Source organism: Micromonospora hortensis (genome assembly GCF_022230935.1).
In the GTDB taxonomy this organism is placed as follows: domain Bacteria; phylum Actinomycetota; class Actinomycetes; order Mycobacteriales; family Micromonosporaceae; genus Micromonospora; species Micromonospora hortensis.
The window spans coordinates 230,068-282,738 of record NZ_JAKKFE010000020.1 but is presented as its reverse complement, the minus strand read 5'-3'; the positions used below and the strand labels follow the sequence as shown (position 1 = coordinate 282,738).

Annotated in this window: 45 protein-coding genes and 2 pseudogenes (1 of these 47 only partly in view); 20 read left to right on the top strand and 27 right to left on the bottom strand. The window is 68.0% G+C overall.

All coding sequences use genetic code 11. The features are described 5' to 3' along the window. Nucleotides 1-999 precede the first annotated feature (999 nt). Together NIE111_RS15705 and NIE111_RS15700 are read left to right on the top strand one after the other, a co-directional pair. Nucleotides 1,000-1,395: a hypothetical protein gene (locus NIE111_RS15705; RefSeq protein WP_238685096.1), complete on the top strand. Its 396-nt coding sequence runs from the start codon at nt 1,000-1,002 to the stop codon at nt 1,393-1,395. Between the two features lie 126 nt (nt 1,396-1,521). Further along, on the top strand, nt 1,522-1,695 hold the full coding sequence (locus NIE111_RS15700; protein ID WP_238685095.1) for a hypothetical protein: 174 nt from the start codon (nt 1,522-1,524) through the stop codon (nt 1,693-1,695). Here the strand turns inward: NIE111_RS15700 and NIE111_RS15695 are convergent. Next, nucleotides 1,659-2,063, bottom strand: coding sequence for a hypothetical protein (locus tag NIE111_RS15695; protein WP_196922387.1), 405 nt, complete (start codon nt 2,061-2,063; stop codon nt 1,659-1,661). The genes NIE111_RS15700 and NIE111_RS15695 overlap by 37 nt on opposite strands. Nucleotides 2,064-2,378: 315 nt before the next feature. Between NIE111_RS15695 and NIE111_RS15690 the strand changes: the two genes are divergently transcribed. Beyond that, the gene (locus NIE111_RS15690) at nt 2,379-3,545 is read left to right on the top strand and encodes a PucR family transcriptional regulator (RefSeq protein WP_238685094.1); all 1,167 of its coding nucleotides are present in this window, start codon (nt 2,379-2,381) and stop codon (nt 3,543-3,545) included. 87 nt (nt 3,546-3,632) lie between these two features. Then, on the top strand, nt 3,633-3,812 hold the full coding sequence (locus tag NIE111_RS15685; protein ID WP_238685093.1) for a hypothetical protein: 180 nt from the start codon (nt 3,633-3,635) through the stop codon (nt 3,810-3,812). Between the two features lie 491 nt (nt 3,813-4,303). On the opposite strand, the pseudogene NIE111_RS15680 reads toward NIE111_RS15685, so the two are convergent. Further along, nucleotides 4,304-4,611 (bottom strand): annotated as a pseudogene (locus tag NIE111_RS15680) (helix-turn-helix domain-containing protein); the annotation flags it as partial. A gap of 244 nt (nt 4,612-4,855) precedes the next feature. Between NIE111_RS15680 and NIE111_RS15675 the strand changes: the two are divergent. Together NIE111_RS15675 and NIE111_RS15670 are read left to right on the top strand one after the other, a co-directional pair. Continuing rightward, the gene (locus NIE111_RS15675; protein WP_238685092.1) at nt 4,856-5,836 is read left to right on the top strand and encodes an AraC-like ligand-binding domain-containing protein; all 981 of its coding nucleotides are present in this window, start codon (nt 4,856-4,858) and stop codon (nt 5,834-5,836) included. A gap of 270 nt (nt 5,837-6,106) precedes the next feature. Beyond that, the gene (locus NIE111_RS15670) at nt 6,107-6,433 is read left to right on the top strand and encodes a DUF6355 family natural product biosynthesis protein (RefSeq protein ID WP_238685091.1); all 327 of its coding nucleotides are present in this window, start codon (nt 6,107-6,109) and stop codon (nt 6,431-6,433) included. A 386-nt stretch (nt 6,434-6,819) separates the two neighbouring features. On the opposite strand, the pseudogene NIE111_RS32525 reads toward NIE111_RS15670, so the two are convergent. The 3 genes and pseudogenes from NIE111_RS32525 to fxsT form a co-directional block, all read right to left on the bottom strand. Further along, nucleotides 6,820-6,978: pseudogene (locus NIE111_RS32525) on the bottom strand (IS701 family transposase); the annotation flags it as partial. Nucleotides 6,979-7,128: 150 nt separating this feature from the next. After that, nucleotides 7,129-7,821 (bottom strand): hypothetical protein, encoded by a 693-nt coding sequence (locus tag NIE111_RS15655; protein WP_238685090.1) that lies wholly within the window; start codon nt 7,819-7,821, stop codon nt 7,129-7,131. 798 nt (nt 7,822-8,619) lie between these two features. Then, nucleotides 8,620-11,952 (bottom strand): FxSxx-COOH system tetratricopeptide repeat protein, encoded by a 3,333-nt coding sequence (fxsT, locus tag NIE111_RS15650; RefSeq protein ID WP_238685089.1) that lies wholly within the window; start codon nt 11,950-11,952, stop codon nt 8,620-8,622. A gap of 796 nt (nt 11,953-12,748) precedes the next feature. Between fxsT and NIE111_RS15645 the strand changes: the two genes are divergently transcribed. Continuing rightward, nucleotides 12,749-14,266 carry a hypothetical protein gene (locus NIE111_RS15645; RefSeq protein WP_238685088.1) on the top strand — a complete coding sequence of 506 codons (1,518 nt, stop codon included), beginning with the start codon at nt 12,749-12,751 and terminating at the stop codon, nt 14,264-14,266. A gap of 197 nt (nt 14,267-14,463) precedes the next feature. Here NIE111_RS15645 and NIE111_RS32435 read toward each other — a convergent pair whose 3' ends face one another. The 3 genes from NIE111_RS32435 to NIE111_RS15635 form a co-directional block, all read right to left on the bottom strand. Beyond that, nucleotides 14,464-14,637 (bottom strand): transposase, encoded by a 174-nt coding sequence (locus NIE111_RS32435; protein ID WP_353962153.1) that lies wholly within the window; start codon nt 14,635-14,637, stop codon nt 14,464-14,466. 51 nt (nt 14,638-14,688) lie between these two features. Further along, nucleotides 14,689-16,377: a hypothetical protein gene (locus tag NIE111_RS15640; protein ID WP_238685087.1), complete on the bottom strand. Its 1,689-nt coding sequence runs from the start codon at nt 16,375-16,377 to the stop codon at nt 14,689-14,691. A gap of 749 nt (nt 16,378-17,126) precedes the next feature. Then, nucleotides 17,127-17,753, bottom strand: coding sequence for a TetR/AcrR family transcriptional regulator (locus tag NIE111_RS15635; protein ID WP_238685086.1), 627 nt, complete (start codon nt 17,751-17,753; stop codon nt 17,127-17,129). A 39-nt stretch (nt 17,754-17,792) separates the two neighbouring features. Between NIE111_RS15635 and NIE111_RS15630 the strand changes: the two genes are divergently transcribed. Then, nucleotides 17,793-18,629: a hypothetical protein gene (locus NIE111_RS15630; protein ID WP_238685085.1), complete on the top strand. Its 837-nt coding sequence runs from the start codon at nt 17,793-17,795 to the stop codon at nt 18,627-18,629. Nucleotides 18,630-19,062: 433 nt separating this feature from the next. On the opposite strand, the gene NIE111_RS15625 is transcribed toward NIE111_RS15630, so the two are convergent. Continuing rightward, the gene (locus NIE111_RS15625) at nt 19,063-24,888 is read right to left on the bottom strand and encodes a caspase, EACC1-associated type (protein WP_238685084.1); all 5,826 of its coding nucleotides are present in this window, start codon (nt 24,886-24,888) and stop codon (nt 19,063-19,065) included. A gap of 90 nt (nt 24,889-24,978) precedes the next feature. Here NIE111_RS15625 and NIE111_RS15620 point away from each other — a divergent pair, with 90 nt between their 5' ends. Continuing rightward, nucleotides 24,979-25,431, top strand: a complete 453-nt coding sequence (locus NIE111_RS15620; RefSeq protein WP_238685083.1) for an effector-associated constant component EACC1 — start codon at nt 24,979-24,981, stop codon at nt 25,429-25,431. Between the two features lie 308 nt (nt 25,432-25,739). Then, entirely contained in the window at nt 25,740-26,279 is a 540-nt protein-coding gene (locus tag NIE111_RS15615) for a DinB family protein (RefSeq protein WP_238685082.1), read from the top strand. A 222-nt stretch (nt 26,280-26,501) separates the two neighbouring features. On the opposite strand, the gene zwf is transcribed toward NIE111_RS15615, so the two are convergent. The 13 genes from zwf to NIE111_RS15560 all read right to left on the bottom strand — a co-directional run bounded on the left by zwf (nt 26,502) and on the right by NIE111_RS15560 (nt 39,078). After that, complete coding sequence (zwf, locus tag NIE111_RS15610; protein ID WP_238685081.1) at nt 26,502-27,995, bottom strand: glucose-6-phosphate dehydrogenase; 1,494 nt, start codon at nt 27,993-27,995, stop codon at nt 26,502-26,504. Nucleotides 27,996-28,687: 692 nt separating this feature from the next. Then, nucleotides 28,688-28,822, bottom strand: coding sequence for a hypothetical protein (locus NIE111_RS32025; protein WP_258395732.1), 135 nt, complete (start codon nt 28,820-28,822; stop codon nt 28,688-28,690). Between the two features lie 340 nt (nt 28,823-29,162). Further along, nucleotides 29,163-29,372 carry a hypothetical protein gene (locus NIE111_RS15605; protein ID WP_238685080.1) on the bottom strand — a complete coding sequence of 70 codons (210 nt, stop codon included), beginning with the start codon at nt 29,370-29,372 and terminating at the stop codon, nt 29,163-29,165. A 15-nt stretch (nt 29,373-29,387) separates the two neighbouring features. Continuing rightward, nucleotides 29,388-29,621: a hypothetical protein gene (locus tag NIE111_RS15600; protein WP_238685079.1), complete on the bottom strand. Its 234-nt coding sequence runs from the start codon at nt 29,619-29,621 to the stop codon at nt 29,388-29,390. A gap of 995 nt (nt 29,622-30,616) precedes the next feature. Then, complete coding sequence (locus NIE111_RS15595; protein ID WP_238685078.1) at nt 30,617-31,864, bottom strand: iron-containing alcohol dehydrogenase; 1,248 nt, start codon at nt 31,862-31,864, stop codon at nt 30,617-30,619. Further along, nucleotides 31,857-32,006, bottom strand: coding sequence for a hypothetical protein (locus NIE111_RS15590; RefSeq protein WP_238685077.1), 150 nt, complete (start codon nt 32,004-32,006; stop codon nt 31,857-31,859). Before NIE111_RS15590 ends, NIE111_RS15595 begins: the two co-directional genes overlap by 8 nt. Beyond that, nucleotides 32,003-33,463, bottom strand: coding sequence for an NAD-dependent succinate-semialdehyde dehydrogenase (locus NIE111_RS15585; protein ID WP_238685076.1), 1,461 nt, complete (start codon nt 33,461-33,463; stop codon nt 32,003-32,005). The genes NIE111_RS15590 and NIE111_RS15585 overlap by 4 nt, the downstream gene beginning before the upstream one ends. Nucleotides 33,464-33,539: 76 nt before the next feature. Next, nucleotides 33,540-33,674 (bottom strand): hypothetical protein, encoded by a 135-nt coding sequence (locus NIE111_RS32020; protein ID WP_274531144.1) that lies wholly within the window; start codon nt 33,672-33,674, stop codon nt 33,540-33,542. Between the two features lie 38 nt (nt 33,675-33,712). Then, nucleotides 33,713-34,789 (bottom strand): ABC transporter ATP-binding protein, encoded by a 1,077-nt coding sequence (locus NIE111_RS15580; protein ID WP_238685075.1) that lies wholly within the window; start codon nt 34,787-34,789, stop codon nt 33,713-33,715. Next, nucleotides 34,789-35,856, bottom strand: coding sequence for an ABC transporter ATP-binding protein (locus NIE111_RS15575; protein ID WP_238685074.1), 1,068 nt, complete (start codon nt 35,854-35,856; stop codon nt 34,789-34,791). The genes NIE111_RS15580 and NIE111_RS15575 overlap by 1 nt, the downstream gene beginning before the upstream one ends. After that, complete coding sequence (locus NIE111_RS15570) at nt 35,856-36,767, bottom strand: carbohydrate ABC transporter permease (protein ID WP_238685073.1); 912 nt, start codon at nt 36,765-36,767, stop codon at nt 35,856-35,858. The genes NIE111_RS15575 and NIE111_RS15570 overlap by 1 nt, the downstream gene beginning before the upstream one ends. Next, the gene (locus NIE111_RS15565) at nt 36,767-37,612 is read right to left on the bottom strand and encodes a carbohydrate ABC transporter permease (protein ID WP_238685072.1); all 846 of its coding nucleotides are present in this window, start codon (nt 37,610-37,612) and stop codon (nt 36,767-36,769) included. The genes NIE111_RS15570 and NIE111_RS15565 overlap by 1 nt, the downstream gene beginning before the upstream one ends. Before the next feature lie 101 nt (nt 37,613-37,713). Further along, nucleotides 37,714-39,078, bottom strand: a complete 1,365-nt coding sequence (locus NIE111_RS15560) for an extracellular solute-binding protein (protein WP_238685071.1) — start codon at nt 39,076-39,078, stop codon at nt 37,714-37,716. Nucleotides 39,079-39,538: 460 nt separating this feature from the next. Between NIE111_RS15560 and NIE111_RS15555 the strand changes: the two genes are divergently transcribed. The 3 genes from NIE111_RS15555 (at nt 39,539) to NIE111_RS15545 (ending at nt 41,782) form a co-directional block, all read left to right on the top strand. After that, nucleotides 39,539-40,282: a GntR family transcriptional regulator gene (locus NIE111_RS15555; RefSeq protein WP_238685070.1), complete on the top strand. Its 744-nt coding sequence runs from the start codon at nt 39,539-39,541 to the stop codon at nt 40,280-40,282. Between the two features lie 89 nt (nt 40,283-40,371). Next, nucleotides 40,372-40,941 (top strand): DJ-1/PfpI family protein, encoded by a 570-nt coding sequence (locus tag NIE111_RS15550; RefSeq protein ID WP_210781253.1) that lies wholly within the window; start codon nt 40,372-40,374, stop codon nt 40,939-40,941. 19 nt (nt 40,942-40,960) lie between these two features. After that, nucleotides 40,961-41,782 (top strand): alpha/beta fold hydrolase, encoded by an 822-nt coding sequence (locus tag NIE111_RS15545; protein WP_238685069.1) that lies wholly within the window; start codon nt 40,961-40,963, stop codon nt 41,780-41,782. A gap of 143 nt (nt 41,783-41,925) precedes the next feature. On the opposite strand, the gene NIE111_RS15540 is transcribed toward NIE111_RS15545, so the two are convergent. Then, nucleotides 41,926-43,497: an LPXTG cell wall anchor domain-containing protein gene (locus tag NIE111_RS15540; RefSeq protein WP_238685068.1), complete on the bottom strand. Its 1,572-nt coding sequence runs from the start codon at nt 43,495-43,497 to the stop codon at nt 41,926-41,928. A 195-nt stretch (nt 43,498-43,692) separates the two neighbouring features. Here NIE111_RS15540 and NIE111_RS15535 point away from each other — a divergent pair, with 195 nt between their 5' ends. Further along, nucleotides 43,693-44,034, top strand: coding sequence for a VOC family protein (locus NIE111_RS15535; RefSeq protein ID WP_238685067.1), 342 nt, complete (start codon nt 43,693-43,695; stop codon nt 44,032-44,034). Nucleotides 44,035-44,131: 97 nt separating this feature from the next. Here the strand turns inward: NIE111_RS15535 and NIE111_RS15530 are convergent, their stop codons facing one another. After that, complete coding sequence (locus NIE111_RS15530; RefSeq protein WP_238685066.1) at nt 44,132-44,695, bottom strand: DinB family protein; 564 nt, start codon at nt 44,693-44,695, stop codon at nt 44,132-44,134. Nucleotides 44,696-45,012: 317 nt separating this feature from the next. Beyond that, a complete protein-coding gene (locus tag NIE111_RS15525) occupies nt 45,013-46,257 on the bottom strand; it encodes a PQQ-dependent sugar dehydrogenase (protein WP_238685065.1) in 1,245 nt (414 codons plus the stop codon). 180 nt (nt 46,258-46,437) lie between these two features. Here NIE111_RS15525 and NIE111_RS15520 point away from each other — a divergent pair, with 180 nt between their 5' ends. Continuing rightward, entirely contained in the window at nt 46,438-46,947 is a 510-nt protein-coding gene (locus NIE111_RS15520; RefSeq protein ID WP_238685064.1) for a hypothetical protein, read from the top strand. Between the two features lie 45 nt (nt 46,948-46,992). Here the strand turns inward: NIE111_RS15520 and NIE111_RS15515 are convergent, their stop codons facing one another. Further along, nucleotides 46,993-47,409, bottom strand: a complete 417-nt coding sequence (locus tag NIE111_RS15515) for a hypothetical protein (RefSeq protein ID WP_238685063.1) — start codon at nt 47,407-47,409, stop codon at nt 46,993-46,995. Nucleotides 47,410-47,639: 230 nt separating this feature from the next. Here NIE111_RS15515 and NIE111_RS15510 point away from each other — a divergent pair, with 230 nt between their 5' ends. The 4 genes from NIE111_RS15510 to NIE111_RS15495 all read left to right on the top strand — a co-directional run bounded on the left by NIE111_RS15510 (nt 47,640) and on the right by NIE111_RS15495 (nt 51,502). Next, nucleotides 47,640-48,875 (top strand): low temperature requirement protein A, encoded by a 1,236-nt coding sequence (locus NIE111_RS15510; protein WP_238685062.1) that lies wholly within the window; start codon nt 47,640-47,642, stop codon nt 48,873-48,875. A gap of 249 nt (nt 48,876-49,124) precedes the next feature. After that, nucleotides 49,125-49,424 carry a hypothetical protein gene (locus NIE111_RS15505; RefSeq protein ID WP_238685061.1) on the top strand — a complete coding sequence of 100 codons (300 nt, stop codon included), beginning with the start codon at nt 49,125-49,127 and terminating at the stop codon, nt 49,422-49,424. A gap of 79 nt (nt 49,425-49,503) precedes the next feature. Further along, on the top strand, nt 49,504-50,061 hold the full coding sequence (locus NIE111_RS15500) for a hypothetical protein (protein ID WP_238685060.1): 558 nt from the start codon (nt 49,504-49,506) through the stop codon (nt 50,059-50,061). A 1-nt stretch (nt 50,062) separates the two neighbouring features. Beyond that, nucleotides 50,063-51,502 carry a dihydrolipoyl dehydrogenase family protein gene (locus tag NIE111_RS15495; protein ID WP_238685059.1) on the top strand — a complete coding sequence of 480 codons (1,440 nt, stop codon included), beginning with the start codon at nt 50,063-50,065 and terminating at the stop codon, nt 51,500-51,502. 97 nt (nt 51,503-51,599) lie between these two features. On the opposite strand, the gene NIE111_RS15490 is transcribed toward NIE111_RS15495, so the two are convergent. After that, nucleotides 51,600-52,208, bottom strand: coding sequence for a TetR/AcrR family transcriptional regulator (locus NIE111_RS15490; RefSeq protein WP_238685058.1), 609 nt, complete (start codon nt 52,206-52,208; stop codon nt 51,600-51,602). Nucleotides 52,209-52,518: 310 nt separating this feature from the next. On the opposite strand from NIE111_RS15490, the gene NIE111_RS15485 reads away from it, so the two are divergent. After that, on the top strand, nt 52,519-52,671 hold the start of the coding sequence (locus NIE111_RS15485; RefSeq protein WP_238685057.1) for an alpha/beta hydrolase. 621 nt of this gene lie beyond the right edge of the window; only the first 153 of its 774 coding nucleotides appear in the window; it begins with the start codon at nt 52,519-52,521; the stop codon falls past the right edge of the window.

Below are 52,671 nucleotides of genomic sequence, written 5' to 3'. Positions count from 1 at the left end.
CATCGCGCCACCAACCCGGCAGGTAAGGGTGACTCGCAAGATTTTCCGGACGGCTCGCAAGATCACTCGCAGACCTTTCCCGGACACTCGCAGGATTCGGCGGACGCGACATCCACGCTGCTGACCTGCAACATCAGGTTGGAAATGGCTCAATGACAAGCTCGATTTGGTTACGGATGGTAACAAGGGGTTTTGACAAGCAATGACAAGCCTTGACGAGGCTCGACGTGAGGTTCTACTGGGTTCAAATCTCCTCGTTCCCCACGAGGGCTGGCCTGGCGAAAACCCCGCGGTCACGGTAGCCGATACGTGCAGGAGGAGTCTGGAGGCGTGGAACCGGCGGCTGTAGAAGTCGCAGGTTTCGTGCTGGTAGAGCTTTGTGCGGTAGACGTTCGACGACCAGTGAGTCGTTCGGCTGGGGTGACTGTCTCACTGTTCGGCGGAGCGTATGTGGCTGCGGCGGTCACGACAATTGTCGTACGCCCTCTCACTGGAGACGCCGTGCAGCAGACACCCGATTCGTTGGAGCCATCCGCTCAGCACCCGCCCGGAGTCGACGCGTCGCCGTCTGCTGGGCGGCCCTCGGTGCAGCCGGTGGTCCCGGGGGCCCAGCTTCGGGCGGGCGTGAGGGTGGGAATCGTCCTGTCAGTGGTAGTCGTTGGTGGACTCTTCATGTGCTGTGTCGGTGTGAGCGCTCTTGCCGCTGTCGGTTTGATCATCGGCGAGGCATCACCTTCTCAATCCGCTCCGACTGTCTCTGCCGCCGGACCGACGCCGTCACCAGCTATCCGAACACCTGAGCCGGCTCGCACCACCGCTCTACCTAGCCAACCGGCCACGCCGTCGGCACAGCCGACTCGCCTACCGACGCCTGGACAGCGCCAACCCGTCTACGACACCTTTGAGCGTCGGGACGTCAGCTCGGGATCCGGCGCTCGCCGTCTGGCCTTGCGGGTCGAGCTACGCGTCTTTCCCGTCGACAGTCGGCAGGTCATCGACGTGGCGACGCAGATCGTGGAGAGCCATCGCGGGCAGGGGTGGCAGGCGTTGTCAATCGTTGTCACGTACGACCGACGTGAGGTGGTGCCCAGCTACGCGGTGTTCGAATGGGCGCCCGAGGGGCGCTGGACGGACGCCGCCAACGGAGACGCCGCTTCGTGGCAGGGCTACCGGCTGCATCAGGCCGTCGTTCGCGACAAGCTGTCGCAGCCTGATGAGTGCCAAGTGCCGTCGGAGCAGGCCTATGTGCTCAACGCCGAGTTCAACCAGGCAACCGAGGACAACGTCGACGTCAGCGAAGAAGCAGTGCTCGCGGATATCGCCGAACGGCACAGCATCTCGGCTGCCCGCGCTGAAGAACTGGTCCTGGCTGTCGAGGACTGGACAATGTGCTGAGCCCCAACACGCAGGCCGAGTCCACCCGGCCCTTTAGGGCATCGGTCGATCCCGCGGGCGGGCCGAGCACGAAGATCCACCTCGCGGCCGACGGACGCGGCCGACCGTTGTCGGTCCTGCGGCGCGATGACCTGGTCGGTCAACTGGGACGTGACGAACGGCAACCGCTTCGCCAACACGGTCGGCCCGCACCTGGACGCGCTGCCCCGAGACCGGCACCGCCGGCACGGATCCCGCAACGGGATCCGTGCCGGGTGGGCCGATCAGATGAACGCGAGCGAGCTGAAGAACGCCGGGTAGCAGTCGACATAGATGTCGTAGACGCCGGGCGGCACGTGCACGGGGCCCAGGGTGGCCCCGTTGGAGCACCGGGCGCTGACCGCGGTCGTCGGCTGGCCGGTGAGGGTGCAGCCCTGGAACACGATCAGCCACGGGTCGACGTACTGCCCGGCGTACGGGCAGGAGCCCGACATCACCGAGAAACCGCCGCCCTTCGCCGGTGAGGCGGCGGCCGCCGTCGACGTCGTGACGCTCAACGTGCCGGCGGAGCTCGCCGATGCCCGCTCGGCTCCGATGGCGGCGACAGCCGCGTCGCCGCTCGGCGCGGGTGCCGCGACCGCCGCGGACGGTGCGGCCATGAACGCGGCGAGCATCGCCGTCGCGGCCAACAGCAGACTGGATGCGCGGAGAATGCCGGATCGTGCTCCGGCGGAGGGTCGACTACGCCATGTCATAACCAGAACCACCTCTCGATTGCTGTGCGATCTGCGGATGCCGGGGCGCGTACCTGGTCGCGCCCGAGCAGGCCGGGCCGTCGTCCGACGTCCATGGCGAAGCGTTCCAGGGTGCCGGTGGCCGGGTCTTCGTGACAGAGCGAGAACCGGGTCGCCGGCGTACCCCGGTTCTTGCGAATGTCCGCAAGGCTGTCCGGTCCGCGTCAACCGGGCGGCGTGGCCGGAACGCATCGATTACCGTTGACCGGCATGGGCGGTCTGTTCAGCCTCTGGCGGCAGCGAGTGGCCGACAACGCCCACCGGGCGGTGGACGCCTACCAGGAGGAGCTGCTGGAATACCGCAACCTCGCGGCCATGCCGCAGGTGCGGTCGGAGATGCTCGATTTCGCGGTCTTCCTCCGTCAGCGCACGGTCGACCTCGCGGCGGACAGCGCGCCGTTCCACGTGCAGGATCTGGACCTGATGGCCGCGATGGGCCGCCAGCGCGGCGAGAAGGGACTCACCCTGACCGCGCAGCGGCAGGTGCTGCTCGTGCACACCCGGCTGACGCTGCGCGAGGTGTACGAGGCGGCCGGCCCGAACGACATCGCCGCGACGATGCACACGCTCGCCTGGCTGGCTCCCGCGGGACTGGCCGCCCAGGGCGCGTACACCCGGGGCTGGATCGAGGGGCAGCGGCGCGCGCTGGCGACCGTCGCCCAGGTGCGGCTGCTGACGGTGATGCTGCTGGCCGGCGACGACAGCGCGACCGAGCTGGCGCGCGGCCTGCACATGCCGGTCCCCGACCACGTCGTCGCGACGGTGGTCCGGGTGGCCGGCGGGTCGCCCGGGCCGGACCAGGCGGCGCGGGACGAGTTCGCCGGCGCGCTGCTGAAGACGCACTGGATGCCGCTGAGCTGGCCGGAGCCGCACGAGGTGGTCGCGCTGATCCCCAGTTCGCCGGGCGGCCGGCAGCCGGCGGTCGAGCGCGGGCTCGCGCTGGCCCGCGACGTGGCCTCGATGACCGGCCGGCCGTGCGCGGCCGGCACCGCGCCTGGGCGGGTGCGCGCGTTCGGCGACGCCGTGGCGCTGGCCCGGCAGGTCAGCGAGGTCGCACCGGTGCGGGCCGTGCCGCGCCACGCGTACACGGTCACCGACGTCTTCGCCGAGCTGGGCGCCGCCCGACTGGCGGAGGTCGGGCAGTGGCTCCAGGTGGTCGGAGCGCAACTCGACGCCGGCCCCGACCTGGTCGCCACGCTGGACGCCTACTACCAGCACGACATGAACCGGCTCGACACCGCGGCCGCGCTGTGCATCCACCCGCGCACGCTCGACTACCGGCTGACCCGGGTGCGCGACCTGACCGGGCTGGAGGCGGGCTCGACCCGCGGCGTACGCGTGCTGAGCACCGCCGTCGCCCGGATCCTCGCCGGCTAGGTGAGCAGCCGGGTGAGCTCCATGTTCTTCATACTGATGTAGCTCAGCTTGTTACCGAGACGCATCGAAACCTGTAGCGAGCTGATCATGCCGGACGTCCTGTGGGGCTCGAGAATTGGGTTACGCCGGCTGAGCTGCAGTTCGCTCGACATCGACCTGGCCGACACGATGAAGGCCATGAGCGCATCGCTGATGTACCTGCTGCTTCGCCAGGTTCTACAGATGTTGTCCCAGCTTGCCTGCGATGGTGGGGCCAAGGACGTGTAAATCCTGGTACTCCGGCATCAGGTGGCGGTGCTGCGCCGACAGGTGCACCGCCCAGATCTTCAACCCGCCGACCGGGTGGTGTTGGCGGTGTTGTCGCGGCTGCTGCCCCGCCCGCGCTGGTCGGCGTTCTTCGTCACCCCAGCGACACTGCTTCGGTGGCATCGGGAGCTGGTCGCCCGACGATGGACCTACCCGCATGCCCGGCCGGGCCGGCCGCCCGTCGACAACCGGGTCCGTGGGCTGGTGCTGCGCTTGGCGGCGGAGAACCGACACCGTGCTGTTCAAGCGGGTCTACGTGCTGGTCTTCGTCGAGATCGCCACCCGCCAGGTCCACGTCGTCGGGGTGACCGCCCATCCGAACGGCGCCTGGGTAGCGCAGCAGGCGCGCAACCTGCTGATGGACCTCGACCAGCGGGTGGCCGAACTGCGGTTCCTGCTCCGCGACCGGGACACGAAATTTACGGCGGCCTTCGACGCGGTGGTCACCGCCGCGCGACTCGGTCGATCGGGATCAGGGTGCCGTCCAGGATCGCGTACGCGATCCTGGCGATGCGCCGCATGGCCGCGTTCAGGTCCTCGGCCTGCGTGGCGAGCAAGTCGATGGCTGCTCGGACGTACCGCCAGACCGTGGTGACGCTGACCGCGAAGCCGCAGGCCAGTCGAGCGATGGTGTCACCGTTACGCAGATGGGCCAGGGTGAGCAGGGCCTGCCGGCATCAAGACGTCGCCACCGGCCGCGGCGGCGGGTGCGTTCGGCGCGGATGAGGTCGGCCAGGTGGTTCAGAGTGCGGCTGGACAGCGCGACCGCAGACGGTCAAGACAGCACAGCGAGGCTCCCGGTTGGGGCATCGGGTCTTGGTCGACGGCTGTCTTACCGGGAGCCTCGTCCAATGTCGACACACGCTGCCTGCCACCCATCGCGACCAGACCCATCACGATGAAGAGCCCTCAATGCCTGACCCGCGCCATAACATCGCAACGCCGCCATATCGACGCCAAGCTATCGTGGTCTGACCCCTGCAGCGACAGCGCGAAGGTGAGTCATGGACGTAGTCAGCACCACCGAGGTCCCGGTTGAAGACGGGTTCGCCTTCTGGCGCGAGGTAAACTCGAAGCTCTGGGTGCCCTACGATTTACGCTGTGAATCGCAGTGGGAGCCCGGATTTCGGGCTCAGGTCGGAATCAGCGAGTTCGGTCCCGTGCAGGCGACATTAATGACCACGATGCCGCACTCGGTCCACCGTACTCCCAAGCTCATTCGGCAGGCCGATCCCGAGGTGTTCAAGCTGGGTTGCCTTGTGCGCGGTGGCGGCATGATCACGCAAGACGGCCAGCGCACAGATTTCGGCGTGGGGGACCTGATACTGTATGACACCTCCCGGCCCTACGTAGCCGAATTCACCCCGGATGCGCCAGTTAGTCAGCTGCTGCTCCTGCGCTTCCCGCGCTCGTTACTGCCGTTGCCCCCTCGGGAGTTGCGACGCCTGAGCGCAGTTCGCATCCCTGGCACCCAAGGCATCGGCGCGTTATCTTCACAATTCCTGCTGCGCCTTGCCCGGCACATGGACGAACTCAGTCCGTCGGACGCCGCCCGGCTGTCCACCCTCACCATTGACGTGTTGACAGCGGCACTGGCCAACGCGCTGGACGTCCAAAGCGCGGTGCCCTCCCACACCCAACGGCGAGCGTTGATGGCTCAGATTTACGCCTTCGTCCTAGAGAATCTGGGCGATCCGCGCCTGACACCGGACGCGATCGCCGCAGCGCATCACATCTCGTTGCGATACCTGCACAAGCTGTTCCACGAGGACGGGCGCACGGTCGCCGGCTGGGTCCGCGAGCGTCGCCTGGAGCAGTGCCGATGCGACCTCGCCAACCCCCAACTAGGCGCGCGCCCGATCCACACGATCGCCGCCCAGTGGGGGTTCACCAGCCCGGCGCATTTCAGCCAGGCGTTCCGCAGCGCCTACGGCCTTTCGCCACGCCAGTTCCGCGAGCAGTGCGCGAGAGTACGCGCAGACTAAAGACTTGTGCGCTTACCAGTAACGACAGACCCGGCTGTGGCGTGCACTCTTATCTTAGGAAGTCCGCTCAGTCAGGGTTGAATCTGATTCCGCCTTACGGAAGAAGGTTCACTTGAGCGTGTTACATCGGTCCGTGTTTTCGCGATGGAAGGAGCGCGAGGAAGTACATCGATCACTTCATGCAGCCAGCAGCATCATCTAGGCCGCAGCGGCGGCTGACAGGAGACCATTGTGAAAATGTGGTACAGAACGGCGTTTCGGATCTCGGCAGTGACCGCGATCCTCGGCGCACTCACCCTGTCCGGGACCGTGGCACAGGCAAGTCCGGGCACCGGCTCCCGCCTGTCCCAACCCGAAACCACCGCGGTCTCGGAGCAGGCCAAGCCCGGCAGCGAGGACGTCGCCGCGCAGGTTTGCGGCTACTACGAAGACGCGGTGACGGCCTGGTACAACCACTGCGGGAACACCCATGTGCTCATCTACGTCGACGCGACGTGGCCCCGCGACGACTGGACCTGGTGCATCGGCCCGGGAACGTGGGACATCGGCGGCGCCAACGCCGTATCCAACGCCTGGTACTCGGGTCAAACTTGTTGAACCGCCAGCCAAGCGCTGCGCGATTCTCCACCTGCGTTCGGTGGTTGCGGATCAGGTCAGCGAGGCAAATGAGGGTGCGGTCGGACAGGGGAATCGCGGCAGGGTAGGACAACAGCGAGGCTTCCGGTTGGGGCATCGGATCTTGGTCGACTGCTGCCTTACCGGGAGCCTCGCCCTACGTCGATCCCTGCCCCCACCCCACCGCCGTGACCAGCCCCGTCACGACGAAAAGGGCTCATTGGACCAGCAGCCACCGAGTCGGCCGCCGAAGGTCGTAGACCTGACCACCGCCCGGGTCCAGCGACGCCCAATCCTCGGTGGCCTGATCAACCAGTATTCGCCGGCGGCGTAGCCGAAGCCCGATTTCCGAGCCCGACAGTCACCGACCGGTCGACGACGACCTTGCGCACATCGTCACGTACCGCGTCGGCGTCCCACTTCGCCCGGTAGAGCAGCCGCTGCATCGCGTCCGGACGACCATGCCCGGCCTGCTCGGCCAACTGCCAGCATGTCTTGACTTCGAGGTCGGAGAGGAGGCCGGCAATCTTCGCGCACCATGGTGCGCCTCGAAGACGGCGCCGTGTTGCTTACCTGAACAATTCGGCGTCGGGCAATCAGGATGGCTGGCGGTGCGGCGCAGGCTGGAGGGTGCGGACGCCCGTACCCTCGATTTGTCCGTATCAACAGCCAGGCGGTCAGCCGGCTGCCTTGAGCCAACGTCGCCAACTCGTGCGGGTGGTCCGTTGCTCGCGGTGTGTGGCCACCTGCAGAACAAACTGCGCTCGGATCCGGACCGAGGGGTCATCGGCCGAAGCCAGCATCTCCACCCCGTGGAAGAACAACGGGTCGTCGAGGTGGCGGACCAGGCAGGCGTACATCCAGTCCTTGCACCGATACGGTCGCCGCAACGCGGCAAGGATCAACTCAGCGATTTCCGGCTGGATGTCCTTTGGGCAACCGGCGCGATCGAAACGGCGAAGAACGGCCTCCTTGGTTCCCCAGCGGGACCGCATCCACGACTCCGGCGCTCCCCACTCGTCGGGATATTCCGCCTCCCACCGCAGGGACAGGGCGGCGATCGGTGCCCACAGCGCGCGGGTGGCATCGTCACCGTCCGCGGCGTCCCGGAAGGCGTGGAGGGGCCCGTAGATTGTCTGTTCCTGGTGCCACCGGAAATCGGCGCTCGCCTGGTCCAATGCCGCGCCCAGGCGGGTCTGGCTGGATCTCGACCGGTAATGAGCTGCCCACAGAGCATTCGAGCGGTGCAGCGCGCCGTTCGCCGCGGCGAGCAACGCCTGGTGGCGGGCAAGCGCAAGGTGGCGGATGACCGGATCGGTCGCCACCAGGTCGAACAGCCAGGAGTAGTCGCTGCGCGGCTCTGCAGACACCACAGCAGCCTGCCACTTCGCCCGGGCGTACGCCGACACCAGCCGGCCTGCGGCAGAAGACCTCCTGTTACACGCACGCGGCCCTGCCCTGACGAGTCACCGGTGTGTTGTGCGGAGCGTTCAGCGGAGGCTTCCTCCTGGTCATTCCGCCGACGAGCCACGTCGAGCAGACGGCCGTCGGTCCGGGCCTGACGCTCACCGACGGCACCCGGGTCGATGTCCGGGCATGGATCGGGTGACTGCTGAGCCTGCGGCGGTGCCTCACGAGCCGCTCGTCCGCGCCGAGGCCGCAGTCGTTCACCATGACGAGGTCTGACCGTATCCCCGCAGTCAGGTGGCCGGCCAAGGTCTCGGTACGACGCGGCCCGAATCCGGCCTCCGACAGCGGGGACATGGAAGCCGATGGTCAGCACAATTGCAGGTTTCAGTAGCAATTCTGATCATGTAGTTGGGGTTCATCTCGCCCCACCGACACGACTCCCATGCCTGCGGCCAGCGTGTAGCGAATGGGTATGGGGCGCACTGCTCCCTTGGTGACGGGCGTTCTGCTGATGGGGGAGCGGGACGCGGTGGACTGGCGACGCCCCTGTCGGCCCCCCGTTTACCCCCGAAAACCCCCGCGCATGGTTGACAACCAGTGACAAGTGACGATCATTGCTGATCACGTCTGCGCAGCTCAATGTCTACTTCAATGGCTGCTGAATCGTTCGCTCTCTGGACCAAGGAGCCGTGCAACTGCGGGGCCGCCCGCGGCCTGCTCGCCGGGCGGCCTTCGGCCGTCTCCGGGCGGCCGCAGCGCTACATGCTGTCGTCCCGAAGGCGGTAAGCGGCGGCGAGGTTGTTCCGTGACGTCAGCGTGTTCGGGTGCTCGTCACCCAGCACTCGTTCGTAGGCGGCCAGCGTCGCCTCGTACAACGGGATCGCCTCACCCAGCCGGCCCGCTGCCTGATAGGCGTAGGCCAGGTTGTTCCGCGACATCAGCGTGTCCGGGTGCTCGTCACCTAGCACTCGCTCACGTACGGAGAGCGTCGCCTCGTACAACGGGATCGCCTCACCCAGCCGGCCTGCTGCCTGATAGGCGTAGGCCAGGTTGTTCCGCGACGTCAGCGTGTCCGGGTGCTCGTCACCCAGCACTCGTTCGTACGCGGCCAGCGTCGCCTCGTACAACGGAATCGCCCCATCCAGCCGGCCTGCTGCCTGGTAGGCGGCAGCCAGGTTGTTCCGTGACGTGAGCGTGTTCGGATGCTCGTCACCCAGCACTCGTTCGCACGCGGCCAGCGTCGCCTCGTACAACGGAATCGCCTCACCCAGCCGGCCCGCTGCCTGATAGGCGTAGGCCAGGTTGTTCCGCGACATCAGCGTGTCCGGATGCTCGTCACCCAGCACTCGCTCACGCACGGAAAGCGTCGCCTCGTACAACGGGATCGCCTCACCCAACCGCCCCGCGGCCCTGTAGGCGGCAGCCAGGTTGTTCCGCGACAACAGCGTGTCCGGATGCTCGTCACCTAGCACTCGCTCACGTACGGAGAGCGTCGCCTCGTGCAACGGGATCGCCTCACCCAGCCGCCCCGCTGCCTGGTAGGCGGCAGCCAGGTTGTTCCGCGACAACAGCGTGTCCGGGTGCTCGTCACCTAGCACTCGCTCACGTACGGAGAGCGTCGCCTCGTGCAACGGGATTGCCTCACCCAGCCGGCCTGCCGCGTTGTAGATGGTGGCGAGGTTGTTCCGCGACGTCAGCGTGTTCGGGTGCTCGTCACCCAGCACTCGTTCGTAGGCGGCCAGCGTCGCCTCGTACAACGGGATCGCCTCACCCAGCCGGCCTGCTGCCTGATAGGCGTAGGCCAGGTTGTTCCGCGACGTGAGCGTGTCCGGGTGCTCGTCACCTAGCACTCGCTCACGTACGGAAAGTGTCGCTTCGTACAACGGGATTGCCTCACCCAGCCGCCCCGCTGCCTGGGAGGCGTAGGCCAGGTTGTTCCGCGACGTGAGCGTGTCCGGGTGCTCGTCACCTAGCACTCGCTCACGTACGGAGAGCGTCGCCTCGTACAACGGGATCGCCTCACCCAGCCGGCCCGCTGCCTGATAGGCGTAGGCCAGGTTGTTCCGCGACGTCAGCGTGTTCGGATGCTCGTCACCCAGCACTCGTTCGTACGCGGCCAGCGTCGCCTCGTACAACGGAATCGCCTCACCCAGCCGACCCGCCGCCTGATAGGCGGCAGCCAGGTTGTTCCGCGACATCAGCGTGTCCGGATGCTCGTCACCCAGCACTCGCTCACGCACGGAAAGCGTCGCCTCGTACAACGGGATCGCCTCACCCAACCGCCCCGCCGCCCTGTAGGCGGCAGCCAGGTTGTTCCGCGACATCAGCGTGTCCGGGTGCTCGGTACCCATTCTTGCGACGGCAGCGGCGACGACGTCTTCGCCTTGGTCGATAGCCGCCGGATACGAACCGTGAGCGGTGTAATGGTACGTCAAACCATTGTTGACACCGACCACGCGGGCAATCAGGTCTTCGCTCATCTCGGCGATCCCACCGAGCGCTACTCTCGCGTGCGGGGCGACCACCTGCCACCCGTTCCAGTCGGCAGGATCAGCCGGATTCAACCGTGCGCTCGCGGCCACGACCATTCCGGCCGCCGCCGCCATCAGCGACGATCGTTGCCCGTCGCGCGCGGCTCGCCATCGGCACACCTCGGCCACCAGCGGATGCACTATCAGCCCATCGCCAGAACCATCCACCCCGGCTGGTGCCCCGTCGACAAGGCCCACCGCCCGCAGGCCCGCCAACCCGGCCGCCATCTCCGCGCCGCCCTCATCCCCATCGGGTAGCAGCCCCGCTTCCGACAACACCGAGGGGTTCAGCATCGGCATCGGCACCACCGAGCCCGGTCCCAGGAACGACAACACGCGCAACAAGGTGCGCGCCCGTACGCGGCCTTGCCGCTCCAAGGCGTCCAACGAGATCTCCCACGTCGACATGATCAGCCGACGCGGATCCTGTTCCCCCCACCCAGGCGCGCCGTCATCCACCACGCTCAGCGAGCGATCCGTCAACAGATGCAGGTAGCCGTCCAGCCCTACCACTGCCATGCCCGAACCCAGATACGACCCCGCCAGGTGCACTGCCAACGGCAGCCGGCCTAACCGATCCGCCACCGCCGTCGCCGCCTCAATCAGCTCGGGCTCGTCCGCACGGCCCATCCGGTCCAGCAGCATCAACGCCGCCGCTTGCTGATCCAACTCACCCAGCGAGAACCACCCTGCCCGATGCCCCCACACCGCCCGATCAGTCACTCGGGTGGTCACCACAACGACCCCGGCACCGGCAGACCTCAACCAACCGCTACCACCCGCCACACTCGTACCGCCCGGGGCCAACACTTCAGGCGCATCGGCATTGTCAATGACCAACAACCAGTGGCCGGACAGTCGATTGAGCTGCCCCCATACCACCCCCGCTAACGCCAAATCCGAATCGGCGCTGGTCACCTCCTCTGCCGACGCCCCCGCCTCCCGCGCCACGGCCGACATGCCGGCCACCAATGTCGCCCTGTCCACCGCCGAAACCCACCACACCCGCCAGCCGGACGCCTGAGCCTCCCGCGCCGCCGCCAACGCCACAGTGGTCTTCCCGCAACCACCCATCCCCACCAAGACCCGAACCTGCGGCGAATAGGCACCACGCGGTGCCACGAGGTCACTGACTACACCGTCGCGTCCCCGGACGACGACCGGCAGCTCCCCTAGCGGTGCACCTATCACACCGGTACCGCTGGGTGGCCCACCGTCCCCTGAGGCCGGCGAGGCATCGACAATGGACGTGACCACGGCTGAAGCGCCAGTGGTACGAGCTTCCCGCTCGCGCGGCACCGACACCACCATGATGCTCAACATCGCGAGTACCACCGTCAGGACCAACACCGAAGGGAACGGGTAGTCCTGGATCATGTGCAGGCCCCACGGCCACCGCCGCTCGTCACTGCTCGCCGCGTTGACCGCCAACGCCACCGCCGTGGTCACAACCGCCATCAGAATGAACAACAGGGCCACAAACCACCGCGACCACGGCTGGCCCCGAAAGCTCACCGTCACTCCCCGACACGACCGGATCACCAAAAGCTGACCGCTCATTGAACCGCATCTCTGAGCGACGGCCCATCCGCCGACAGACCCAGCGAACCCGCCCAACGGCCGACCACCACAAGCAAAATGCCGCCGCGCCGCGTCGCGGCTTGTTACCGGCAACCAGGGTGCATGCGCGGAGAGCCGGTCACACGGCTTACCGCCCCAGCCCCGAGAAGCCGGGGGCGGTAAGCCGCTTAGCATCCAGGGACCAGGCGGGGACCACACGGCATGCGCGATGACAGCCGGCAGCCACACGGCCTGATCGTCGGGATAGCGCACGTGACGTGCGGGAACGCTTACCAAGACGTCCTGGGGGTCAAGGGGTCGTCGGTTCGAATCCGGCCGTCCCGACAGACAAGGCCCTGACCAGCGGAACGCTGGTCAGGTCTTTAAGTTTGTCTATGAGGTTTTGAACCGCCCCCGAAAACTCCCCATTTACCGGGGTCGGCAACCAGGTTCGTCATCCCTGCGCATCGTTTGGCTTCGCGGGTGCGGCCCTGACCCAACCAGGCCGCGGCTTCCGCCCCAGCCGACGGCTTGGACCGTATCTTGCGTCGAGCCGTAGGTGTTCAGCATCGTCATCGGCGGTGGGGCAATCGGTCGTGTCGCCCTGCCAACACGGTCCGCGCGCACCGTGAGCGAACCGTGCTGCGGGATGCAGATGGCACGCGACGATTGACCACGGTCCTGGCGTGCGCCATGATCTCCCTCAACTTGATACTGATGCCTGTCGCTCGCACATCCAATGCTGGTGCGGGGCGGCGGTCGCGCGTCGGCGTCTCACGGGGGAGATCGTTGCCGAATGACCATGTCCAGATTCAGGCCTGCCACCACGTCGGAATTCCGGGCGCAGGCGGCCGAGGGCGACACACCGAATGATCGGCCGCTGACCGTTGGTCGTCGCCGCCTGCTCACCGGTGGGTCCCTCGTCGCCGCGTCGCTGGTGGGCCAGAGCCTCGTCGGCAGCGCCGCACGGGGTGCGACGGGCACCGAGCTGTCAGTCGGGAAGGTGGAGATCACTCCACCGGCGGGTACGTACCTGGCCGGTTACGGCGTCGACGTGCCCCGCAAGGCGACCGGGGCCGCTGCGCCGTTGTTCGCGCGGTGCACGATCCTTTGGCACGCGGGGGTGCCCCACGTCATCGTCACCGTCGACGTCCTCGGTTTCGCGCGTGGCCTGCACCGGTCGATCCGCAGCCAGGTGGTCGCTCTTGGGCTGGCGTCGGAGAACTTCGCGCTGACGGCCACGCACACGCACAACGGCCCGGTGCTCCCCGACAAACTCGACCCGTTCATCTCGTACGCGATGGACTCGGCCCAGCAGGCACAGGTGCGTGCCTACGGCGACCAGTTGGCCGCGCGGATCGTGCAACTGGTCCGAGACACGCTCGACGGTCCGCGGACGCCGTGCACGCTCGACTACCAGGTCGTCGACCAGCACTTCTCGTACAACCGGGAAAGTCTGCCGTACGTCGAGTCGGACGTGCCTGTCCTCACGGCTCGTACGCCGGGTGGTGAGCCGCTGGCCGTGCTGTTCAGCTACGGGTGCCACCCGGTGGTGGCGGGGTCGCAGACCATGTTCGACCCGGACTACCCGGGGGACGCGGTCACCCGGATCGAGAAGGCGACCGGCGCCTTCGCCCAGTTCCTTCTCGGGCCGGCCGGTGACCAGAACCCTGCCGGTGCGCGGGGTTGGGCCCAGCGGAGCCTGCGGGGCGCCGAACTCGCTCAGGCCGTCACGACGGCGTTGCTGCGGCCAGGTCGGCCGGTCGCCGGCCCGACGACGACCCATTACCGGGAGGTGAGCCTGCCGCTGGATGTGACGCTGACCGCGGGCAATCTTCGGAACGTGTCCGCGGCCTACACCGTGCGGTCGAACAATGTCTCCCTGCCGGGTTACTACCGGCGGCACGCGCGGCAGATGATCGCGCAGATCGACGCCGGCACGTTCGCGACGTCGATCCCGGTGCCCGTCCAGTCCTGGAGGTTCACCGGCAGCCCGGACCTCCGGCTTCTGCTGGCCGGCGGCGAGATCGTTTCCGGATACGCCGTCTACTTCCGGGCGCGATACGGCACGTCGAGCCGGCTGCTGTTCGCCGGCTACGCAAACGAGGTAGGCGCGTACCTCCCCAGTGATGAACTGTTGCGGAGAACGTCGACGTACGCCGGCGGGATCGACAGCGACTTCCCGGGCATCGCCGGCGGCTCGATGACGGTCTACGGCTGGTTGGGGCACCTCAAAGGAAAACCGACAGCAACATCCCCCGACGGCATGGAGCAGATCCTCATCAGCGCGATCGACGCGGCACTGTCGGCGTAGCAGACCTTCGGTCGGGCAAGCGCCCGGATGTGCGAGCCGTCGATCACCGCCCTCGACATGTCCAGCTGATCGGTGGCCCGCAGCTTGCCGAGCAGGATCTCGTGCAGTCGTTGCCATGCTCCGGCGTCGTTCCAGTCCCGCAACCCCCGCCAGCAGGTCTTCCCAAAGCCGAACCCCGACTCCTGAGGCAGGAACCTTCACGGAATCGCGGTGTGAAGCATGGACAGGATTCCGCACAACACTCTGCGGTCGTCGAGGCGCTTACGCCCGGGGAACCGGTGCCGGCGTGGTGGTCGGGGTGGCAACAGTGGTTCGATCTCGGCCCAGAGTTCGTCCGAGACGATCCACGGCGGCTGCTCACCCCTCCTCACGTTCAGACAGAACGATCCTCGTGTCCCGAGGACACGCCCAACAGCGTTTCGTTAGGGGTTCTTGGTGTTGGTGTCGATGGTGAAAACCACGTCTGGCCCGACGTCATGGCGGGTGATGCCGGGTACGTCGGGGACGTCAAGCAGTGGTTCGTACGGGGTACCGTAGACCCGGTCGCGCAGCAGGACGACGCTGCGGATGCCGAGCTGGTGCAACCGATCCAAGGCCGGCTTGCTGGGGAAGGTCGCCATAACGTCGCGGATCGCCTGACGGTTGGGTGTGGTGTAGCTGGCCGCACCGTTGACCATGGTGGGAAAACCGTCGGTCGACCAAAGGAGGACGTGGAGATCGATTCCGTCGTTGGACGGCAATACCATGATGGGAGCGTGCGCGGAGGCTAGCGCCATCGCGGCCGGTTTGGCTGGGGTTTGGGGGTGGTCCAGGTCAGGTAGGCCCTCAGCTAGCACGAGGACCAGCAACGGAACGGTCAGTAGCCGTGGCGCTCTCACCGACCATTCCGGCGTGGCGTCCCTGCGAGCCACCTCGGCCAGGTGGGTGACCAGGCCGGCCGCGAGGATGGCCAGGCAGAGAGTGGGCCACAAGATCAAGCGGCCTGGTGTACGGGATCCATCGAACCCGGGCACGTAGAGATAGAGCAGGCGGTAGATCGGCCCGTTCGTGCCCAGCGCGAACAACACTCCGACGACCGCCCCCAACAGCAGCAGAAGCCGTTGCACCGGTGACCAGCGGGATAGGAACAGGCCGGCGAAGGCCAGTAGATACAGCGCGTACCCGCATAGCAGCACTTTCTCAGTCGGTACGTCACCAAGAGCGGTGCGGGCGTCGTTGTGCAGGGTGCCCCAGGGCAGCGAGGACTGCGGCGCCACGAGAAGTCCGCGCAGTGTCGGGGAGAAATGCGCGACGTAGTCCCAGTCCCGGGTGACCTGTGGGTTGAGCTCGCGCACGTGTTGGTACGCGTACGCGAAGTATCCGGTCACCGCGGTGAAGATCAGCCCACCGATCAGATCACTGACGATCAGCCGGAGGCTAAGGCGTGGGCGGTGGATCAGCCAGGCTGTCAGTGTGATCAGGCAGAGGGCGGCGAGGACGTATACGAATCCCAGCCCCACGCCGAAGCCTAGGCTGACCTGCCAGGCCGCGACCAGCCAGCCAGCGAACGCCCAGCCCGGCCGGACTCGTTCGGCAAGGTAGCCGCGGGTGAACGAGAGTCCGTGGCCGCGCGCCAGCATCGCCAGGGCCAGAGTGATACCACCGGTGGAGAGAATGTTCAGATGTCCGTCGTGGCCGTAGCGCCAGGGCGCGTAGGCGAGGGCGGCCCCGGCTACCGCGGCGGCGACCTTATTCGCGCCAAGTTGGCGCAGGAGCGCGTAGCCGCCGAGGAAGGCGAGCGCGAATGCCAGCACGAACAGGATGTTGTAGCGCAGCACGGCGCCGACTACACCATTGCCTATCAGCCCTGCCGGGGCATAGCCGAGCAGGCTGTCGTTCAGGGCTAGGCCGTACGTGTCGGGATAGAAAGCGTTGGTATCCCACAGGCCACGCAGACGGTGGGTGAGTGCGTGGCCACCCCATCCCACCAGCCATGCTTGGGCCGTCGGGTCACCCACGTCACCGACGATGGTGTGGGCCGGGTCGGCGATCGGCACAGTCCTGGCGCCGGCAGTCAGCATGCGAATCGCGTACGGCGGAATCAGCCAGATCATCGCGACAGCGAGGAGCACCGAACCGAGGCTCGCGATACTCAGTTCCCGCCGATGGGCCCTACGTGTCAGCCAGTCCCTCGTGCCTCGACCGGCGCGCGCGAGTCGGCCATTTTTTCCTAGCTCGCTGAGAGTGACGGCTGATGTGGGGCCTCCTGCCGGTGGTTCTCCCTGCGTCATCACATTGACCCTCACTGTTGAACGGCCGCAGTAAATCATGAGCAGGGCGGCGTATAGAGTCAAGACATCGATCAATACCGTTCCGGTAGCCGGGACTGCTCGCGATCGCGGCGGTGGTTTCGGGATCGAGCCGCGTCGTGCTGACGGAACATCACCGTCCCCTTTGGACCGGCCTCGCTATCTCGATGTTGGGCGCGCAACACCCTGCCGCGCGCCCCGTTGATCGCGACCTTCGTCCATGCCTGCGGCCTGGACCATGACACTGCGGACCGGTATCCCTGGACTCGGGCAATGCAACAGGCGCGACCTGGGCCACGGGCATCGTCACGAACGTGGTCGTGAACGTGCCGATCGACCTGTCCACACTGCGCTGGGGCAAGGATTTCCCTCCGGAGCCCTGGCAAGAGCGCCGTAACCGCTGGGAGTGGTTTCAGGGATTGCGACCGGCTTGCCGACGGTCAGTCGCGGCCAGTACCCGCCTGGCTTCGGATGCGGTGCCCGTGGGGCGAGGTGGCGTGGCCTTCGTGGTCGTCGTCTACCTCGTAATCTTCCGTACCAGGACGGCCTGTCATAAGGCGCCTCCTGACACGTCAGCTCAGGAGTTCGCGGGCCAGGGCCTCGGTCCACCAGCGTTCGACTTGATCGGGTTGCCAGCCGCGTTCGTCGGTCAGTGTGGTGTAGACGTCGATGTTGCAGATCGCCGCGTAGATGTCGACGGCCGACGGGATGTCCAATCCTTGCCGGAGAACGCCGCCCGGCCACGACGAGAACACCTGGATCCTGGTCTCGTTCCCCCGCTGACGGCCGTCGCGGTAGGCCGTCGCCAGCTCGGGCTCGGTGCGGCCCGCCTCGCGCACGAGCGCGATGATGTCACCGGCGCGCTCGAAGAGGCGCCGGTCGTAGCCGGCCATCGCCGCGAGTTGCCGCACCGGATCGTTCTCGGCCCCTTCCAGTTCGGCGAGCGACTGCGATGGATCCGCGGCGATGTCGGCCGCGTCGGCCAGGGCCTGGATCAGCCCGGTCTTGTTCCCGTACACCGCGTAGACGGTCGGCACCGAGACCCCGGCCTCCCGCGCCACGTCACGTACCGTGGTCGCCCCCCAGCCGCGGGAGAGGAACAGTCGACGAGCGGCGCTGGCGATCTCACCCCTGGTCTCTGCCGCTTGCGCCGCCCGGCGCAGTGATTCGTACCTGCGCCTGCCTGTCTCGGCGGTCATGACTTGCCCCTTTCGGTTTCCGTGCCTTATATTGAATGCATGTCGCGTAAACTCGGCGTGGGAAGCACCTGGACGTTCTCGCGGATCGCCGGACTCGCCGGACTCGCCGGACTCGGCTTCGCCATCCTCATCGTCTCCATCAACGCCTTCCTGGTGCCAGCCGGCCTGCCCCACACCGGTGCGGAGACCAACGACGTTGTCCAGTTCTTCACCACCCAACAGGACACCGTCGGCCTCGCGTCAGCACTCGCACCGATCGCCTGGGTGCTGGCCACCCTCTTCGGCGCCGGCGCGGTCTCCGTGCTGTGGCGGACCGACCGTGAGCAAGGCACAGCCTGGTCCCTGGTCGGATTCGCCGGGGTGATCCTGCAGAACATAACCTTCACCGGCGTGATGGCCGCGCGGCTCGCGCTCGCGTCAACGACCGCGCAGGACAGCAGCACGATCGCCGGACTCTGGGCACTGCACAACGCGCTGTTCATCTTCAACGGCACCTTCTTGGCACTGGCCATGACCGGCCTGTCCATCAGCGGCCGACGCGCCGGCCTGATCCGCCGCTGGCACGGCGGGATCGGCCTGCTGGCCGCCGCGCTCCAGTTCGGCTCGGCCGTGCTGAGCCCCCTGGTCATCGACGACCCCGGTCCGGTCGGTCTCCTCGGCCTTGTCGGCTGGCTGATCTGGGTCGTGTGGATCGTCGCCTACAGCATCACCCTGATCCGCCTGACATCCGCTCCCACCCAGGCGATACCGAATGACCGACGCACCGGTCCCGTTGAGTCATTTCGATCAGACCATCGGCAGGCCGATCTGCCCAATGGCCAGCGTCGCCATCCAGCACAGCAGCGCGTCGAACCGCCGGAGAGCGCGCAGGCATAGACATCCGCTCATCGGCGTGAGCGCGCACCGCGTCGCCTCGCGGAGGCGCCTCCGGCGGAGAGGGCTCGTGACAAAGACGGGTTCCGAACGCCTGGCGCCGGACCGAGGTGGGCTGATCGTCAGCTGAGCGGGATGGCGCCGATTAGGCGTATCCCACGTCGGGCGTCGGTCCGTGGCGGCCCACCGAGACGAACCCCTTGCCCGGGGTAGGCGAGTCGCGACGGGCGGGCGCACGCTGTTTTCTGGTGACGGCACGACCCCGATGGCGGGGGAGCGGGGCGCGGTGGGACCCAGCAACAGGGCTCTACGTCCTTGGGTTACACCTGAGGGCTGGGGACCACATGGGGACCAGTGGGCGGTGGCGCGGACTCGAATGATCGTTTGAGCTAAAAGTCGCCCCGTCGCCACCCGCCTGCAGCGCGACCGACGCCGGTCACGGGAAATCGTCGGGGCTGGTACCGGGCAGCGTGGCCAGCAGCTGCCCGGCCAACCAGCGGACGGTGTCATCGTCTTCCTGATGGGCGAGGCGTACGAGCACGGTGCGGGTCCGGGGGTCCGCACCGTTGTGGCGCGCCATCGCGAGCAGCGCAGTCCGGCGGATCTCCCAGTCGTCGTGGTCCACCAGCCGAATCAGCAGCTCGCGACCCTCCAGCCAGTCGGTCAGCATGGTCGCCAGCTGCTCCACGGTCCGGCGTCGGACATCGAGGTCCGGGTCGTCGCGGATCAGCCCCACGAGCAGCATGCGCACCGCGGGATCGGTCCCGAAGTGTTCGCCGAGCGCGGCGGCGGTGCGGGCGCGGACGGCCGGGTCGTCGTCGGCCAGGCGGCGCATCAGCCGCGTCCTGACCGCCGCGGCCATTGGCGCCAGGTCCGGCTGGGTCAGACGGTGCAGCGCCGCGTCGATCACGGCCGGCTCCGTGTCGGTCTCGATGCACTCCAATAGCACGTCGGTCACCGCGTCAGGGCTCCCGTCCGTGCAGAGGGCCTGCACTGCGGCCAGCCGACTGCCTGCGTAGCTGTCCCTGCGGGCCCGCCGGCACAGCGTCGCCACCAGGCCGTCGGTGTCGCCGTGGCCGGCGAGGGCCTGTGCGGCCGCGCGCAGCACGTTGGGGTCGGGGTCCCGGCGGACCTGCTCGGCGAGGCATTCCCGCACCTCAGGGTCCGGTGGGTCGGCGAGACGGGCCAGGCTACGGGTGACCCGCAGCCGGACGATCGGGTCCCGCTCCTGGGAGGCTCGGCTGATGAGCAGATCTCGGGTCGCGTGACCGAACAGCGGTCGCCCGGTGAGCAGGTCGACCGCAGCGAGCCGGACGCTCGCGGTCGGATCGCTGCGGGCGCTCTCCAGCAGCAGTTCCCCGGTGCGGTGGTCGGGGTAGGCCTTGGCCAGCGCGCGCACCGCGGCGAGGCGTACCGTCGCGTCCTCGTCGACGTGAGCCGTGCGGGCCACCACGGTCCACCCGGTGTCGTCGGCGCGGTCCCGGTCGATCAGAGCCGCGACCGCGGCGGCCCGCACGGAGGACTCCCCGTCCTGCTCGATCTGGTCGATCAATCGGGCCCGGCAGCGCCCCTGCGAGTCGGGTACGAGCGCCAACCGCCGCACGGCCACCGCGCGGACCCGCGCGGACGTGTCCGAGGAGGCCAGCTTCAGCAACAGCTCGGTGTTCTCCGGGCCGGGTCGCTCCGGCAGCAGCTCGGTCAGAATGCAGCATCGGACCTCGTCCGGGGAATGGCCGTTGACCCGCTGCAACGCCGTGGTTCCTGCAGTCTCGGCGTATTGCGGCAGAACCAACAGACCCTTCAGCACGCACTGCACCACACCGGGGTCGGTGTCGGTGGCCAGCAGCCGCTGCATCGTCTCGGGTACGCCCGGAAGGTCGGGCCGCGCGGCGAGTATCTCCGCAGCGGCCCGCCGTACCGTTGCGTCCCGGTCCTCGGTGGCACGCGCCAGTAGCAACTGGCGGATGTCCTCGGACGATTCGACCCCGCCGAGGGACTGGACGGCGATCGCGCGTACCGCCGGGTCAGGTGAATCGGCGAGGCCGCGGAGCATGTCGATGAGGTCGGGGTCGGCGCTGAAGTGGGCGACCAATGCCCGTACCGCGGCTTGCCGTACCGCCGTGGAGGCCTCTGCCCGTGCCTGGACGAGCAGTTGGTCCCGACAGTACCGGCGGCCGCGGCTCGTGGTGTCCAGCTGGCCAGCCGCCTCGGCCAGCCCGGCGACCAGTGTGACGCCAGCCTGTCGATCGGGGCTCTGCCCGAGTTCCCTGACCAGCAGCTCCTCCATTTGCTCCTCGGTGGTGGACAGCACCGCGGCGATCCGCGTGGCGAAGGGAGAGCCGGATCGCCAACTGGTCCGGACCCCGCGGCGGCGGTACCAGTGCAGGAAGATCTCCCGGCCGGGCCAACTCGGGCCGAGCGCCCGGATCGGGGACAGCAGTTCCTGCTCAGTGAGGTCCACCAGGTTCGGGTCGTCGGCGGAGATGCCATGCTCGATGAGACGCACGACCTGGCGCAGCACGGCGGTGCCCGCGCCGGCCAGTTCGGCGGGCTGCGGCGCCTCGGCCACGCACTGCGCAGCCAGCACCAGGTTCCACGGCGGCCCGGTCAGGTTCAGCGGCGGCCACGGTTGAGTGGCCTCGGTGGCGAGCAGGGTGACCAGCTTGTTGACGGTCTGGGCGGGCAGGGCACTGGCGACCAGTCGAAGCACCTCCCGCCACGACGGATCGGCCCAGTGTTCGCGGAACAGCGAACGCAGACGATCGAGGTCCCAGGTGGTCGGGTCCTGCTCGCATCTGTCCACGATCTCCTCGGCACAGAAGAACTCCAGGAACGCGCGGTGCACGAACCCGAACAGTCGCAGTCCGTATCGTTCCAGGATGAAGCTCCGCTGCCGCAATTTGTCGATCATCGAGTAGGCCATGGCGAGCGCCCGCTCATTCTCGAAACCGTAGAACGCGACGAGGTGGTCCCGGGAGATGCGCGCGAGTTCGTCGGATTCAATGTAGTTTCCGGCGGGGCCGGACTCGCGGAACTGCATCCAATACGCCAGGTGACGCAGCAGTCGACGCTTCGCCTGCAGGTCCAGCGACGGCACGTCGCCGTGGCTCTCGCGCAGTTGCTTGGTCACATCCCACTCGGAGATCAGTACGTCGGTGACGTGCGCGTAGAGCCGGCGTCGGTTGCGGGGCAGCGGGTGACCCCGGCCGACGATCGCCATGAGCATCAGCAGCAGGGGGTTGCCGGCGATCTCGCGCATCGCTCGAGAACTGCCCACCACGTCGAGGATCTGCCGCCGCTGCCGCTCTGCCTCGACAGCCGGCGTGGGCATCACGTAGCGGTACCAGTTGCCGAGGAACCTCGCGATCTGCTCGTCGTCGAGATCCTCCAGGGTGAAATGGTCGAAGCCCGCGTTGGCAAAGGTGTGCCGCTGGTAGCCGACCGCCCGCGAGGTGACCACTGTCAGCACCCCCGGGTACTCGTTGGCGAACGTGGCGATCTGCGCGGCCACCTCTTCCCGCTGCGCCGGGTCGAACACCTCGTCCAAGCCGTCGAACAGGAACAACGCCTGGCCGCCCTGGCGCAGGTACGCCTCCAGCACGTCCTGGTCGAAACCGGCGAGCCCCTGCTGGTGGCGGTGGCCGACGTAGTCGAGCAAGCCGTCGCACCGGCCGTCCCCGTGATGGGTGGCGTAGGAGCGCAGCTCGATCAGGACGGGTAGATACCGGTCCAGCGCGCTCAGTCGAGGCTCGACGCACACGCCGGCCAATGTCAGCGTCAGGTACCGCGCGGCCGCGGACTTGCCGGAACCGGGGTCGCCCAGCAGCACGATCGTGCGCCTGCCCGGGTCGGACACCACGTCGAACAGCGACAGCTCGTCCTTGGCCGCGTATTCGTCCCAGAGCCGCTCCACATCTTCCGGGTCCACCACGCCGGGCAGCCCACCAGCATCGCCGTCGGATGTGGAACTGGCCCAGCGCCACCAGGCGAGGGGCATCTCCGGCCGGGCATCCTCGTGCACCCGTGGTTCCACGAACACCTCGGGCAGCCCGACGGTGAGGTAGCCGCTGGTGGGTCGCGGTGAGACGGCGTCCAAGGGCATCGCCCGGTGCCTCATCGCCAACTGCTGGTAGTACTGGCTGCGTAGGGCCTGCGGCAGGTGGGTGTCCGGGTCGGCGGACTCGCGGCCCGGGGGTCGATGCCTGCGTACGTCGGCCAGTGCGACGGTCACCTTGGCGGCGAGGTCGTCCACGTTGGAAAAGAAGGCGCAGAGATGGCGCTCCTGGAGCTCGCGGCGCAACGCGATGATCCGCTGCCAGTCGGCATCCCGGTCGATCATGTCGACCGGCCAGGGCGTGTCCTCCGCGAGCAGGAAGATCAGGCAGGGCTTGCCGGCGGCGATTGCCTCCCGATACTCGAGTTCGGTGATGGAGGATTCCTGGCCTGGCGGGCGGTACCCGTACCGCCAGGCGAACAGCCCTACGTAGACGTCGCTGCGTCGTACGTCGGCGAGGCAGCGTTCCAGGGGTGACTGGACTTGGGTGCCGTACGCCTCCATGGCCACATCGTCGATCGCCAAACGCCGAGCCGCTGTGTGCACGGCGGCCCGATGGTCCAGTAGGTCCTTCTGGGTAGCCGAAATGTAGACCTTGATCGACGACGCACCCCTGCCGTGCAGGTCGGCCAGCGCGCCCGTCAGCCTGACCGCGGAGTCGTCCGGAAACACGGTCGAGCCGAGCGGGGCAGACGGAAAGATCTTGACCGTGACCGCCTCCCCGGAACGAGCCACGATCGGCCCGGCGGCGCCCTGCTGGCGGCAATCCGCGACCGCCCGGGGAATTCCGGCCCCTTCGCTCTCTACCAACTTGTTCCAGCTCAGCACATGCGCTAGCCAGAAGTTGCGCTGCCGCGACTCGCTGCGCAGCTCGCTGAGCGGGCATTGCTCGTCGTCGGCCAACTCGGCTCCCGCCCAGGTGCCTGGGCTGGTCACCTCGATCCGGTCGGAAAAGACCCGGACATGTACGCACATCTCGCGCTGCTGGTAGTCGCGGTGGGCGAGCGCGTTTGCGATGATCTCGCGGACGGCAATCATCGGGTAGCGGTAGACCGGCTCGGTGACGGCCGCGCCCGTAGTTGGCACCTCGCCGAGTCGAGCGAGTTCAGCGACGAAGTCACGGGCCTGCTTGATCTGCTCGGGAATCGTCCCTCCCAAGGTGCGCTTGTCCATCGGCGCGTCCTTGCCGGGGCCGTGGTAATGGGTGCACTGGACAGTGGCGGTGGGTACCACCGCGGTCGGATCCTCGCCGAACAGCAGCGCACCGGCCCGGGTCAGCCGGCCCTCGCGCATCAGAAGGGCGGCCCGCATGAAGTCGGCGGCCGACCCGCGACGCGGCACGGAGCGGCCCACATCCTTGCGCATGGCCGCACGGAACCGACTAACCCGCCGCGGGCTGAGGACGGTGGCGGTAGTCGTACCATCCAGGAACGGGTGATCCGAGTCCTCGGGGGGCGTCGAAAGTCGCTCGGCTTCACTGCGCCCGTCGGGCAGGTCGGCGGCGACTGACACGGGCCGCCGGGCGATCGGCACGTTGCCGAACCCGTCGAAGCGGTGCCGAGGCTCCGACGAGCCTCGCACGGCGGCTTGCAGGTACTCATACAGATCAGCGAGATCCACCATGCCGTCGCCGTCCTTGTCGTCGGCGCCGTGCAGCAGTCCGTCGACCAGTGCGTTGGTGAACGGGCTCGGCAGGTCCTCACCATCGGCGTCAGCAGCCGTCTCTGATGCGGCGGTGGCGGTGAGCACGAACCGGCCCTTGCCGGCTAGCAGCCGCTCGACGGCGACTGGACCCTTGAACGCACCGCTGTGGCAGCAGTCCAAGACGATCACCTTCGCTCGGGCCAATGAATCGCCGATGATGTCGTTGAGCGTGTCGTTGGAGACAGCGGTACCGGGCAGCAGGCTGGACGTTGTGTCCCGGGCACAGAGATAGAGTTTCTGGTTTCGGCTGCGGCCATGCCCGCTGAAGTAGAAGAGCAGCACGTCCTCCGGCTCGGCGTCGCTGAAGAACCGGTTGGCCGCCTCCGCGATCTCGGCGCGTGAGGCATCAAAGAGGATCGTTACGTGCTCTGAGGCGAACACGCCCATCTCGTCGTCGGTCAACGCGGCGCTGAGCAGACGTCCGTCGATGCGGGGGCCGTGCAGGGCATGCAGCTTCGGGTCGGCCTCGTACAGGGAGTTGCACACGAGAAGTGCCCGATACATCGGCGGCTCCTGGCCCACGTTCCTGCGGTGAGTGCCTTACCCTACGGCTAGCTACCGACCGACCACAGTAGCAAGTCCGGAGGTCCCTTTATGCCATCCGCTCGAATCGTGCTGCTTCCCGGCCTGTCCACACTCACACCCGATGACGAGCCGCTGCAAGCGGCGAGCGCCGAATTGGTAATGGATCTGCGCGAGGTGGACGGCCTGCGGGCGACCGAGGAGGGCATCCCGGTGGTCGGCCGCAAGGGTCAGTGGACAGAGCTGGTGATCGCGCTCGGTGGGCCGAGCGTGGTGGCGGGAGCGGTGACCGCGATGCGACTGTGGCTCAGCCGGGACCGGCGCCGGTCGCTTACGCTCACCGCGTCGCGGGCCGGCGAGGATCCGCTGCGGATCGAGATCAGCGGTGACAACGTCGCGGAGAGGACGGTGCACGAGGCGGTCCAACGGCTGCTCTTCGCGACGGGCGCTGCCCTCGGCGACTCGCCGGACGAGAGCCCGAACACCGGCCCTGACCCGTCGGTGCCCCCAGCGATCACACAGTGACGGATGTCCCGTGACGGGACACCTGAGCCAGCAGTGCCCCCGCGAGAACTTCCTGTACGGGAGGTCTCGCAGTCTCAGGTCTAGCGACGTCGTACTTCGGTTGATGCGGTACACGTTGACTCCGCTTGGGATCCGCGGTCCCCGAGCCGCTGGCGACCGACTGTGAACCTCTGGCCGAAGACGCGGATGCGTCAACATTCGCATCTAGCCGACGAGCGAGCGACGATCGAACTCCTCCTGGCGGCCGTCGACGTTGGGGCACCGCAAATCGCTTGACTGGTGCAGTCCGCCCGCTATTGGGTGGCGCCGTGAGCAAACTGTGGACCGCACCGCAGGACGACCCCAGGACCTTCGGTCAACCCGTCGGCGAAAAGGCGACCTACCGGGAGTACCTCGGCAACTACCGTCTGACCATAGAGATGAAGTGCGACGGACTGGACGCCGAGCAGCTCGGCCGACGCTCGATACCGCCCAGCACCCTGAGCTTGCTCGGCCTGGTGCGCCATTTGGCTCAGGTGGAGAACCACTGGTTCCAGCGTGTGCTGCAAGGGCGGACCGACGCACCGCTCCTCTACCAGCACGAGGACGACCCGGGTTGGGACTTCGGGGGCGCGGTCCCCGACCCAGCAATGGTGAAGGACACCTTCGCAACCTGGAAGGCCGAGATCGCCAAGGCCGACGAATGGCTCGACGCGATGGAGGAGGCCGACCTGGGCCGCGAGGTGCCGGTCGACGGTGGCAGCCACGGCACACGCGACGTGCTTGTCCACGTGCTCGAGGAGTATGCGCGGCACGCCGGCCACGCCGACCTCCTGCGCGAGTGCATCGACGGGCGAACCGGCCTGTGACCCTGTCGTAGCTGAAGGCGTTGCCGCAGCCGCCGGGGACACCGAGGCTGCCTCGCGCGGCGCGGTAGAAGCCGTCGCGAGCCTCGTCGGCCGGCCGAACCAGTTCCGTAGCGTCAGCGGGCGGACGTCGGTGACCGGCCCACTGAGAGGACCGCGCTGCGAGTCGATGGTTGAGACCAAGCGATCGGGCTCAGCAGCGCGGTCACACTCGTTGTGGCAGAGTCACGCGGAGTTGCGCCACTTGCGGCCGTGCCGGCCGATGAGCCGGTCGGCGTCGGTCGGGCCCCAGGAGGCGGCCTCGTAGGTGGGGATCGGCGAGTTGTCCTTCTCCCAGTTGTCGATGATCGGGTCGACGATCCGCCAGCACTGCTGCACCTCGTCGCTGCGGATGAACAGCGACGCGTCACCGATCAGCGCGTCCAGGAGCAGACGCTCGTACGCCTCCGGGGACTCCTCGACGAACGTCTGGTCGTAGGAGAACTCCATCGTGGCGGTGCGGACCCGGAAGGAGTGGCCCGGCACTTTGGCGCCGAAGCGCAGCGAGATGCCCTCGTTCGGCTGGATCCGCAGGATCAGCGCGTCAGCATCGAGGCCGGTGAGCTGGTCGGTCGGGATCGGCAGGTGCGGCGGCCGCTGGAACTGCAGCGCCACCTCGGTGAGCCGGGCCGGCAGGCGCTTGCCGGTGCGGACGTAGAACGGCACCCCGGCCCACCGCCAGTTGTCCACGTTGAGCCGCATCGCGGCGTAGGTCTCGGTCCGCGACAGGGGGTCGACGCCGGGCTCCTCGCGGTAGCCGGCCATCAGCTCCTCGCGGGTGCCGCCCCGGGTGTACTGGCCCCGGACCGCGGCCTCGGCGATGTCCCGGTCGGTGGGGAGCCGGATCGCCTGCAGCAGCTTCACCTTCTCGTTGCGCAGGCCCTCAGCCTCGAATGAGGCCGGTGGCTCCATCAGTGCCAGCGCGAGGACCTGGAGCACGTGGTTCTGCACGATGTCCCGCATCGCGCCGGCGTCCTCGTAGAAGCCGCCGCGGCTGCCGACGCCGAGGGTCTCGGCGACGGTGATCTGCACGTGGTCGACCCAGGAGCGATCCCAGATGGGCTGGAAGATCGAGTTCGCGAAGCGCAGCGCCAGCACGTTCTGGACGGTGTCCTTGCCCAGATAGTGATCAATCCGAAAGACCTGGTGCTCGTCGAACGCGCTGTGCACGACGCCGTCGAGCTCGCGGGCCGTGACCAGGTCGCGCCCGTACGGCTTCTCGATGACCAGGCGGGAGAAGGAGCCTTCGCGTGGCTGGTTGAGCCCCACAGCGGCCAGTCCGTTGATCACCGGCTCGAAGGCCCCGGCCGGGGTGGACAGGTAGAAGAGGCGGTTGCCGGACGTGCCCCGTTGTGTGTCCAACTCGTCGAGGGTCTCCACGAGCCGCTTGTAGGTCTCCGGGTCGTCGTAGCCGCCGGCCACGTACCGCACGCCGCCCAGGAGCTGCCGCTTGCTGGCGAGGGTGCGTTCGCCGAGGGCGCTCTCGGCGAACTGCTCGTCGGTCATCGACGTACGGGCGACGCCGACCACCGCGAACTGGTCCGGGAGCCGCTCGTGCCGAGCCAGGCTCTCGATGGCGGGCAGCAGCTTACGCCGGGTCAGGTCACCGGAGGCGCCGAAGATCACCAGCGTGGCCGGCGGGGCACTCCGCTCCTGGATGAGCTGAGATGCGTGGTCCATGGTCTGCGTTCCTCCGGGCACAAGGGGTGTGGGATCGGGGGCGGTGCTGTCCTGCCAGGGATAGCGCGGGCTGTGGCGGTAGTGTCCGGGGCCACGCGGCGTGCCCCGTTGGTCACGGAGCTTGAGCGTCCCATGCTCAGCTGACGGGTAGGCGATCCGGTGCGGTCTGTCGGCGTACGTGATGGTGGTACGAATGATCGTGGCCAGATAGCCCGCGGAGGTCAACGGTCTCGCCGACGGCGGCGCCGCGGACCGCCAGCGGGCGGTTGCGGCGTTGCGCTGGTCTGGTGGTGGCGGCCCATCCTGATGCCGGTCTCATTGAAGGGCTGTTCGTATCCGCCTGTGACCGGAAGATGACCGGCAGAGTGCTCGCCCCGCAGCACCAGGCCGCAGCGGATTCTTGAGGTGCCCAACGCGAGCGGGAGCGGCGTCGGTGGGCGGTGGGGGACCTCATGCTCGCTGCGTCAGCCAGCTCCACCGCAGCGGTTTGCCTGCGGCTCTCACCTCGGAATGGGGCGTAGCTCATCATCCGCGGTCTGCTGGTCCTCGCTCGGCGTCCCAGCGCCCGCCGGATCCTCTGGGACTCTGCGACTGGCCCGTGGTTCTACGGCAGCAGCGGCAGGTGGGGACGTGACGATTGTCAGTCCCCACCGTCGTCGCCGTACTCGGAGAATGGAGCGATTCTGCCGGCGTCAGCGCCCGGTGGACACGATGTTTGAGGATTGCCCGTTCTGCTCGTCGCGCTTCAGGCGCTTCGCAGTCTGCTTCTCCTTGATCGTCTTGCCCTTCTTCTTGACGTTCGCCTTGCTCGTCGAGTCCTTGGACATGATCGAACCTCCTGGAGCAGGTCGGTGAACGTGCAGCGTGGTACTCGCCTGATCGCGGCGGCAGGTGACAGGAGACCCGCGGCGGGCGCGAAGTCCTTCTCTGCACGCCGACCCTACGCTGTTCCAGCTCTTGCCGACGTTGGGAAGCGCATCGACGATCGTGGGGCGATAGTTCGTGCCGCCTCACCGCTACGGTAGGCGGGTCGCGATAGCGCGGCCGGCGCGGCGTCCTCGCCCACAGGGGCGTATTCCCAGGCTGCCTCCGCCGGGGCGCTTCCTGTCACCGCAGGGCAGGCCCGCTCCATGGTGTGTGGGTCAGCGGTGGACGGGCGGCACGGCCTCAGCCTGCGGCCGCAGCGGTGATGTAGGTGTGGAACGCCGCTACTTGTTCATCAGTGACAACTGGTTCGAAGTCCAGGTGCTCGCTCGGAACGATGCTGGTACCGGTACCGGTGACTGTTACGAACCAGGCGCCTTCGTGGCCGAACCAGCGCGCCTGCGCCAGGACACCGATGTCGGCGCTCTCGGAGGGGTCATCCGGATCCTCCACGAAGACGATGCGAACCTACTGCCCGTCCTGTCCGTAGGGCGGCTGGGGAACGTGCAGGGTGAGATTGTCCGCGCCGAGGCTTTCACCGAAGAGGCGAGCTGCACCGGCCTGGGCCAGTGCCCAGAGATCCGCTGTCTTACCCGTGCGGCCTACCTCCACCTCGCCGTCCGGACCCTCGACCAGTACGGCGTATGAGCGGTCAGGCTCGTGCCGCACCCGTGCTCGCACCTGCATCCTGGGGTCGCTCATCAGTCAATGATGCGGCAGTCCCCCCAACGGCAGCGCGCCGCCGTGCAGCTTCTTTGCAGCCATGCCGGTCGACGCTTGCCGGCGGAGGGCGCTATCGGCCGGCGACCGAGCCGCCCAGGAGCACCCGGCCGTAGTTGGTGCCGGTGGACGCTCTCGGTCACGATCGTGCCGGCGTGTCCGCAGTGGTCTTACCGTGGTGCCGGTGGACATCCACCCCCTCGCCGCGGGGTATGCCTTGCGCGCGTCTGCGATCGTTGGCGGCGGATGTGCGGCAGAGGTTGAGTGACGATCGTGGCGGGTCTTGCGGGTCCGCGGCAGGTTTGGATGGTCGATGGTTGTCCTTGCCCAGCAGCTTCCAGCGCTAGTCGGCGTGATCGTGGGAGCCCTCGCCTCTTACCTTGTCAGCAGCGCGGGGGAGCGAGCACGATGGCGGCGCAGCCAGCGGGTCCGTTGGGACGAGAGCCGCATGCGGGTGTATGCCGAATATGGCGGCTCCGTCAAGCGGTGGGCCTACCTGTCGTGTCGCATCGCGGCAGCGCGAGGGTTCGACCACTCCGCGGCCCACCTGACCCCGGAAGAGGGGCTCCCGCTCTTGGCCGCAGCGGAGGACGATCGTGGAGCGCGGTGGGAATCGATGCTGCTATTGGGCAGCCCGGAGGTTGTTGCTGCTGCACGTGATTGGCATCAAGCTGTCCACCGTCTCGATTGGTACGCACGTGGTCGGTTGACGGATGCCGAGCAGTGGCTGCCGGCGATTCGGGAGATGGAGAAGTACCGCGACAAGTACTACGAATGCGCCCGGAACGATCTTGGTGTAGGTGGCGGAACGCTACCGCCGCCGGCATGGCCTCCTCCATGGGTTCCCAAGACCGGGACATGATCCAGCATCCCTAGGCTGGATTGCCGGGAAGGCTTCACCCGAGGAGGGTTGCGACGTCGGGCGCGATGGCGTGGCCGAGCATTCCGACACCCAGAGTGGGGCAGGGAACTCGTCGTCATGTGGAGGAGCTGTCTCTGCTTGGAGTCAGGGCGTGTCGGGTCCGGTCCCCGGTCCAGGCCGCTTCGAGGATCGCGGCCAGGCTGGCGGTGTCGGTCGGGCCCGGATGATTCTGGATCAGGCGGGTGACGCCACTGGCCATCTCCGCGAAGCGCGGGAGGTCGGCGCGTGCCACGCCGATGTCCGCCAGGGTGCGAGGGATGCCGATGTCGGCAAGGAGCTCGTCGAGCCAGGTGAGGAACGTGTCTGCGGCCTCGGCGTCGGAGGCGTCGGTCACGTCGAGCCCGCACACCCGGGCGAGGATGGCCAGCCGGTCGCTGATCGCATCCCTGGCCGCGTCCAGCGCGTAGGGCAGGAGCAGCCCGACGCCCACGCCGTGCGGCGTGTGGGTGGCTGCGCCGATGGGGTATTGGAGAGCGTGCGGGGCCGCGTTGCCCGCGTGGGAGAAGGCGAGCCCGGCGAGCATGGACCCGTAGGACATGTCAGCGCGCGCGTCCGTGTCGCCTCCGTCAGTGACAGCACGGCGCAAGCTACGGGCGATTCGCTCCGCCGCGCGGAGCGCGTAGTGGTCGGTGATCGGGTTGCGGCCGAGGAACACCTGCTCCACCGGGTCGCGCGGTCCGTGGGCCCGGGGTCGCGCGGTGTAGCTCTCCACGGCGTGACAGAAGGCGTCGATGCCGGAGTGGGCGGTGACGGTCGCCGGGCAGGTGTAGGTGAGTTCGGGGTCGACGATGGCGAAGTCGGGCACGATGTGGACGCTGGAGACTCCCACCTTCAGCTCGCGGTCCGGGTCGGTCAACACCGAGACGGGTGTCAGCTCGGAGCCGGTGCCTGACGTCGTCGGGACCGCGACGAGAGGAATCGTCGGTCCCGGCACTCTCGATTCGCCGTAGAAATCGCGGGGGCTTCCACCGTGGCGGCGAATGACGCCGACGATCTTGGCGAGGTCGATCACCGTGCCACCCCCGATGGCGAGGATCACGTCGGCGTCCACCTCGGCGGCGGCCGAGACGGCCACCGCGACGTCGGAGAGTGGTACGTCCGGAGTCGCGTCGGCGAACACCTCGACGACAGTGACCTTCTCCCGCACGGCGGCCACGATCTCGGCCACGCCCGGCTGCCCCAGAAGAATCTGGTCGGTCACGATGAGGACTCGCGAGCCGCTTTCGGCAACCACTCGTGGGATGTTCTGTGCGACCCCTTCGCCCACTATCAGCTGGCGTGGTCCGCGGACGGTCTCAAGCATGTCGGTGCCTCTCCGGAACGTCGGCGGCGATGAGCGGGGCGGACGTCCAGGTCACCTGCGAGACCGGGACGGCGTCGGCGAGGTTGGCGGCCCGGGTGGCGCAGGCGCGCGCGGCGGGCGCCCGGAGCGGCAGGCCGGTCACGGGAGGTCGATCGCCACGTAGGTGAGGTCGAGGTATTCGAGGATGCCCTCGTGCGACCCCTCCTTGCCGATCCCGGACTGCTTCACGCCGCCGAACGGAGCTGACGGGTCCGATATCAGGCCACGGTTGATGCCGAGCATCCCCGTGTCCAGGCCTTCGGTGAACCGGAGCGCCCGCTGGAGGTCACGGGTGAAGACGTACCCGGCCAGGCCGTGCTCGGTGTCGTTGGCCTTCGCCATCACCTCGTCGTCGGACGTGAACGAGATGATCGGCGCCACCGGGCCGAAGATCTCCGCCTTCAGCATCCGCGCGTCGTCGGGCACGTCGACGAGGACCGTGGGCGGGTAGAAGTGGCCCGGCCCATCCGGACGTTCGCCGCCCACCAGGACCCGGGCGCCGCGATCGACCGCATCGGCGACGAGTTCGTCGATCTTGGTGACCGAGGCCTCGTCGATCAACGCCCCGACGTTCACGCCGTCGTCGAGACCATGGCCCACCGAAAGCGCGCCCATCCGCTCGGCGAAGCGCGCCGCGAACTCCTCGCGTATCGGCTCCTCGACGTAGATCCGGTTGGCGGCGATGCAGGATTCCCCGATGTTGCGCATCTTGGCCACCATGGCACCGTCGAGCGCGACGTCGAGGTCAGCGTCGGCACACACGATCAGGGCCGCGTTGCCGCCCAGTTCCATGGACGTGCGCAGCACGTTGTCCGCAGCCTGTCGAAGCAGTACGCGCCCGACCTCGGTCGACCCGGTGAACGAGAGCTTGCGGGTCCGACTGTCGGCCAGCAGTGCGGAGACCACCTCGCCGGAACGCTTGGTGGTCACCACGTTGACGACGCCCGGGGGAACGCCGACCTCCTCCATGATGCGGGCCAGGAACAGCATGGTGAGTGGCGTCTGGCCTGCTGGCTTGGTGATCGTCGTGCAGCCCGCGGCCAGCGCAGGAGCGATCTTGCGGGCACCCATGGCCAACGGGAAGTTCCAGGGCGTCACGAAGACGCACGGTCCGACCGGCTTCGGCACGGTGAGGATGCGGTATCCACCTGAGGGAGCGGTGCTGTAGCGACCCTCGACGCGGACCGCCTCCTCGGCGAACCAACGGAAGAACTCGGCGCCGTAGGCCACCTCTCCACGAGCCTCGGCGAGCGGCTTGCCCATCTCGAGCGTGATGAGTCGGGCAACATCCTCGGATCGCTCGGTCAGTGCCCGGTACGTCGCGGTCAACAACTCTGACCGTTTCCGCGGCGGGGTCGCCGCCCACTCCGCCATCGCCGTGCTCGCCGCGTCCACTGCGGCGAGCCCGTCAACGACGTCGGCGTCCGCCACCTCGGCGATGGTCTTGCCGGTGGCCGGGTCCTCGACGGCAAAGGTCGCTCCGCTCGCGGCGTCGCGCCAGGCGTCGCCGATCCGCAGCCGCCGGTGCTCGGGGGCCAGCACGTTCATCGGGTCACTCATCGCGTCGCCTCCTGTGATCTTCTTCGTGATGTCCGGCGTGCCTTTAGCGATCGCGCTGTGTGCGTAGACGGACGGGTCACACGCCCTCGTCGGGGGAGAGGTTGCTGGGCGGGGCGAAGCCCGCGCCGCCGATCGCCCTCGCCGGCCACTGTCGTCGGCTCAGTGTCGTCAGGCCGTGCTCGCCGGTGACGGTCCACAGAGGCTCGACCACCGGGTGCGGGCGCACGTCGCCGTCGCCGCCGACCGCCGTTACCGCCCCGCCTCGGACAGCGACAGCCCGGTGCCCGCATCGAACAGGTGCGCCCGATCCAGGTCGACAGTGACGAGCAGCCGTTCGCCCGGCGTACCGGTGACGGTGGGTCGTGCCTTGACCTTGAGGATCTCCGTCCCCACTCGGACGTCGACCACCGTTCGGTCACCGAGTGGCTCAAGCCCGTAGAGCTCACCCGACAACGACGCGTGCCCACGTTGCTCGACGGACAGGTCCTCCGCCCGCAGGCCCAGCAGCAGCTCACGACCGTCCTCGGCCGTGGTCCAGCGGGGCCGCGGTAGCGTCCAGCCTGCCGCACCGACCAGACGATCTCCCTCGGCGTGGCAGGCGAGCAGGCTGATCGGCGGGCTCCCGACGAATCCCGCGACCCACTGGTTGGCGGGACGCTCGTACACCTCGGTCGGCGTTCCGACCTGTTGCACCTCTCCCTCCTTGAGGACCGCGACCTGGTCGGCCATGGACAGGGCTTCGACCTGGTCGTTCGTCACGTAGACGAAGGTCGCTCCGAGGCTCCGGTGGATGCGGGTGAGCTCGGTGCGCATCTCGACACGGAGCTTGAGGTCGAGGTTCGTCAGCGGTTCGTCCATGAGAAACGCGCGCGGGCGACGGACCAGCGCCCGGGCCAGGGCGACGCGCTGCATCTCACCGCCCGACAACTGGGCGGGACGACGCTGCAGCAGGCGTTCGATGTGCAGCAGGCTCGACATCTGCTCCACGGCGGCGGCGATCTCACTTGACGAGCAGCGGCGTGCCCGCAACGGCGAGGCGATGTTCTCGTACACCGTGTGTCGCGGGTAGAGGGCGTAGCTCTGGAAGACCATGGCCAGGTCGCGGGCGGCCGGGGTGTCACCGGTCGCGTCCCTGCCGTCCAGATGCACCGACCCGGCGTCAAGCTTGTCGAGGCCGGCTATCGCTCGTAGGGTCGTCGTCTTGCCTGCCCCGGAGGGCCCGAGTACGACGAAGAACGAGCCGTCCGGCACGTCCAGCGTCACCCCGTCGAGTGCCTGGACTTTTCCGAAGGACTTGCGCAGCCCGCGCGCGGCAACGGTTCCCATCAGGCCACCAGCTCTTCCGTGCTCACGTCGTAGACCGCCGGGGTCCCGCCGGTGTGCCGCAGCCCGACCGTTGCGTCAGCGGCGAAACGGACAGTCGGTGGCATCCGAACCCGTACGTCGCGCTGGCCGCCGTGGTCGACCACGTAGATGATTTCGTCGCCCAGCCACTCCGCCGAGACCACGCGGGCCGGGACCGAATGTTCCGCCCCTGGTGCGGTGACTTCCAGCGCCTCCGGCCGGACGCCTGCGATCAGGCGACGGTCGCGCGGCAGGCCTGGCGGTGGCGTGAGGGCCAGTCCGCCCTCACCGCGCAGCATCCCGTCGGCCACCTCCACCTCGATCAGGTTCATCGGCGGGGAGCCGATGAATGCGGCGCAGAAGAGACTCGCGGGACGGTCGTAGACCTCCAGCGGCGTGCCGATCTGCTCGACGCGGCCCTTGTTGAGGATGGCGATTCGGTGACCGAGCGACATCGCTTCGACCTGATCGTGGGTGACGTAGACCATCGTCGCCCCCAGCTCCCCCTGCAGGTGCTTGATCTCGGTGCGCATGTCCGCCCTCAGTTCAGCGTCCAGATTGGTGAGCGGCTCGTCCATGAGGAAGGCGCGCGGTCGTCGCACCAGGGCGCGAGCGAGCGCGACGCGCTGCTGCTCCCCGCCGGACAGCTGGCGGGGTCGCCGGTCCAGGAGCGGCCCAAGCCGCATCAGCCGGGCGGCCTCGGTGACCCGCTCGTGCACCTCCGGCTTGGGCAGTCCCTCTGCCCGCAGCGGGAACGCCAGGTTGTCGCGGGTCTTCAGATGCGGGTAGAGGGCGTAGAACTGGAACACCATGGCGATGTCGCGCTCGGCGGGCGGCAGGTCGTTGACCAGCGTGTCGCCGATGCGGATGTCGCCCGTCGTCTGCTTCTCCAGGCCGGCTATGGCCCGCAGCGTGGTCGTCTTGCCGCAACCCGAGGGGCCGAGCATCACGAACAGCTCGCCGTGGCCGATCGACAGGTCCACGTGTTCAACCGCTACCGTCCCGTCCGGGTAGCGCTTGTGCAGGGCGGTCACCTCGATGCCCGCCATCAGCGTCGCACCGCCCCGAGCGTCACACCGGCGATGAGGTGCTTGCGCACCAGGTACGCGAAGACGAGCACCGGCAGGGCGAACACCACGGAGGCGGCGGCCACGAGACCCCAGTCCGTCGTGGTGCCGCCGATGAGGCCGGCGATCGCGGGTGGGGCCGTCCGGACGTCGTCGCTGGAGGTGAGGAAGGTGGCGAACACGAACTCGTTCCACGAGAAGATGAGTGCGAAGACCGCCGTCGCGGCGATGCCGGGCACGAGCAGGGGAAGGGTGAATCGCCGGAACGCCTGCAAACGGGTGTAGCCGTCGAGCATGGCGGCATCCTCGTACTCCGCGGGCACCTCGTCGACGAAGCCCTTCATCATCCAGATCGTGAACGGGACGTTGAACGCGGTGTAGATGAGGATCAGGCCGAGCTTGTTGTCGATGAGTCCGACCTGGCGGTACATGAGGAAGATCGGGACCACGACCACCACGGGCGGCATGAAGCGCGTGGACAGGATGAAGAACAGTTGGTCCTTCTTGGCCTTCACGGCGAAGCGTGAGTAGGCCCAGGCCGCCGGGACCCCCAGCACGGTGGCCAGCACCGTGGAGACCCCGGCGACCACGACGGAGTTGAGGAACGCGACGGACAAGGCTGAGCGACCGCCGCCGGGGTCGACGAACACGTCCTTGTAATGTTCCAGAGTGATCTTGAAGTCGAAGAACTTGGCGGGGATGGCGTAGACGTCCCGGTTCTCCTTGATGGACGTCTCGATCATCCACAGCACCGGAAAGAGCATCACGACGGCCAGCACGGTCAGCAGCGTGACCTCCAGCACGGAGCGACCTCGGCCGCCCAGGCGGCGCGTGGGGGGCGTGTGGTCCCGGGCAGGACCTGTGGACACGGCCTCGTCGACGGAGACGGCCATCAGCCCTCCTTGAGCTTGTTCAGGTAGCGCAGGTAGAACTGCGTGAGGACGATGACGACGAGGACCATGAGGATTCCGTACGCCGAAGCGGTTCCGGTGTTGAAGCCCAGGAACGCGACCTTGTAGATGTGGAACGACAACGTCTCGGTGGAGACACCCGGGCCGCCGTTGGTGAGGATGTAGACGAGGTCGAACAGCCGGAATGCCTCGATGGCCCTGAACATCACGGCAATGAGAAGCAGCGGCCATACCAGCGGAAGGGTGATGGTGCGGAACCGGAACCACTCGGAGGCCCGGTCGATCGAGGCGGCCTCGTAGAGATACTTGGGAACCGCGGTCAGGCCCGCGAGTGCGATGAGCATGATGAACGGCGTCCATTGCCAGGTGTCGACCACGATCAGGGACAGCAGTGCCGTCCGCTGCCGGGTGAGCCACTCCACCTGCCCTAGGCCGAGCGAGCCGAGCATGCTGTTGACCACGCCGAACTGCGCGTCGAGCATGAAGCGCCAGAACAGCCCGACCACGACCGGCGACAGCATCATCGGAACCAGGAACAGCGTGGTCAGCGCTCCTCGCCCGTGCGTGCGCCGTGAGATCAGGTAGGCGATGCCGAATCCGAGCACTGTCTGCAGGCCGACCGCGCCGACCACGTAGATCAACGTCGTCAGGGCCCTCGTGTGGACCTGCGCCGACGTCAGGATGGCGGTGTAGTTGCCGAACCCGATGACAGTGGCGGGCCCCCCGCGGGTGGCCGAGTAGTCGGTGAACGACAGGTACAACGCCCACAGCAACGGGAACACCGACATGGCGAGCAGCAGCAGCATCGCGGGGGAGATGAAGGCCACGGCGAGCCCGCGGTCGCTCAGCCGAGGGGACCGACGCCGGGCAGGCGGCCTTGCGGACGCCACCTGCCCGGGATCGTCGGTCGTCAGAGGGACGGGGTCACTCACAGTCCGCCGCCACCCTTGCGGTTGCTCGAGTCGAGCACGCCCTGCTGCTCCTTGGCGATGTCATCGAGCGCATCCTTCGGCTTCTTCGCGCCGTTGAGAGCCGCGTTCACGTTGGTGTTCTCGATGTCGACGAGGCGTGCGTACTCGGGCACGTTCCACATGTCCCGCATCCGCGGAACCGAGTCGGTGTACACCTGGTTGAACGGCCCGGCATTGAGGAACTCGGGCGACTCCAGGGCGTCCGTCCGCGATGGCACGCCACCGGCCGCGGCCCACTTCTTCTGGACGTCAGCCCGCTCGAACCACTTCATGAAGTTCAGGGCCTCGGTCTGGTTTGCCGTGGCGGAGTAGGCCGACACGTGCATCCCCATACCGCCGAGAGGGACCAGGTTCGTCTTCTGGCTCGGCAGGGTGGCGAAACCCAGCTTGTCGAGGATCTGCTCCCGGGTGGTGCCGAGCGTCGACTGCTTCGGATCGAGCAGACCGCCGCTCGCGGCGATCCAGTTGAACGCGATGCAGGCCTTGCCCTGGGCGACAGCCGCGTTCACCTCGTCGATGAACCAGTTGCCGGAGCCCTTGGCGGTCAGCGGCTTCATCTTGTTGACCAGGACGTCCATCGCCTCCTGGCCGGCAGCGTCGTTGATGACGCCATCGATCTTGCGCGTCTTGGAGTCCCAGAGGTTGCCGCCGTAGACGCCGTTGACAGTGTTGTAGGTGACGGCCGCGGCGTCGGAGCCGTTGGCCTGGTGGAAAGCCAGCCCGCTGACGCCGGGGTTGTCCCTTTGGCACTTCTCGGCGGCTGCGATCATCTGGTCCCAGGTCTGCGGCGGCTTGTCGCCGATCAGGTCCTTGCGGTAGATCATCGTCCAGGTGTCGCCGAGCAGCGGCAGTCCGTACAGGCTGGCGTTCTCGTCGCGTTTGCCGGTCTCCGCCTGGGGGAACTGGCCGTAGGCCGCCAGGAGGTACGGGTTGTAGGCCGCGACGTCGATGTTTTCCTTGACGAAGTCGGTGAGGTCGAGGATGTTGCCGTTCGTCACGGCCTCGCCGATGTGTTGCGAGTCCAGGATCGCGATGTCGAAGTCGGTCTTGCGCGCCGCGAACTGGGTGAACATCGCGTCGTGCCAGTTCGCGTTCGGCACAGTGTTGACCTTGACGGTCGCGTTCGGCCGTTCCTTCTTGTACTCCGCGTTCGCGAAGGCTTCCAGTGCCTTGGCGGGCGGCCAGTCGAACCAGATGAAGCTGAGGGTCAGCGGATCCGTGGTGAGCTCCGGGATGGTCGCCGGCGCCTTGGGGGCGCTCGCCTTCTCGCCGTCGTCCTTGCCCTCGCCGCAAGCCGTCATGGTCGTGGCCACCAGCAGCATGGCCGCCGTCGCCAGCCGTACCTTTCGGCCGGGGGCGGAAATTCTTCCTATTCGCTTCGGATGGCGCATCTCTAAGCCTGCTTTCTCGGTGGGGACTTCTAGAACCTCGCTATGTGCTTCGCCGAGCAGTTGCTGGGTTGTTCAGGCGTGTCGCCGGGTTGACGCGGGGGCCGACCCGCGGGCCGGCGTCACGAGTACGCAGCGGTGTACCGGGGCTCCCTGCCGTTGAGAAGTCCTTCGGGCCAGCTGCGGGCTGGTGACGAACCGGGCAGGACGTGGAGCATGATCATGGGAGCTCCAGGTGATCGAAGTGGAGCGATGGCGGGCGGTTCCGCGATCGTGCCGGACGGCGAGCATCCGGCACTTTTCCTATACGATCGAGTTGGGGCGTCAGCATGTCGCAGCCTTGTGACTGATGTCAACAGATTCCCGAAGGTGCAAGAAGGGACCTCACGTCACGATGGACGACGACGCGATGATCGCTCGGGGCCGCAGGGCCGTGACGGGCGCAACGCTGCCGGGAAAAGCTGGCGGCCGGCTTGCCGACGAGGTGTACGACACGCTGCTCGAACAGCTGATGTCGCTACGGATCGAGCCTGGCTCCCGCGTCACGATCGACGTCCTGGCGCGGGAGTTGGGGGTCTCACAGACGCCGATCCGAGACGCTCTGAACCGCATGGAGGCCGAGGGCCTAGTCGTGCGCGTACCCCATGCCGGCTACCGCATTCCTCCCCAAATCACCCGTCACCGATTCGAGGACATGCTCGAGGTCCGCCTGCTCCTCGAGCCGGCTGCGGCGCGCAGGTCCGCCGAACGCGCATCCTCGGAGCAGGTGGCCGGTCTGCGACGGATGTTGGAGGAGATGGCGGAGCTGGAGGGAGGCAACGGGCTCATGGCCTATGGCGCCTTCGGTTTACGCGACGCCGCTTTTCACGATCTCGTCGCCCTGAGCGCGGAGAACCAGGTCATCCGTGAGGCGCTGGCTCGCCTGCACAGCCACGTGCACCTTTTCCGGCTTCACCACGACACCCAGGTCACTCACCTGGCCATGGCCGAGCACGAGGAAGTTGTGGCCGCGATCGCCGCGCGTGACCCTGACGCCGCCGCCTACGCGATGCGTCGGCACATCCTGCGGTCCGGCGAGCGTTTTCGACGGTTGTTCGACGAGATCGAGGGCGCGGGCGCAATGGCGGTAGAGGCTTGACGGGCGCGCTGGGCCCAGGAATGCTAACTCAATCCTGATCGGATCGGATTGGATCCACCTCACCCGCCCCCATACGCGAGGAGAAGCAGGTGCCCAGAGCGCTGCTCCTGACCGGCGACGCCGCCGAGGAGCTCGACACCATGTATCCCTACTACCGAGTGCAGGAGGGCGGCTGGGACGTCGACGTCTCGTCACGGACGATGCGCGACGTGCAACTGGTCATCCACGAGTTCGACCCCAACTCCGACGCCTACGTGGAGAAGAACGGCCGCAAGCTGCCGGTCGACGTGCCCTGGGCCCAGGTCGACGTCGAGCGCTACGACGCCCTCATCATTCCCGGGGGACGTGCCCCCGAGTGGATCCGCGTCGACGCCGACGTCAGGCGCATCACCGAGCACTTCTTCGCGCGCAACCTCCCCATCGCGCTCGTGTGCCACGGCGCGCAGGTTCCAGCGGTGTACGGGCTGCTGAAGGGTCGGAAGACGGCGTGCTTCCCCCCCATCACCGGTGACATGGAGAACGCGGGCGCGACGGTCATCGACGCTCCCGACGTCGTGGACGGCAACCTCGTCTCCTGCCGGGGGTGGCCCGACATGCCGCAATTCGGCAGGGCGATGATGGAACTCTTCTCGAAGTCCGTCGACCCCGCGTCGGCATGAGCACACCAGGCCTGCCCTGGTGACCGCACTTCGGACCATCGCAGTCGACGGCTGCCCCGTCCACGTCCTGGAGAGCGGCACGGGACCCGCGGTGCTGATGCTGCACGGCTCCGGACCCGGCACGACCGGGTCCGGAGCCTGGGCAACGACGGCGCAGGCGCTGGACGGGTCCTGGCACCTGATCGCTCCCGACCAGGCGGGGTTCGGCCGTACACCCATCCCGGCGGGCTCCCGGGGTGGGCTCGGACTGTGGACGGAGCAGGCCGCGGGCCTGATGGATGCTCTCGGTATCGAGGACTACGCCGTGGTGGGTCACTCGATGGGCGGTGCTGTGGCGCTGGCGTTGGCGGCCGCGCGCCCCCGGCAGGTCACCCGTGTCGTGGCTGTCTCGACGATGGGCGCCCCCGGGGCGCCGCTGTCCGCCGACCTCGACGCGGTCTGGGCCGCCCCCGCCGGCCCGATCGGGGCACGAGACATGCTGAGTCGCCTCGTCCTCGACCAAGCACTCGTGACCGATTCGGCCGTCGACGCCCGTGCGGCCGCGATGCGAGCGGGGGCGGCCGCATTCGCGTCATTGTTTCCGCCACCCAGGGCACGATGGGTCGACGAGCTCACCCTCTCGGCGCAAACACTGGCAGCGGTGCGCGCGCCCGTGCTGCTCGTCCACGGCGCCGAGGACCGGGTCACCCCGCTCAAAACGGCAGCCCAGCCCCTGCTCGACCACCTGGCCGACGTCCGTCTGCACGTGTTCGGCCGATGCGGGCACGTGCCGGCGATCGAGCACCCGCACGAGTTCAGGCAACTGCTGTCGTGCTTCCTCCATCCGGACCGAGGTCACTGAATGTCGCGGCAGGCCGCGCGACTCAGGGCCGAGTGCTCTTGAGCGCCAGGGCGACGACCGTGCGGAGTCACGGCAGGCCATGAGGGAGAGCCCGTGCCCCGCCGACCTGAGGTCGACGGGGCACCGTTGGTGCGGGGAGTAGATCAGGCGACGAAGCGGGTCCTGCGGCGGCGAACCGCCACGAAGACCGCAGCGCCGGCGGCGAGCAGTACGCCACCGATGCCGGCGGTCAGACCGGCCTTGGCACCGGTGATCGGCAGCGAGCCATCGGTGTCCCCGCCTCCCTGGCCGTCATTCCCACCGGGATCCTCGCTCCCGCCGTCAGCGCTCGCGACGATGGTGATCGTCGCGCTGTCGTTGGCTGGGTTGGGATCCACGCCCGCGTCGAAGGTCAGCCGCACCTGGGCGGCCCGGGTGCCGGCCTCGTCGAGGCGCAGCTCGAACTCGTACTCGATCTTCTCGCCCCGCGCCAGGCGTGTGTGCTCGGTGCAGCGGTACTTCTCGGCGCCGAGCTTTCCGGGCACCCAGTCCCCGTAGCTCGAGCAGGTCATCGGAACGCGTACGGCCGTGACGCCACTCGGCAGCGAGAGCACGGTACGGGCCCGGAGATCCTTGGCTCCGTCGACGTTGACGGACGCCGGGCCGTTGTTGATGTAGCCGACCTTCAACGGCACCGTGGCGCCGACCCTTCCGGTCGCGGTCGTCGGCGTCCCGAGCGCCGCCACCTCAGCCCCCTGGTCACCGCTGACCTGGAGTCTCATCACCGTCGTGCCGTTCTGGTCGTTGACGTCTGTCTGCCGCGACCTGCTGTGCGCGCCAACCGGCTCAAGCCTCAGCTCACCCTCGGTGCCCTGCAGCCCAAGTCGCGCTGGGTTGAAGGACTGGGACTCCTCCCAGTCTGCCGGCGTGAACCAGCGCGCCACGCCCGTGTGACCGTTCGGGGCCGGGTCGTCGGCCGGCACGGTGAAACCGAAGCTGAAGTCCAGCCGTGCGGCGCCGCCCGGCTCGATGGTGTTGGGGAACCGACAGGCAAAGGCGTGGCGGAAGGAGTCGGCGGGGCTGTACTCGCAGTTCTTGTACCGCTTCGACGGGCCGAAACCGTAGCCGCCTTCGAAGAACAGCACCACGCTGTTGACGGCCTTCTCGCCGCGGTTCGTCACTGTGAGCGGGACGCCGAGTGTGCCGCCGAGGGCGCCTGTCAGCTGGAGCCCCTGCTCGATGCCGGCGAGATCCACGCCCTCACCGATGCTGACGCTCGAGTGGTAGGTGGCCGAACCGCCGTCGCCATCGGTGACGGTGAACTTGATGTCGCCGTGCTGGTCGGGCGTGGCGCTCTTCTTCGCCCGCACGACCAGGTTGACCATGGTCATGTACGTGTAATAGTCGTTCTCCTTTGCCACCACCTTGCAGGTGAGGATCGCACCAGACTCGGTGCAGGAGTCAGTACTGCCGTCGATCCTCACGTCGGCGAAGCCAGCGACCGTGCTCCGGTCCACCTTGACTGTGTATTCGCCCCACTCCATCGTGCTGGTGCGGGTGCGGGCAAAGAGGTTCGATCCTTTTGCAGGGCCGTCGGGGGCGACAACCACATCCCTGGCGTAGAAGTCGAGGTCCTTGGCGGCAGGGGCGGCGAAGGCGGGGATGGCGGAGGCGGCGATGAGCGCGCCTACTACCGCGATCCCGGCAAGCCAGCGCCGGGCGAGTTGCTTGGGCATTACCGGGTTCCTCCGTGGGATTGATCAGTAGAGCCCGTGGAGCTTATGAGGCCGTCAGGGCTGATGCCGCCCCGCTCGGGCGCCACCGGCGGATACGGGCCGAACGGAGGGCCGGCACCTCCGTGAGGTCGGGTGCCGCACCAGGGCGATTGCCGTTTTTCTGATCCTCCGGGGTCGAGCCCCTAACATGGCGTCATGACCGTAGATCTGTTCGCGGGCATCCCCGTTCGCGACTACGACGCCGCGGCGGCCTGGTACGAGCAACTCCTCGGCGCCCCGCCGTCGTTCCTACCGAACGACACCGAGGCGGTGTGGGAACTCGCCGAGCACCGGTACGTGTTCATCGAGGTGCGGCCCGACCATGCCGGGCACGCCATGCACACCGTCTTCGTCAGCGACTTCGACGCCCGCATCGCCCAGATCGTCGAGCGCGGCCTGGAGCCGGCCGTGCGTGAGACCTACGACAACGGCGTCCGCAAGGCCACCTTCCGCGACCCGGACGGCAACGAGATCGGCATCGGCGGGGAGCCGGTCTGACGGAGGTCCGCGCGGTTCACCACCACGACCAGGCCGTGCCGGCGGGCCACCAGCGAACCGCACCCAGGTTGCCGAAGCGATCGCCGGATACCGGAAGTCACACGCGGCGCGGCGCGGTGTCGTCCTGCCAGCGGTAGAGGTCGCGCAGCAGGGAGATCTCGGCGCCGTGATGGATCAGCTCCCTGTTGACGTGCAGGACGATGCCCTCCATGGGAAACCGTTCGGGACCCACAGTGGGCGGATTCTCCAGGTCGGCGTCCGAGAGTCCGCGGACTCCCGCGTTCCATCTCCCGTACATCTCGTCGAGCTGTCTCAGCGCCTCGTCGGCGGTCCCCGCGTAGGCGAACGTCTGGGAGTCGACGTCCTGGCCGCCGAAGTGCCATCCGACCCGGTAGCCCAGGCAGGAGACGACGATGTGCGCCAGCCGCCAGGCAATCGTGGTCACCGGAGCCGGCACCGGGTCAGGGGACGCGAAGTCCATCGCCCATTCCCCTGAACCCGCCGACATCGGTGCGGCCGACGTGCCACGTGGGCGGATGCTCCAGCAGCCACGCACCGGCTCCCAGAAGTACTCCTCATCGGCGAGACCGTGCAGCCGCGGCCGCAGGTTCCTGTGCCAGTGCCGGTCCAACTGGTCCGCGATTCGCTCGCTCCTTGTCATTTCCCGCACGTTACCTACAGCAGAGCGCTGGCTGCGTCCCTCGCGGACGCCGTCGCCGGCCGTGGGCCGCGAGCGCATACCGCACCAGGGGATGACGCTGCGGCCGCTGTGCCCTTCGGGCCGCGCCGCGTGAGCGACTGTTGACACGCCTTGCGGCAAAGCTCGGGTTCGTGGAGGTGGAGCGGTTCCACGCCTGGGACGCCGAGCAGTGGCTCGGCCTGCTTGCAACAGAGGCGCGTGAGCCTGCATCGGAGTGAGTCTGGGGACGGCCGCCGAACGCGGCCGTCCCCAGAGGTAGTGCGGGTGTCACCCGAGGTTCAGCGGATCGCCGCCCCGCCGGTGGGGGTCGGCTGGACCCGCTCGAACCGCACCTTGCTCAGCCACCCCGGGAGGTCACTGAGCACGTACAGCTCGCCGTTCACATCGGCGCCGAACGCCGTCGGCTGGGTGGGGAAGGTGCCGATCTCGGCGGTCTCGTAGCCGCCCGTGGACTTGGGACGCACGGCGAAAGCGCGGGTCGAGCAGTAGTCGCTAGCGATGTAGGTGCCCCGCGCCTCCGGGGTGACCGACCCCCGGTACACCAGGCCGCCGATGATGGAGCAGTTCTCCGTCATGTAGTGGTCGTACTCGACGATCGGGTCGGTGAGCCGCACGCCCGGCCGGCACTGCGTCTCGTCGAAGACCGGCGTGCCCTCTCGGCAGGACCAGCCGAGGTTCGCGCCACGCTGCGACGGGCGGACGTGGTTGATCTCCTCGATCAGGCCCTGGCCGACATCACCGATCCACAGCGAGTTGTCGGCCGGGTCGATGGAGAACTTCCACGGGTTGCGCAGCCCGTAGACCCAGATTTCCGGCCGCGCGCCCGCCGTGCGGACGAACGGGTTGTCGTAGGGCACGCAGTAGGGCTTTCCCCCGCAGCTGCGGTTGACGTCGATTCGCAGGATCTTGCCGAGCAGGGTGCCGAGGTTCTGGCCGCTCTTGAACGGGTCGTTCGCGAAGCCACCGTCGCCGAGGGACCAGTAGAGGTAGCCGTCGCGGCCGAAGGCCACCTGTCCGCCGTTGTGGTTGCCGTACTCGGCGTGCGCCTGGGTGAGCAGCACCTGCACCCGATCAGGAGCGTTGATGGGCACTCGCGCCAGGGTCAGCGCGCCGGCCGGCAGGCTCGTGTAGGCCACGTAGAGCATGCCGGTCCGCGCGAAGTTCGGCGCCGGAGTGATGCCGAGAAGGCCGCGCTCGTTGTCCGACGCGTCGATCCGGGCGGTCAGGTCGATCACCGGGTCGGGTGCCAGGCCGGTGTCGGGGTGGTAGGCGCGGACGGTGCCGTTCTTCTCCGCGATCAGCATCCGGCCGTCCGGCAGCCCGGTGATCGCGATGGGGCGCTGCAGACCGAAGGCCACCCGTTCGGAGACCACGGTCAGCTCAGCGAGTGGCACAGCACGGGGTTTGGATGGGCCGGCCGCGGCGGTGCCGGCCACCGGCGATGGTGGCGACAGAGACGCAGCCAGGGCCAGAACGAGCAACCCGGCCAGCATGGCGGCCGGGCGACGACGTCGTCGTGACATGTTCAGCTCCTCGAGCAGGTGGGTGGTGGACGCGGTCTGGGAGCGTTCCCACGATACATTGGCCTAATTCAATATCCAACCGGCGTCTGCGTGTTGCGGAGCCGGGCCGTCGCGCGACTCCCGGAGCGGGTGACAACGGACGGTAGTGTGAGTCATCGATCGATGCGAACGGTGGTGCCGGTGAGTCTGATCCAGGCGGGTGTCACCGCGACGACGACAATGTTGGCCGTCCTGATCGGTGGGTGGCTCACCGTCCGGGCTCAGGATCGGCTGTGGCGGCGCGACCAGGATCGACAGTGGCGAGACATCCGGCTGAACGCGTACACCGACTTCATCGGCGCCGTCCGGGAGTACGTGGCCCACGTCCTCAACCCGGCGGCGCGCATCACCGCGGTGCCGCGCCCGCGCGACCCGGGTGATCTCATGCCGTTCTTCGACGACGAGGGCAGCCGCTACCGGGAGCGACTGGAGAGCACCAAGACCGCGCTTCGGCTGGTGGCCGGCAACGTCGAGGTGGTGAGCGGCTCGTCGGAGCTGGTGCGCCAGGCCCGGCTCCTGGCGGCCACACGAGCGGGTAGCGAGGCCCAGGCGTTGCCCGCGGATCGGTTCGACGCCCTGTGGGAGGCCGAGCGCCGATTCATCGAGGTGGCCCGAGCCGAACTCGGGCTGCCCTCCGCCTTCGTGCCCTGACCGGTCAACGCCCGCCCCGTCACGGTCACGCCAGACGCGCCGCCGTCATTCCAGGCCGAAGTCGGCGGGGCTGTCAGCAGCTCTGGCTCTGAACGCAGTCGCCAGGGGCTCGCCTCGGGGGCCGAGGAGGGTCTCCAGGTCGTCGTCCCGGGAATCGGCGTGGTCACCGTCCAGGTCGTGCTCGATGACGTCTGCTAGCAGCTCGGCGAGTTGCGCCAAACCGAAGTACCGCATCGCGTCCACGGCTCGTCTCAACCGGAAGGGCTCGTTCACCTCAACAGCGAAGCCCAGGCCACCACCCATCACCGAGTTGTAGACGCGTAGCAGGTACGACAGCTGCACGATCCCGGGTGGAGTGCCGTCGGGAGCCTCGCCGTCAGCGCCGTAGTCAGCGGCCCGGTTCCAGATGATGGTCAGGTCATCCAGCTCGGCGTGCGTCCACACCTCCTCCACCTCATCCACCGCGCACCCGGGTCCCCTGCGAGCGGTTTGTGTCATGAGGTGGAGGTCGAAGCACAGACGCAGGGTATCGAGCAGGCAACCCGTCTGGCGGCGCACGTGCCCTCGCTCAGCCGCACGATCTGCGTGTCAGAGACAACAGCCACGGTGCCACCCCAGACACCACGTAAGCGTTGTCGCAACTCCGCTGGCGTCCGGCTCGTTGGTAGCCAGGGGGCGGACGGAGGCGGACGATGGCGGCGGGGCGGGGTGCCGAGCTGCTGCGCCCTCCAAGGAGTTCGGGTCGGGCGACGTTCCTGGAGCTGTTCTTCGATCTGGCCTTCGTTGTGGCCCTCACCCGGGTCTCGCAACGATTCGCCGGCTTGGGCGATGACACCGGGTGGACGCTCGTCATGGGGTTCGGGCGTACCCTGCTGCTCTTTCTGGCTCTCTGGTTGATCTGGTCGCACACCGCCTGGATCACCAGCCGGTACGAACCGGAGCAGCCGATCATCCAGGCCGTTGTGGTCGGCACCATGTTCGCCGGCCTGATCATGGCGGTGACGCTGCCCCGCGCCATGGAGGAGCGAGCGCTGCCGTTCGCTGTCGCGTACCTGATGGTGATGGTGGTGCGGCCGCTCGTGGTCGCCGTCGCGCTGCGTGGCCATCCGCGACGGCTGGTGCCCTTCCGGCTTGTCGTGTGGGCTCTGGCGAGCGCGCCGCTGTGGCTGGTCGGCGCGTTGGGCCCGGATCACCTCCGCCTGCCGCTGTGGGTCGTCGCCCTGGCTGTCGACTACCTCGCCTGGACATTGGGCTGGCCGCTACCGTGGCTCGGGGTCTCGAAGGTAGGTCGGTGGCGGATCGCCGGCACCCATCTCGCGGACCGTTACCAGCAGATGGTCCTCATCGCGCTCGGTGAGTCGATTCTGGTTATCGGCGTGGTCTTCAGCGGCGCGGACTACTCCGCCGAGCGGGCAGCCGCCTTCGCGGTCGCGTTCGCCACCAGCGCGCTGCTCTGGCGGATCTACTTCCACCGCGCCGGTCTGCTGCTGACGGAGGCGTTCGACCGGGCGGGTATGCCCGGCCGTCTGGGCGCGGTCTCGGAACGGACGCATATGCTGATCGTGCTCAGCGTGCTCGTCACGGCGGTCGGCTACGAACTGGTAATCGATCATCCGTTCGGGCAGCCTCGACCCAGTTGGCTGCTGTTCGTGGTGGGCGGTCCGATGCTCTTCCTCGTCGCCCGTATGCGGCTGGAATACGAGATCTTCGGCCATGCCTCCCGATCCCAGCTCATCGGCTTGGCCGCCCTGCTGCTGTTCACGCCGTTGTTGGCCCGTTGGACGCCGATGGCCGGGCTGAGCGTGGTGGCCGGAGCGCTGGCCCTGGTCGCGCTCCTGGACGCGCTGCGAAGGCGGGGCCGGCCGCTGGAGGTTTCCGCCTCGCCGATCGGTCGGGAGACGTCCGGAGAGCGCGACTCCGAGGCGTGACGCGGCGGTCGGTGGCCCCGATCACCCGTTGGGTCGCGTAAGCGCCCGGACAGGCACGCACCGCACGGACATGTCGAACCCGGTACTTCTTTACCCGGGCAGCAGCGAACGCCACCCCGCCAATCGCCACTTCTAGATAGAACGGTCGGTCTTGACGGCGGCAAACTGAGCGGGTACGGTTCTCACAGACAGAACGTTCGTTCCACCTGGTGCCAGTCGGGTGGACGGTTGTGCCTGAAGGAGAGCGCCGTGCCCACCAAGATCACCCTCGTCATCGGTAACCCCGCAGACCCCGACGAGTTCGAGAAGGTCTTCGCAGACGTACGCCGAGCCGCCGAGACGTTCCCGAAGCTTCAGCGGGTCGAGTCGGCCAAGGTGTGGCCGAAGGAGGACGGCACGCCCACTCCCGCGTACCGGACGCTCGACCTGTACTTCGCCAGCTACGAGGACGCCTCTGCCGCAGTCGCGACGCCCGCCGCCGGTGCCGTCTTCGGTGGGCTCCAGGGCGCCCAGGTGGAGATCACGGGGCTGTTCTCCAACATCGAGTAGCACCGCACTTCCCCTCCCGGCGGCGGCCCCACCCCCGCTGGGCGGCCCTTCACGCTCTGGAATCACCGAGAGGATGACCATGACCACCCTTGCCGTTCCCGGCATCTCGACGACGGCCGCTGCCCTGCGCCGGTTGTACTTCGGTCGCTTCGCCTTCGCCATCGTCTGGGCTGCCGTGACGTTCCCCCTCGCCACGCACCTCAACCCCCTCACCGCCGCGCTGCTCGTGCTCTACCCCCTGTTCGACGTGGCCGCCGCCATCGTCGACGTCCGCGCGTCGCGGGCCACCGGCTCGCCCACCCTGCTGTACGTGAACGTCGCGATCAGCCTGCTCGCCGCGGTGGGCCTGGGCGTCGCCAGCGCGTCCGGTATCCCTGCGGTCCTGCGCGTCTGGGGCGCCTGGGCGGTCGTGGCCGGACTGGTCCAGCTGATCGTGGCCGTCAGCCGCCGCGCGATGGGTGGCCAATGGCCGATGATCATCAGCGGTGGCATCTCCGTTCTCGCCGGTGGGTCGTTCGTCGCGGCCGCCTCCGCGGACAACCCGGCACTGACCAACGCGATCGGCTACGCCATTCCCGGCGCCATCTTCTTCCTCATCGCGGCCATCCGCCTCGGCCGCGCCGCGAAGGGAAACTGACGTGGACAACGCCACGTACGACGTCATTGTCATCGGCGCGGGGCCGGTGGGGGAGAACGTCGCCGACCGCGTCGTGCAGGGCGGCCTGACCGCCGCGATCGTCGAGCGGGAACTGGTGGGTGGTGAGTGCTCGTACTGGGCCTGCATGCCGACGAAGGCGTTGCTGCGCAGTCAGACCGCGCTCCGGGCGGCTCGTCAGCTGCCCGGTGCGCGCGAGGCGGTAACCGGCGAGTTGGATGCGGCGGCCGTGCTGCGCCGCCGGGACGACTTTGCCTCGCACTGGAAGGACGACGGTCAGGTGTCCTGGCTGAACTCCGCGGGCATCGCCCTGTATCGGGGCCAGGGGCGGATCGGCGCCGACCGAATCGTCGAGGTGACCGGCGCGAACGGCGTCACCACCTCGCTCACCGCCCGACACGCGATCGTCATCGCGACCGGAAGTAGCGCACTGGTGCCGGACATCGCCGGTCTGCGCGAGGCGGCACCGTGGACCAGCCGTGAGGCAGCCGCCGCGAGCGAGGTTCCCGGCCGGCTCGCCATCATCGGTGGTGGCGTGGTGGCCACGGAGATGGCGACCGCGTACGCCGGCCTCGGATCGGCGGTGACGGTGCTCGTGCGCGACGGAGTGCTCACGGCGGCGGAGCCGTTCGTCGGCGAGCGGGTCACGCAGTCCCTGCGAGAAGCTGGCGTGTCGGTGCATCTCGGCACCGAGGTCACCTCGGTGAACCGTGACGGGGACGGCACGGTGCACATCACGCTCACCGACGGCGAACAGGTCGAGGCCGACGAGATCCTCGTCGCGATCGGCCGTACGCCGAACACGCACGACGTCGGCCTCGACCGGATCGGCCTGAAGCCGGGCGCCTGGCTCACTGTCGACGACACCCTGCGGGTGGTCGACGGTGCCGGCGGGTTGACCGGCGACGGATGGCTGTACGCGGCCGGGGACGTCAACCGGCGTGTGCTCCTGACCCACCAGGGCAAGTACCAGGCTCGCGCGGTGGGCGACGTGATCGTGGCGCGGGCCCGGGGCGAAGCGGCAGACGACCGCCCGTGGGGTCGGCACGTCGCCACGGCCGACGAGCGTGCTGTGCCGCAGGTCGTCTTCACCGACCCGGAGGTCGCGTCGGTGGGGCTGACCGCAGCCGCCGCCGAGGCCGCTGGACTGCGGATCCGGGTCGTCGACTACGACCTGGCCGCCGTCGCCGGGGCCGCGCTGCACGCCGACGGCTACCAGGGGCAGGCCCGGATGGTCGTGGACGAGGACCGGCGGGTGATCGTCGGCCTCACCCTCGTGGGCCCGGACGTCGCGGAGCTGATCCACGCCGCGACGATCGCCATCGTCGGTGAGGTCCCACTGGAGCGGCTGTGGCACGCCGTGCCCGCGTACCCGACCGTCAGCGAGGTCTGGCTGCGCCTGCTGGAGGCGTACGGCCGCTGACCTGAGCCGTGCCGCCGTCCGCGCCATCGCCGATGAGCTGGGTCATCCCTCACCCGGGGTGACCCAGCTCTTGTCGTGTGGGCTGGTCGCGCAGGGGCTAACCGGCTGACTCCGCCGACTGACGCTCCGAGTTGATTCTGAGGAGCCCTTCCACACCGCGCAGGAAGGTCTCGGACACCAATGTGGGGTCGGAGAGACATCCGGCCGCCATGGCGCCGTCGCGGAGCATGACGAAGTGGCGCGCTGCGGGATCCGCCGTTCCCTCGTGGACCTGTGCCATGAGCGTGGTGATGGTTTCCAGGAACCATTGCCGGTGGGCCATGAGTTCTTGGTGTACGGGATGGTTCGTGTCCGGATATTCCGCCGCGGCGTTCAGGAACGCGCACCCACGGAACCCGGGGGACTGGATGTTCTGGGCGATGGAAGTGGTGATGGCGAGGAGCGGATCGACCGGCGATCGGTTGGCGGCGAGGGCCTCGTCGACCATGCCGCGCTCCAGCTGATGCACCTCCCGCAGGTAGGCCAGGATGAGGTCGTCCTTGCTGGGGAAGTGACGGTAGAAAGTAGCCCTGGTCACCTTCGCCTCGGCAATGATCCGGTCGACGCCGACGGCGTGGATGCCCTCCGCGTAGAAGATCCTGGTCGCCGTCCGGAGAAGCTTGAGGCGTGCCTCAGAGGGCCGGGCAGTGGGTTCGTCGCTCGCCATCCACCTATCTTAGCGACAGAACGTTCGGTCTGATCTGTGCCGGCGGCATTGGGCGCGTCACTCAATTGCCGCGCACCGTGCGGCTCATCTTCTGTCCGAGTCAGATGCCAGCCGGGCGTTTGGCGCTTCGTTCTGCGATCTCGCTGACAGTGGCCTGATCAGTGCCGGATTCTGGATGCTGCAACCCCTTTGGAGCTGGGATCGCGCGGGTTGATTCGCGGTGCCGGGGAAATGCTCCGTCGACCGTCCTCGTCGGTCCGGTCTGCAACCCGCAGGCAGCCGGTCGCGGGCCTCTCGAAAGGAACTCCAGATGAGCGCTGCTTCTGACATGTCTGCCCAGGAGATGCCGACAGTTGTGCTGATCCACGGAGCATTCGCCGGCTCGTCGAGTTGGAATGGGGTGATTGCCGACCTCAAACGTCGCGGGTACCCGGTCATCGCCGTCGCCAACCCGCTGCGCGGT

Coding starts and splice junctions, on each gene's coding strand:
- NIE111_RS15510 (WP_238685062.1), top strand. CDS start 47,640: ATGGCGGCGGGGCGGGGTGCCGAGCTGCTGCGCCCTCCAAGGAGTTCG.
- NIE111_RS15675 (WP_238685092.1), top strand. CDS start 4,856: ATGGACGTAGTCAGCACCACCGAGGTCCCGGTTGAAGACGGGTTCGCC.
- NIE111_RS32025 (WP_258395732.1), bottom strand. CDS start 28,822: ATGTCCAAGGACTCGACGAGCAAGGCGAACGTCAAGAAGAAGGGCAAG.
- NIE111_RS15530 (WP_238685066.1), bottom strand. CDS start 44,695: ATGACAAGGAGCGAGCGAATCGCGGACCAGTTGGACCGGCACTGGCAC.
- NIE111_RS15620 (WP_238685083.1), top strand. CDS start 24,979: ATGCCATCCGCTCGAATCGTGCTGCTTCCCGGCCTGTCCACACTCACA.
- NIE111_RS15635 (WP_238685086.1), bottom strand. CDS start 17,753: ATGACCGCCGAGACAGGCAGGCGCAGGTACGAATCACTGCGCCGGGCG.
- NIE111_RS15595 (WP_238685078.1), bottom strand. CDS start 31,864: ATGCTTGAGACCGTCCGCGGACCACGCCAGCTGATAGTGGGCGAAGGG.
- NIE111_RS15685 (WP_238685093.1), top strand. CDS start 3,633: ATGCCGGACGTCCTGTGGGGCTCGAGAATTGGGTTACGCCGGCTGAGC.
- NIE111_RS15630 (WP_238685085.1), top strand. CDS start 17,793: ATGTCGCGTAAACTCGGCGTGGGAAGCACCTGGACGTTCTCGCGGATC.
- NIE111_RS15625 (WP_238685084.1), bottom strand. CDS start 24,888: ATGTATCGGGCACTTCTCGTGTGCAACTCCCTGTACGAGGCCGACCCG.
- NIE111_RS15585 (WP_238685076.1), bottom strand. CDS start 33,463: ATGAGTGACCCGATGAACGTGCTGGCCCCCGAGCACCGGCGGCTGCGG.
- NIE111_RS15690 (WP_238685094.1), top strand. CDS start 2,379: ATGGGCGGTCTGTTCAGCCTCTGGCGGCAGCGAGTGGCCGACAACGCC.
- NIE111_RS15500 (WP_238685060.1), top strand. CDS start 49,504: ATGACCACCCTTGCCGTTCCCGGCATCTCGACGACGGCCGCTGCCCTG.
- NIE111_RS15570 (WP_238685073.1), bottom strand. CDS start 36,767: ATGGCCGTCTCCGTCGACGAGGCCGTGTCCACAGGTCCTGCCCGGGAC.
- NIE111_RS15525 (WP_238685065.1), bottom strand. CDS start 46,257: ATGTCACGACGACGTCGTCGCCCGGCCGCCATGCTGGCCGGGTTGCTC.
- NIE111_RS15555 (WP_238685070.1), top strand. CDS start 39,539: ATGGACGACGACGCGATGATCGCTCGGGGCCGCAGGGCCGTGACGGGC.
- NIE111_RS15580 (WP_238685075.1), bottom strand. CDS start 34,789: ATGGGAACCGTTGCCGCGCGCGGGCTGCGCAAGTCCTTCGGAAAAGTC.
- NIE111_RS15540 (WP_238685068.1), bottom strand. CDS start 43,497: ATGCCCAAGCAACTCGCCCGGCGCTGGCTTGCCGGGATCGCGGTAGTA.
- NIE111_RS15575 (WP_238685074.1), bottom strand. CDS start 35,856: ATGGCGGGCATCGAGGTGACCGCCCTGCACAAGCGCTACCCGGACGGG.
- NIE111_RS15600 (WP_238685079.1), bottom strand. CDS start 29,621: ATGAGCGACCCCAGGATGCAGGTGCGAGCACGGGTGCGGCACGAGCCT.
- NIE111_RS15645 (WP_238685088.1), top strand. CDS start 12,749: ATGACCATGTCCAGATTCAGGCCTGCCACCACGTCGGAATTCCGGGCG.
- zwf (WP_238685081.1), bottom strand. CDS start 27,995: ATGGACCACGCATCTCAGCTCATCCAGGAGCGGAGTGCCCCGCCGGCC.
- fxsT (WP_238685089.1), bottom strand. CDS start 11,952: ATGAGCGGTCAGCTTTTGGTGATCCGGTCGTGTCGGGGAGTGACGGTG.
- NIE111_RS15490 (WP_238685058.1), bottom strand. CDS start 52,208: ATGGCGAGCGACGAACCCACTGCCCGGCCCTCTGAGGCACGCCTCAAG.
- NIE111_RS15700 (WP_238685095.1), top strand. CDS start 1,522: ATGACCTGGTCGGTCAACTGGGACGTGACGAACGGCAACCGCTTCGCC.
- NIE111_RS15560 (WP_238685071.1), bottom strand. CDS start 39,078: ATGCTGCTGGTGGCCACGACCATGACGGCTTGCGGCGAGGGCAAGGAC.
- NIE111_RS15535 (WP_238685067.1), top strand. CDS start 43,693: ATGACCGTAGATCTGTTCGCGGGCATCCCCGTTCGCGACTACGACGCC.